This window comes from Kitasatospora sp. NPDC002522 (assembly GCF_053595195.1).
The window spans coordinates 1-57,671 of the sequence record NZ_JBSFXE010000008.1 but is presented as its reverse complement, the minus strand read 5'-3'; the positions used below and the strand labels follow the sequence as shown (position 1 = coordinate 57,671).

The 57,671-nt window shown below is 71.5% G+C and carries 45 protein-coding genes and 1 other RNA gene; 19 read left to right on the top strand and 27 right to left on the bottom strand.

Annotated elements, in window-relative coordinates:
* Positions 1-175 precede the first annotated feature (175 nt).
* From ACWD4U_RS08830 to ACWD4U_RS08820, 3 genes are read left to right on the top strand one after another with little or no spacing between them, the layout of a single operon-like run.
* A complete protein-coding gene (locus ACWD4U_RS08830) occupies positions 176-1,495 on the top strand; it encodes a glycosyltransferase family 4 protein (protein ID WP_363458410.1) in 1,320 nt (439 codons plus the stop codon).
* 47 nt (positions 1,496-1,542) lie between these two features.
* A complete protein-coding gene (locus ACWD4U_RS08825) occupies positions 1,543-2,274 on the top strand; it encodes a class I SAM-dependent methyltransferase (RefSeq protein ID WP_363458498.1) in 732 nt (243 codons plus the stop codon).
* Complete coding sequence (locus tag ACWD4U_RS08820) at positions 2,271-3,350, top strand: prenyltransferase/squalene oxidase repeat-containing protein (protein WP_363458409.1); 1,080 nt, start codon at positions 2,271-2,273, stop codon at positions 3,348-3,350. Before ACWD4U_RS08825 ends, ACWD4U_RS08820 begins: the two co-directional genes overlap by 4 nt.
* 100 nt (positions 3,351-3,450) lie before the next feature.
* Here the strand turns inward: ACWD4U_RS08820 and ACWD4U_RS08815 are convergent, their stop codons facing one another.
* From ACWD4U_RS08815 to ACWD4U_RS08795, 5 genes are all read right to left on the bottom strand, one after another.
* On the bottom strand, positions 3,451-4,437 hold the full coding sequence (locus tag ACWD4U_RS08815; protein ID WP_363458407.1) for a hypothetical protein: 987 nt from the start codon (positions 4,435-4,437) through the stop codon (positions 3,451-3,453).
* Between the two features lie 183 nt (positions 4,438-4,620).
* Positions 4,621-5,601, bottom strand: a complete 981-nt coding sequence (locus ACWD4U_RS08810; protein WP_363458405.1) for an N-acetylmuramoyl-L-alanine amidase — start codon at positions 5,599-5,601, stop codon at positions 4,621-4,623.
* 7 nt (positions 5,602-5,608) lie between these two features.
* Complete coding sequence (locus ACWD4U_RS08805; protein WP_363458403.1) at positions 5,609-6,937, bottom strand: LytR C-terminal domain-containing protein; 1,329 nt, start codon at positions 6,935-6,937, stop codon at positions 5,609-5,611.
* 236 nt (positions 6,938-7,173) lie between these two features.
* Positions 7,174-7,839 carry a class I SAM-dependent methyltransferase gene (locus ACWD4U_RS08800; protein ID WP_363458402.1) on the bottom strand — a complete coding sequence of 222 codons (666 nt, stop codon included), beginning with the start codon at positions 7,837-7,839 and terminating at the stop codon, positions 7,174-7,176.
* Positions 7,840-7,906: 67 nt separating this feature from the next.
* The gene (locus ACWD4U_RS08795; protein WP_363458400.1) at positions 7,907-9,262 is read right to left on the bottom strand and encodes a M48 family metallopeptidase; all 1,356 of its coding nucleotides are present in this window, start codon (positions 9,260-9,262) and stop codon (positions 7,907-7,909) included.
* A 226-nt stretch (positions 9,263-9,488) separates the two neighbouring features.
* Here ACWD4U_RS08795 and ACWD4U_RS08790 point away from each other — a divergent pair, with 226 nt between their 5' ends.
* On the top strand, positions 9,489-10,577 hold the full coding sequence (locus ACWD4U_RS08790) for an alcohol dehydrogenase catalytic domain-containing protein (protein WP_363458398.1): 1,089 nt from the start codon (positions 9,489-9,491) through the stop codon (positions 10,575-10,577).
* Between the two features lie 180 nt (positions 10,578-10,757).
* Here the strand turns inward: ACWD4U_RS08790 and ACWD4U_RS08785 are convergent, their stop codons facing one another.
* The 6 genes from ACWD4U_RS08785 to lanL form a co-directional block, all read right to left on the bottom strand.
* Positions 10,758-10,910, bottom strand: coding sequence for a hypothetical protein (locus ACWD4U_RS08785; protein ID WP_363458396.1), 153 nt, complete (start codon positions 10,908-10,910; stop codon positions 10,758-10,760).
* Between the two features lie 202 nt (positions 10,911-11,112).
* Positions 11,113-13,104 (bottom strand): ATP-binding cassette domain-containing protein, encoded by a 1,992-nt coding sequence (locus ACWD4U_RS08780; protein ID WP_449787145.1) that lies wholly within the window; start codon positions 13,102-13,104, stop codon positions 11,113-11,115.
* Positions 13,105-13,203: 99 nt separating this feature from the next.
* On the bottom strand, positions 13,204-14,826 hold the full coding sequence (locus ACWD4U_RS08775; protein WP_363460034.1) for an ABC transporter ATP-binding protein: 1,623 nt from the start codon (positions 14,824-14,826) through the stop codon (positions 13,204-13,206).
* Positions 14,827-14,967: 141 nt separating this feature from the next.
* Positions 14,968-15,111, bottom strand: coding sequence for a VenA family class IV lanthipeptide (locus ACWD4U_RS08770; RefSeq protein WP_363460033.1), 144 nt, complete (start codon positions 15,109-15,111; stop codon positions 14,968-14,970).
* A gap of 328 nt (positions 15,112-15,439) precedes the next feature.
* Positions 15,440-17,611, bottom strand: coding sequence for an alpha/beta fold hydrolase (locus ACWD4U_RS08765; RefSeq protein ID WP_363460032.1), 2,172 nt, complete (start codon positions 17,609-17,611; stop codon positions 15,440-15,442).
* The gene (gene lanL / locus ACWD4U_RS08760; RefSeq protein ID WP_363460031.1) at positions 17,608-20,547 is read right to left on the bottom strand and encodes a class IV lanthionine synthetase LanL; all 2,940 of its coding nucleotides are present in this window, start codon (positions 20,545-20,547) and stop codon (positions 17,608-17,610) included. The genes ACWD4U_RS08765 and lanL overlap by 4 nt, the downstream gene beginning before the upstream one ends.
* A gap of 475 nt (positions 20,548-21,022) precedes the next feature.
* Here lanL and ACWD4U_RS08755 point away from each other — a divergent pair, with 475 nt between their 5' ends.
* The 3 genes from ACWD4U_RS08755 to ACWD4U_RS08745 are packed head-to-tail and all read left to right on the top strand — an operon-like array spanning position 21,023 to position 23,818.
* Positions 21,023-21,859, top strand: a complete 837-nt coding sequence (locus ACWD4U_RS08755) for a Nif3-like dinuclear metal center hexameric protein (RefSeq protein WP_363460030.1) — start codon at positions 21,023-21,025, stop codon at positions 21,857-21,859.
* Between the two features lie 35 nt (positions 21,860-21,894).
* Positions 21,895-22,638, top strand: a complete 744-nt coding sequence (locus ACWD4U_RS08750; protein WP_363460029.1) for a zinc ribbon domain-containing protein — start codon at positions 21,895-21,897, stop codon at positions 22,636-22,638.
* Between the two features lie 4 nt (positions 22,639-22,642).
* Positions 22,643-23,818 (top strand): bifunctional RNase H/acid phosphatase, encoded by a 1,176-nt coding sequence (locus ACWD4U_RS08745; RefSeq protein ID WP_363460028.1) that lies wholly within the window; start codon positions 22,643-22,645, stop codon positions 23,816-23,818.
* A gap of 93 nt (positions 23,819-23,911) precedes the next feature.
* On the opposite strand, the gene yaaA is transcribed toward ACWD4U_RS08745, so the two are convergent.
* Together yaaA and ACWD4U_RS08735 are read right to left on the bottom strand one after the other, a co-directional pair.
* Positions 23,912-24,709: a peroxide stress protein YaaA gene (gene yaaA / locus ACWD4U_RS08740; protein ID WP_363460027.1), complete on the bottom strand. Its 798-nt coding sequence runs from the start codon at positions 24,707-24,709 to the stop codon at positions 23,912-23,914.
* Positions 24,710-24,943: 234 nt separating this feature from the next.
* Positions 24,944-25,540, bottom strand: coding sequence for a DUF3995 domain-containing protein (locus ACWD4U_RS08735; protein ID WP_363460026.1), 597 nt, complete (start codon positions 25,538-25,540; stop codon positions 24,944-24,946).
* A gap of 50 nt (positions 25,541-25,590) precedes the next feature.
* On the opposite strand from ACWD4U_RS08735, the gene ACWD4U_RS08730 reads away from it, so the two are divergent.
* From ACWD4U_RS08730 to ACWD4U_RS08715, 4 genes are all read left to right on the top strand, one after another.
* Positions 25,591-27,051 carry an RNB domain-containing ribonuclease gene (locus tag ACWD4U_RS08730; protein ID WP_363460025.1) on the top strand — a complete coding sequence of 487 codons (1,461 nt, stop codon included), beginning with the start codon at positions 25,591-25,593 and terminating at the stop codon, positions 27,049-27,051.
* Positions 27,052-27,106: 55 nt separating this feature from the next.
* Positions 27,107-28,570 carry a DHA2 family efflux MFS transporter permease subunit gene (locus tag ACWD4U_RS08725; protein ID WP_363460024.1) on the top strand — a complete coding sequence of 488 codons (1,464 nt, stop codon included), beginning with the start codon at positions 27,107-27,109 and terminating at the stop codon, positions 28,568-28,570.
* A gap of 13 nt (positions 28,571-28,583) precedes the next feature.
* An RNA gene (gene rnpB, locus ACWD4U_RS08720) (RNase P RNA component class A) lies at positions 28,584-28,985 on the top strand.
* A gap of 146 nt (positions 28,986-29,131) precedes the next feature.
* Positions 29,132-29,455, top strand: a complete 324-nt coding sequence (locus ACWD4U_RS08715) for a hypothetical protein (RefSeq protein WP_449787144.1) — start codon at positions 29,132-29,134, stop codon at positions 29,453-29,455.
* On the opposite strand, the gene ACWD4U_RS08710 is transcribed toward ACWD4U_RS08715, so the two are convergent.
* Positions 29,432-29,932 (bottom strand): very short patch repair endonuclease, encoded by a 501-nt coding sequence (locus ACWD4U_RS08710; RefSeq protein WP_363460035.1) that lies wholly within the window; start codon positions 29,930-29,932, stop codon positions 29,432-29,434. The genes ACWD4U_RS08715 and ACWD4U_RS08710 overlap by 24 nt on opposite strands.
* Positions 29,933-30,711: 779 nt before the next feature.
* Here ACWD4U_RS08710 and ACWD4U_RS08705 point away from each other — a divergent pair.
* The 8 genes from ACWD4U_RS08705 (at position 30,712) to ACWD4U_RS08670 (ending at position 44,860) form a co-directional block, all read left to right on the top strand.
* A complete protein-coding gene (locus tag ACWD4U_RS08705) occupies positions 30,712-31,038 on the top strand; it encodes a CU044_2847 family protein (RefSeq protein ID WP_363460023.1) in 327 nt (108 codons plus the stop codon).
* Between the two features lie 44 nt (positions 31,039-31,082).
* Complete coding sequence (locus tag ACWD4U_RS08700) at positions 31,083-35,222, top strand: hypothetical protein (RefSeq protein WP_363460022.1); 4,140 nt, start codon at positions 31,083-31,085, stop codon at positions 35,220-35,222.
* A 99-nt stretch (positions 35,223-35,321) separates the two neighbouring features.
* Complete coding sequence (locus ACWD4U_RS08695) at positions 35,322-37,883, top strand: Z1 domain-containing protein (protein ID WP_363460021.1); 2,562 nt, start codon at positions 35,322-35,324, stop codon at positions 37,881-37,883.
* Positions 37,880-38,905, top strand: a complete 1,026-nt coding sequence (locus ACWD4U_RS08690) for a PD-(D/E)XK motif protein (protein WP_363460020.1) — start codon at positions 37,880-37,882, stop codon at positions 38,903-38,905. Before ACWD4U_RS08695 ends, ACWD4U_RS08690 begins: the two co-directional genes overlap by 4 nt.
* Entirely contained in the window at positions 38,902-40,899 is a 1,998-nt protein-coding gene (locus tag ACWD4U_RS08685) for a hypothetical protein (RefSeq protein WP_363460019.1), read from the top strand. The genes ACWD4U_RS08690 and ACWD4U_RS08685 overlap by 4 nt, the downstream gene beginning before the upstream one ends.
* Positions 40,896-41,795 carry a hypothetical protein gene (locus ACWD4U_RS08680; protein WP_363460018.1) on the top strand — a complete coding sequence of 300 codons (900 nt, stop codon included), beginning with the start codon at positions 40,896-40,898 and terminating at the stop codon, positions 41,793-41,795. The genes ACWD4U_RS08685 and ACWD4U_RS08680 overlap by 4 nt, the downstream gene beginning before the upstream one ends.
* Positions 41,792-43,618, top strand: a complete 1,827-nt coding sequence (locus ACWD4U_RS08675; RefSeq protein WP_363460017.1) for a DNA cytosine methyltransferase — start codon at positions 41,792-41,794, stop codon at positions 43,616-43,618. The genes ACWD4U_RS08680 and ACWD4U_RS08675 overlap by 4 nt, the downstream gene beginning before the upstream one ends.
* Positions 43,619-43,750: 132 nt before the next feature.
* Positions 43,751-44,860, top strand: a complete 1,110-nt coding sequence (locus ACWD4U_RS08670; protein ID WP_363460016.1) for a DNA cytosine methyltransferase — start codon at positions 43,751-43,753, stop codon at positions 44,858-44,860.
* Between the two features lie 126 nt (positions 44,861-44,986).
* Here ACWD4U_RS08670 and ACWD4U_RS08665 read toward each other — a convergent pair whose 3' ends face one another.
* From ACWD4U_RS08665 to ACWD4U_RS08605, 13 genes are all read right to left on the bottom strand, one after another.
* The gene (locus ACWD4U_RS08665; RefSeq protein WP_363460015.1) at positions 44,987-46,966 is read right to left on the bottom strand and encodes an ABC transporter ATP-binding protein; all 1,980 of its coding nucleotides are present in this window, start codon (positions 46,964-46,966) and stop codon (positions 44,987-44,989) included.
* A 372-nt stretch (positions 46,967-47,338) separates the two neighbouring features.
* Positions 47,339-47,821: an NUDIX domain-containing protein gene (locus ACWD4U_RS08660; protein WP_363460014.1), complete on the bottom strand. Its 483-nt coding sequence runs from the start codon at positions 47,819-47,821 to the stop codon at positions 47,339-47,341.
* 126 nt (positions 47,822-47,947) lie between these two features.
* Positions 47,948-48,841: a phosphotransferase gene (locus ACWD4U_RS08655; protein ID WP_363460013.1), complete on the bottom strand. Its 894-nt coding sequence runs from the start codon at positions 48,839-48,841 to the stop codon at positions 47,948-47,950.
* Positions 48,838-49,278 (bottom strand): NUDIX hydrolase, encoded by a 441-nt coding sequence (locus ACWD4U_RS08650; protein WP_363460012.1) that lies wholly within the window; start codon positions 49,276-49,278, stop codon positions 48,838-48,840. Before ACWD4U_RS08650 ends, ACWD4U_RS08655 begins: the two co-directional genes overlap by 4 nt.
* 394 nt (positions 49,279-49,672) lie before the next feature.
* A complete protein-coding gene (locus ACWD4U_RS08645) occupies positions 49,673-51,004 on the bottom strand; it encodes a serine hydrolase domain-containing protein (protein WP_363460011.1) in 1,332 nt (443 codons plus the stop codon).
* Positions 51,001-51,906 carry an aKG-HExxH-type peptide beta-hydroxylase gene (locus tag ACWD4U_RS08640; RefSeq protein WP_363460010.1) on the bottom strand — a complete coding sequence of 302 codons (906 nt, stop codon included), beginning with the start codon at positions 51,904-51,906 and terminating at the stop codon, positions 51,001-51,003. The genes ACWD4U_RS08645 and ACWD4U_RS08640 overlap by 4 nt, the downstream gene beginning before the upstream one ends.
* 98 nt (positions 51,907-52,004) lie before the next feature.
* On the bottom strand, positions 52,005-52,145 hold the full coding sequence (locus ACWD4U_RS08635) for a hypothetical protein (RefSeq protein WP_363460009.1): 141 nt from the start codon (positions 52,143-52,145) through the stop codon (positions 52,005-52,007).
* Between the two features lie 106 nt (positions 52,146-52,251).
* Positions 52,252-53,109, bottom strand: a complete 858-nt coding sequence (locus ACWD4U_RS08630) for a protein kinase domain-containing protein (protein WP_363460008.1) — start codon at positions 53,107-53,109, stop codon at positions 52,252-52,254.
* Positions 53,069-53,752 (bottom strand): hypothetical protein, encoded by a 684-nt coding sequence (locus ACWD4U_RS08625; RefSeq protein WP_363460007.1) that lies wholly within the window; start codon positions 53,750-53,752, stop codon positions 53,069-53,071. The genes ACWD4U_RS08630 and ACWD4U_RS08625 overlap by 41 nt, the downstream gene beginning before the upstream one ends.
* 5 nt (positions 53,753-53,757) lie before the next feature.
* A complete protein-coding gene (locus ACWD4U_RS08620; protein ID WP_363460006.1) occupies positions 53,758-54,513 on the bottom strand; it encodes a hypothetical protein in 756 nt (251 codons plus the stop codon).
* Entirely contained in the window at positions 54,510-55,142 is a 633-nt protein-coding gene (locus tag ACWD4U_RS08615) for a hypothetical protein (protein ID WP_363460005.1), read from the bottom strand. Before ACWD4U_RS08615 ends, ACWD4U_RS08620 begins: the two co-directional genes overlap by 4 nt.
* On the bottom strand, positions 55,142-57,037 hold the full coding sequence (locus ACWD4U_RS08610; protein WP_363460004.1) for a radical SAM/SPASM domain-containing protein: 1,896 nt from the start codon (positions 57,035-57,037) through the stop codon (positions 55,142-55,144). The genes ACWD4U_RS08615 and ACWD4U_RS08610 overlap by 1 nt, the downstream gene beginning before the upstream one ends.
* A 37-nt stretch (positions 57,038-57,074) precedes the next feature.
* Positions 57,075-57,509 carry an NUDIX hydrolase gene (locus tag ACWD4U_RS08605; protein ID WP_363460003.1) on the bottom strand — a complete coding sequence of 145 codons (435 nt, stop codon included), beginning with the start codon at positions 57,507-57,509 and terminating at the stop codon, positions 57,075-57,077.
* Between the last annotated feature and the right edge of the window lie 162 nt (positions 57,510-57,671).

Below are 57,671 nucleotides of genomic sequence, written 5' to 3'. Positions count from 1 at the left end.
GGCGTGAATCACCTGCCCGGGCTCCTGACGGGAAGCTACGGCCCGGTAATCTTCGAGGACTCTCGTTGTTCACTTTCCCCAACGACGAGCCCGCACCACTGTGAAACGTGATCTACTTTACCGGCCACCGGCCACGTCCGTCGCCGGTCCCGGTGAGTAGGGATAGGGGCCCCGGATGTCCGCGCTGCCGCCGCCGTCGCTGCGGATCGCCCTGCTGTCCTACCGCGGCGACCCGTTCTGCGGCGGCCAGGGCGTGTACGTGCGCCACCTGTCCCGCGAACTGGCCCGGCTCGGCCACCACGTCGACGTGATAGGCGCCCAGCCGTACCCCGTCCTGGACGAGGTCGAGGGCCCCGGCTCGGTGCGCCTGGTCGAACTCCCCAGCCTGGACCTGTACCGCGCCGACGACCCGTTCCGCACCCCCGCCGCCGGCGAGTTCCGCGGCCCGGTCGACGTGCTCGAGTACGCGGTGATGCGCACCGGCGGCTTCCCCGAACCGCTGACCTTCTCGCTGCGCGCCCGGCAGTACCTGGCCCGGCACAAGGGCCGCTACGACGTCGTGCACGACAACCAGACCCTCGGCTACGGCCTGCTCGGCCTGGCCCGGCACGGCTTCCCGCTGGTCACCACCATCCACCACCCGGTCACCGTGGACCGGCAGTTGGAGATCGACGCGGCCGCGACGACGCTGCAGAAGCTCGGCAAGCGCCGCTGGTACGCCTTCACCCGCATGCAGCGGCGGGTGGCCGCCCGGCTCGACCAGGTGATCACCGTCTCGGAGAGCTCCCGGGCCGAGATCTCCGAGCAGCTCGGCGCCGCCCCCGGCGCGGTCTCCGTCGTCCCGATCGGCGCGGACACCCGGCTCTGGTCGCCGTCCGAGCGGATCGCCCGGGTCCCCGGACGGATCGTCACCACCTCCAGCGCCGACGTCCCGCTCAAGGGCCTGGTGTACCTGGTCGAGGCGCTCGCCAAGGTCCGCACCGAACGCGAGGCCCACCTGGTGGTGGTCGGCAAGCCGCAGAAGGAGGACGGGCCGGTCGCCGACGCGGTGCGCCGGTTCGGCCTGGAGGCGCACATCGAGTTCCGCACCGGCCTGACCGACCGGGAGCTGGTCGACCTGTACCGCTCCGCCGAGGTCGCCTGCGTCCCCTCGCTGTACGAGGGCTTCTCCCTGCCCGCCGCCGAGGCGATGGCCACCGGCACCCCGCTGGTCGCCACCACCGGCGGCGCCATCCCCGAGGTGGCCGGCACCGACGGCGACACCAGCCTGGCCGTCCCGCCCGGCGACGCCGGCGCGCTGGCCGCCGCACTCGGCCGGCTGCTGGACGACCCGGAGCTGCGCGAGCGGCTCGGCGCGGCCGGCCGCGCGCGGGTGCTCGCCAACTTCACCTGGACCCGGGCCGCCGAGCTCACCGTCGAGCGCTACCGGGCCGCGATCGCCACCGGAGCCGGCGCCGCCGCCCGCTCCGGCCACGGCTGGCGCTACGTCAGCTGACGGTCCCTCAACCGTCGTACCACCCCTTCGTGAATGGGAGCCCCGCAGTGCTGACCGTCGACTTCTCCCGCTTCCCGCTCGCCCCAGGCGACCGGGTGCTCGACCTGGGCTGCGGCGGGGGCCGGCACGCGTTCGAGTGCTACCGGCGCGGCGCCAACGTGGTCGCCCTGGACCAGAACGCCGAGGAGATCGCCGAGGTCCGCAAGTGGTTCGCCGCCATGGAGCAGGCCGGCGAGGCGCCCGCCGGGGCCAGCGCCGTCGCCATGGAGGGCGACGCGCTCAACCTCCCGTTCGACGACGACACCTTCGACAAGATCATCATCTCCGAGGTGATGGAGCACATCCCCGACGACAAGGGCGTGCTCGCCGAGATGGTCCGCGTCCTCAAGCCCGGCGGGCTGCTCGCCGTCACCGTGCCCCGCTACCTGCCGGAGAAGATCTGCTGGGCGCTCTCCGACGCCTACCACGAGGTCGAGGGCGGCCACATCCGCATCTACAAGGGCGACGAGCTGGTCGAGAAGGTCCGCGAGGCGGGCCTGAACCCGTACGGCACCCACCACGCGCACGCCCTGCACTCCCCGTACTGGTGGATCAAGTGCGCGGTCGGCGTCGACAACGACAAGGCGCTGCCGGTCCGCGCCTACCACCAGCTGCTGGTCTGGGACATCGTCGGCACCCCCGTCATCTCCACCCTCACCAAGGCCGCCGAGAAGGCCCTCAACCCGGTCATCGGCAAGTCCTTCGTGGTGTACGCCAGCAAGCCGCGGACCGGCGAGTGACGGCCGCCGTCCCCGAGGCGCTGCTGCTCGACGGTGTACTCGACGCCGCGCAGGCCGCCGACACCGTCCGCGCGATCCTCGCCCACCAGCAGCCCGACGGCGCCATCCCGTGGTTCCACGGCGGCCACCTCGACCCGTGGGACCACACCGAGGCCGCGATGGCCCTCGACACGGCCGGCGAACACGCCGCCGCCGAGGCCGCCTACCGGTGGCTCGCCGACCGGCAGAACCCGGACGGCTCCTGGTACGCCGCGTACGCCTACGGGCAGCCCGACCACGCCGACGGCACCGCCACCGACCTGGCCCGCGAGTCCAACTTCTGCGCCTACGTCGCCGTCGGCGCCTGGCACCACCACCTCGCCACCGGCGACGACCGCTTCCTGGAACGCCTCTGGCCCACCGTCAGCCGCGCCCTCGACTACACCGTCGGCCTGCGCCTGCCCGACGGCCCGATCGCCTGGCGGCAGGACCCCGACGGCGCCGTCGCCACCGACGCGCTGCTCACCGGCTCCTGCTCGGTCCTGCACGCCCTGCGCTGCGGGCTCGCCATCGCCGACCACCTCGACCGGCCGCAACCCGACTGGGAACTGGCCGCCGGACGGCTGCGCCACGCCATCGCCCACCACCCCGAGCGGTTCCTCGACAAGGACCGCTACTCGATGGACTGGTACTACCCCGTCCTCGGCACCGCGCTGCGCGGCGACGCCGCCAGCCGGCGGCTCACCGCCCAGTGGGACCGCTTCGTCGTCCCCGGCCTCGGTGTCCGCTGCGTCAGCGACCGGCCGTGGGTCACCGGCGGCGAGAGCGCCGAACTCGCCCTGGCGCTGTGGGCCGCCGGACAGTCCGACCGCGCGGTGGAGATCCTCCGCTGGATCCAGCACCTGCGGCACGAGGACGGCTCCTACTGGACCGGCTACGTGTTCGAGGACGACGCGATCTGGCCGGAGGAGCGCACCACGTGGACGGCGGGCGCGCTGCTGCTCGCGGTCGCGGCGCTGGGGGGCGACCATGCGACGGTGTCGGTGTTCGGGGGGGACGAGTTGCCGAGTGGGCTGGTTGTCAACGACTGCTGTTGAGGGGTGAACGCAGAGATCCGCCCGGGGAGGGGAGTTCCCTTCCCGGGCGGATCTTGCTGTGCGTGGGTGGTTGCTCGCGCCCCTGCGGGGCGCGACCGGGTCAGCCGCGCTGGATGCCTGACGTGTCGTTGAGGACGCCGTGGGTGCCGTCGGGGAGCTGGGCGACCAGGGTGGCGCCGTGCTGGTCGACGGCGAGGTACCAGGTACCGGGGACGAGCTCGCCGACCGGGGGGAGGCCCGGGTTGTCCTTGTTGGCGAGCTGGCGGACGGCCGGGACGGCGAACCAGAACGGGGCGAACGGGGCGGCGGGCTGGGCGGCCTGCGGCGGGACGACGTCCTGGATGGCCGGCTGCACGGCGGTCGGCTGCGGCGCCGGGACGGCCTGCGCGGCGACGGGCTGGGCGGAGGACTGCGGGAAACCGTAGCCCCCGGCCGGCTGGTGCGCGCCGTACGGCTGCGGCTCCGGCTGCTGCTGGGCGGCGTAGGCCTGCGGGGCCTCGGGCTGCTGCTGGGCCGGGAACGCCTGCTGCTGGGCGGCCGGGTCGGGGTAGCCGTACGGGCCGGGCTGGCCCGGCTGCGGGGCGCCGGGGGCGCCCGGGTACTGGCCGAAGTTCTGCGGGACGGTCGGCGCCGGGGGCTTGTCCGACATCAGCGGGGCCTGCAGCACGGGCAGCAGCGGGCCGCCCGCGGTGGCGGCCACCAGGACCAGCAGCGAGAGCAGGCCCAGCCAGGCACCGATGCCGTGGCTGAGGCCGGTGCCGCCGCCGAGGACCGAGAACAGCGAGGTCCACAGCGCGGCCACCGACAGCGCGGTGCCCCACTGGTCCAGGCGCAGCCCGAGCACCTGCTTGGTGGCCCAGGCCTCGCCCTGCAGGCGGAACAGCAGGGTCAGCGCGGCGGAGGCGATGCCCAGCACGAAGACCGAGGTGAGCACCGGGAACAGCTCCGGCGCCCAGCCGTTGCGGGACAGGCCGCTGCACAGGCCGCCGCAGTCCACGGAGACGTAGGGCAGGAAGGACGAGACGAGGAGCAGTACGGCCGCACCGGCGACGGCGGCGTCCCCCCTGGTGAGAGCGCGCAGATTCACTGACGTTCCCCTCATTGGTGTAGTCGTGGTCGGCGGTCGGCGGTCGGGACTCCGCGGTGGCGGAACGGCCCGACGGGGCAAAAGCCTAGAGCCAAGCCGTCGTCGTGTGCACAGCACCCTCCGGATCCGGTCGGACCGGGTCGGCCGGGAGGGCATCGGACGGGAGTGGTTCCTGACCGGGCGTCACCCGGAGAGGTAGGAGGTCAGGGCGTCGGCGAGGGCCTGCGCGGCCTGCTGGCGCCACTGCGGGTCGGTCAACCGCTTGGCATCGGCGGCGTTGCGCATGTTGCCGCACTCGATGAAGACCTTGGGTACCTTGGAAAGGTTGAGCCCGCCCAGATCGCTGCGGGTGTCCAGGCCCTGCTGCCCGATGTAGTCGGCGTACGGCTCACCGGTGCCCGCCTTGAAGGTGTCGCGCAGCAGCACCCCGAGCCGGTGCGAGGGGTCGACGATCCCCGAGGTGTCGGCGACCCCGGCGGTCACCCTGGCGGGCATGATCACGTGGAAGCCGCTGCCGGAGGCCGGCGCGCCGTCCCCGTGCACCGAGACCGCGGCGTCCGCCTTGGCCTCGTTGCCTATCCGGGCGCGCTCGTCGATGCACGGGCCCCAGGCGCGGTCGCCGTCCTGGGTGAGCACCACCTTCGCGCCGCGGTCCTGCAGGATCTGCCGGGCCCGGTGCACCACGTCCAGCGTGAAGTCGGCCTCGGCGTACCCCGCGTTGGTCGCGGTGCCGGTGGTGTCGCACTCCTTGCGGGCGTTGCCTATGTCCACCTGGCGGTTGATCTCGGTGGTGTGCCGGGCGTTGCCCGTGTTGTGGCCCGGGTCGAGCAGCACGGTCCGGCCGGCCAGCGGACGCCCGGCGGCGGACGCGGCCGGGGAGGGCGCCGCCGCGGAGGCGGCGGACGGGCTGTCGGCCGCAGCGGCACCGGACGGGCCGTCGGACGGGTCGACCCGGTCGCCCTCCGCGAAGTGCGGCGAGGCCGCGGCGGGCGGGGCGGCCTGGCGCGAACTGTTCGTCGTCGCCTGCCAGCCCAGCCAGCCGATCAGGCAGACGGGCAGCACCACGCCGGCCACCTTCGCGGCGGGCCGCCAGAGGGCGGTGCGCCGCGCCGGGTCGGCGTGGTCCTCGGGTCCCATGGGGTGCTCGGTGGTGCGGCCGGTCACGTGCTTCTCAGATCCTGTCCCAGGTACGCGCCGTCAGACCGTAGGCGTCGGCGATCGGCTTCCACTTCGCCACGAAGTCCTTCTTCGACTGGGTGGCCTGCGGGTTGAGGTCGTTGGCGCGGTTCAGGTCGGCGGTGGTGGGCGCCGAACCGTTGGTGCACCCCTGCGTGGACACGGTACGCGCCCACGTCGCGTACGCGCGGTCGATGTCCCCGGACTGCTGCCACGCGGTCTTCAGCGTCTGCACCGCCTCCGCGCCGCCCGGCAGGTCGGACGTCTGCAGCCCGGCCAGCTCGGTGATCAGCTGGTCGCGCTGCTCGGCGCCGGTGTCGAACACCTTGGCGGCGCTCTCCACCTCCGGCTTCGCCGGGCAGCTGCGTACCTTCGCCACCGCGCTGCCGATCGGCGCCTTGGCGTTCTCCCCCTTGGTCAGCAGCGCGTCCAGCGCCTTCGCCTGCGCCGCCGCGTTCGGGCCGGCCGCGCCCGCCGAGGCGGAGGCCGACGCGGACGCCGACGGCGAACCCGAGGCCGCCGGAGCGCTCTGCGGGTCGCCCGGCGTGCCCGAACTCGCCGGCGGCGGTGGCGCGGTGCCCGCGCCCTTCGCCTGGCCCGGGTCGTCGCCGCTGTTCTGCACCGCCCACACCACGCCGACGCCGATCACCAGCAGCAGCGCCACCGCCGCGCCGACCAGCACCGGGGTGCGCCGGCGCCGCGGGTCCTCCTCGTAGTCGAACTCCGGCTGGGCCGCGAAGTCCGGCTGCGGGTCGAGGTTCGGCTGCCGGCCGAACGGCGGCTGCTGCCCGAACGGCGGCTGGCCGCCGCCGGGGGGCTGGGCGTTGTACGGCTGCTGCGGGCTGAAGGGCTGCGGCGGGGCGTTGAAGCCCTGCCCGCCGAAGCTCTGCTGGTTGCCGTAGCCCGGCTGCTGCCCGTAGCCCGGCTGCTCACCGTAGCCCGGCTGGTCCGGGTAGCCCTGCTGACCGCCGAAGGGCGGCGGGGGCGCCGCCTGCGGGAAGCCGCCGGACTGCGATGCGGCGCCCGCGTACGGGGCCGGTCCCGGCGGGGCAGCGGGCGGTGCCTGCTGCGGGGCCGGGCCGGTCGGGCCCGGCTCGGTGCGGGGCGGCCGGACCGGCGTGGCGGCGGGAGTGCGCGGCGGGGCCGCGGGCGGGACCGGGTAGGGCGCCGCGGCGGGGGCCTGCGGCGGGTTCGGGCCGGGCAGCGGCGACTGGGCGGACGGGGACGCCGGGTCGGGCGTGATCGGGCGGCGGACCCAGCCGCCCGCGCCGTTGTTCGCCGTCGGGTCCCAGACCGCCCTGGCGTTGTTGCCCTGTTCCGTCATGCGCCGCCTCGCCCCCAACTCGCCGGTCGGGCACCGCTGCCGGTGCCGCCACGTCCGAACGGCGCCTCCCACCCGGACCGTTCGCCGTCTGCCGCCGACACCGTACCGGCCGATTCCTGACCGGGCCACGGCGGTCCAGCAGTCGGCGGTCCGGGAGTCGGCGCCGCCCCGAGGATGACGTTAGGCCCCGGGTGATCGTTCCCGCGGAAGGCCGGGCTGATCGAGCTGACCGGGCGTCAGGAGGTGGCGGCGCCCTCGCGGCGCAGCACGCGCAGCGAGCCGGTCACCGAGACCTCGCGGAAGCCGTCGGCGAGGGCCCGCAGGTAGACCCGGTACGGGGCCTGGCCGCCGTCCGCCGGGTCGGGGAAGACGTCGTGGATGACCAGCAGGCCGTCCTCGGCGAGGTGCGGCGCCCAGCCCTGGTAGTCGCCGCCGGCGTGCTCGTCGGTGTGCCCGCCGTCGACGAAGACCAGCGCCAGCCGGCCCTGCCAGACGGCGGCGATCTGCGGGGAGCGGCCGACCATGGCGATCACGTGGTCCTCCAGCCCGGCCGCGTGCAGGGTGCGGCGGAACCGGGGCAGGGTGTCCATCAGGCCGACCTCCGGGTCGACCAGGGTCGGGTCGTGGTACTCCCAGCCGGGCTGCTGCTCCTCCGAGCCGCGGTGGTGGTCGACGGTCAGCGCGACGGTGCCGGTGCGGCGGGCGGCGTCCGCCAGCAGGATCGCCGACCGCCCGCAGTAGGTGCCGATCTCCAGCAGCGGCAGCCCGGTCCGCGTCGCCGCCTCGACGGCCGCCGCGTACAGCGCCAGGCCCTCGTCCTCGGGCATGAAGCCGGTGGCCTGCCGGAACGCCGCGAGCACCTCGGCGTCGGGGGCGTCGGCGGCGAGGGGAGTGTCGGTCATCGGGTGCTCCTGCCGGGCTGGTCGGTGGACTGACCCAGGACCCTACTGGATGGTAGCCAGCCGGTGCTCAGAGCAGGTCGCGCGCGATCCGCTCCCGGTGCCCGGCCAGTTCGGCCTCGATCGCGGCGTCCTCGGCGGCGTCCAGCACCACGGGGTGGCGGTCGGACGGCGGCGGGGGAGCGGTGGCGAGCATCCGCAGCCGCAGGTGGGTCGGCGGGTGCGAGCCGTCGACCGCGCCCAGCTCCCGCTCGGACAGCCGCAGGCGGCGCTCCACCTCGATCGGCGGGATGGAGCGGGTGGCCTCGGCCAGCGACTGCCACAGGTCCGGCGCCGCCGGCTGCCCGGTACGGCCGGGGCGCGGGCGCGGCAGGGCGCGCTGACGGAGGATCACCGTCTCGACGGTGGACGAGTGGAGGATCCCGGTCAGCATGCCGCGGGTGTCCGCCACCGAGGTCAGCCCGGCGGCCAGCCGGTCGGCGCGGTACTCGGCGGCCTGCCCGGAGCGCAGGTTCAGACGGTGCATCAGCTCGGTCAGTCCGAGCACCCCCTGGTGCACCACCCACAGCAGCAGGGCGGCGGCCGCGGCGGCCGCGACCACCATGAGGTTGCCCCTGGTGTCGACGCGGCCGGGCCGGGTCAGCAGCGACCACTCCTCCAGGGCGCGAACCGCCGAGCCGGTCCACAGACTGCGCCGGTTGTCCCGGTTCACGCCGTGGCCGAACTCGTGGCCGAGCAGCGCCACCTTCTGCTGCCGGGTCAGCGTCGCCCACAGCGGCAGGCCGATCACCAACTGCCGGCGGCGGCGCAGGCCGAGCACGCCGAAGCCCGCGTTGAACGCGCCGTCGACCGCGATCAGGTCGACCGGCGCCGTCCCCAGGGCCGCCGCGGTGCGGTCCGCCAGCGCGTACAGCGCCGGCGCGGACTCCCGGGCGAGGACGTTCGGGCCGCGCTCGGGCCGGCCCAGCCGCGGCCGTAGCGCGAACGCCACGCACAGCCCGATCACCCCCAGCACCGGCCCGGGCCAGCCCGGCAGCAGCAGCCCGGACACCAGGCCGAGGGCGAGCAGCAGCACGCCGAGCGACACCAGGTGGACCAGCCCCGCCAGGGCGAACGCCGCCGCCACCGAGCGGTCCCGGAAGTTGGACCCGCCCGCCGCGACCAGCTCGAACACCTGCTCCGTGCGCGCCCGGACGGCCCGTCGACGGCTCTCGGTACGCCGCTCGGCCCGCACGGCGCGGCGCCGCTCGCGCTTGCTCCGCGCCGGGTCGGCCCGCTTCGACGGGATCAGGTTCCACTCGCAGGCGGGGCACCAGACGGGGAAGCGGTCGTGCCCGGCCAGGGCGGCGGCGCACTGCGGGCAGCGCTGGGTCTCCACGGCGGCGCCGCCGGCGGCATCGGCACTGGTGGCACGGGGTTCGGTCATCGACACGGCGGCGGATCATGCCATGCTGCGGACCGCCCTGGGAAGGGGCTTTCACCACCCGGACGGCCGGAGCCGAGCGGGGGCGGCCTGCCGGGCGGCGGCGGTGATGCGCTATACAGGATCGGTCCGCAGTAGAACGCGTTCCAGTGCCGGGCGGTGGTCCGGCGACGCGTTCCAGCTCAGTGCCGCCGCTCCCGCGGGTGGTGGCCGCACCCTCGGAGAGCCCGTGCGCGCAGCGATCCTGCACCAGACCGGCCAGGACACCCTGGACGTCCGCGAGGACGTCGAGGCGATCGGCTTCGGCCCCGGCCGGGTCCGGGTCCGGCTGCACGCCACCAGCCTCTGCCACTCCGACCTCTCCGCGATGGCCGGGATCCTGCCGCAGCCCGCCCCGTTCGTCCCCGGCCACGAGGGCGCCGGCGAGGTGCTGGAGGTCGGCGAGGGCGTCACCGGCCTCGCCCCCGGCGACCGCGTGGTGCTCTGCTGGATGCCGCCGTGCGGCACCTGCGCCCTGTGCCGGCGCGGCGACACCCACCTGTGCGTGGCCTCGATCCGGCGGCTCGGCACGCCCACCTTCCGGATCGGCGGCGCCGACGGCGGGCAGGACGCGTACGGCTTCTACGGCACCGGCACCTTCGCCGAGGAGCTGGTGGTCGCCGCGGACGCCCTGTTGCCCGTCCCCGCCGACCTGCCGTACGAGCTGGCGGCGCTGATCGGCTGCGGCGTCACCACCGGCCTCGGCGCGGCGATCAACACCGCCCGGATCGAGCCGGGTTCGGCGGTCGCGGTGATCGGCGCGGGCGGCGTCGGCGTCGCCGCCGTGCAGGGCGCGCGGATCTGCGGCGCGGCCCGGATCACCGTGGTCGACCCGGTCGAGTCGCGGCGCACCCGGGCGCTCGCCTTCGGCGCCACCGACGCGATCGCCCCCGAGGAACTCAAGGCCGCCGCCCGCACCCTGCCCGCCGGCGGCTACGACTACGTCATCGAGGCGGTCGGCCGCTCCGCCACCGTCCGGGCCGGCTACGACGCCGCCCGGCGCGGCGGAGCCGTGGTGGTGGTCGGCGCGGGCGCCGCCGACGACCGGGTCTCCTTCAGCATGGGCGAACTCTTCTTCAACGAGAAGCGGTTGCTGCCCTCGATGTACGGCGGCGGGGACGTCCGGCGCACCGCCGACCGCGCCGTCGAACTCTGGCGGGCCGGCCGCCTCGACCTGGCCGCCATGGTCACCCACCGGCTGCCGCTGACCGAGGTCAACGAGGCGATCCGGCAGATGCGCAGCGGCGAGGCGCTGCGGACGATCCTCACCGTGGACTGACGGCCCGTGGGCTGACGTGCCGCGGGCTGACGTGCCGTGACCTGACGCCTCGTCGAGGGGTGGTGAACGGCCGACGCTCCCGGGCCCGGTCAGGACGGTGACGGGCGGGGGAGCGTCGGCAGTTCGGGTGGGGCGCTGCGCCGCCGCGGGCGGTGGCCCGGCGGCGGCGCGGCCCGTGACTCAGCGGCGGTGGCGGCCGTGCGGGTCCGCGTCGGCGGCGTCGTCGTTGGCGGTCACGCCGCGGTGCCGGCCGTGCGCCGCGTGGTCGGCGGCCTCGTCGGCGCCCGGCGCGCCGTGGTCGTGCTCGGTGGTGTCGTTGAGGGACTCGGACATCGGGTCAGTCGTCTCCGTGGGAATGGCTGGTTCTGCGGTGGGTGCCACCCGGCACGCCGGAGCGGTCGGTACACGGGCAGCAGGCAACCGGCCGTCCTCGTGGCGGCCCGCGCGGGGGCCACGATAACGGCCGAATCGGATCGGAGCCTATCCAAACCGGCCCCCGGCGCGCCGGTTTCGGCGAACCTGCGACCGCTGGCGGTCATGCCGCGTGCTCCGCCGCGTCCGCCGAACCGGCGCGCTGCCCGGCCTCGACCGGCGGTGCGAGCGGGGCCGGACGGGCTGCCTGAGGGGGCGCCGGGCGGGGTGCCTGGGGTGCCTGCGGTGCCTGAAGGGGTGCCTGAGGGGGTGCCGAACCGCGCCAGTGGCCGACCAGTTCGCGGTAGAGCGGCGAGAGGACCTGCAGGTCGCCGTGGCCGGCGAGGATCCCGCGGCCGCCGTCCAGCAGCAGCACCCGGTCGGCGCGCACGGCGGACGCGATGCGGTGCGCCACCACGAGCAGCGTGCCCGGCCGGTCCGCGAAGGCCCGCTCCACCCGCTCCTCCGCGGCGGCGTCCAGGTGGCAGGTCGCCTCGTCCAGCACCACCGTCGGTGCCGGGGAGAGGAACGTCCGGGTAAGGGCGAGCAGTTGACGCTCCCCGGCGGAGAGCGCGGCGGGCGCCCCGATCGGGCCGTCCAGCCCACCGAGCCGCTCGATCAGCCGGTCGGCGCCCAACCGCTCGGCGATGTCCAGGAGTTCGGCGTCCGTGTGCGGGGTCGGCCGCGGCCAGCAGAGGTTCTCGCGGACCGTGCCCTCGAACACGTACGCCTCCTGCGGGACCAGCGCCAGGCGCAGTGCCCGTTCCGCCGCGGGGAGTTGGGCGAGCGACAGGCCGTCGACGAGCACCTCGCCGGCGTCCGGGGCGAGCAGCCCGGCCAGCAGGGCGGCCAGCGTCGACTTGCCGGTGCCGCTCGGCCCGACCACCGCCAGGTGGCCGCCCGGACGGACGGTGAACCCGAGACCGTCCAGCACCGGGCGGGCGGTCGGCCGGTGGGCGAAGCGCAGGCCGTGGACGGCGAGTTCGCCCCGGGGGGCCCGGCCGGCGGGGGCATCCGGCCGGGCGGGCGCCGGTGCGGGCGCGGGCGCGGGCGCGGGCGCGGGTGCGGGCGCGGGTGCGGGTGCGGGTGTGCCCGGTGTGCCCGGTGCGCTGGGTGTGGAGGTGGTCGCCAGGCGGTCCAGGACCACGGCCAGGTCGAGCAGCCAGCTGCCCAGCATGCCGGCCAGTGTCCGTACCGCGGGCTCCAGTTGTTGCAGCAGGTAGGTGGCGACACCGAGGACCTGGCCGGCCGTCAGCCAGTGCTGACCGATCAGCCACGGGGCGGCGAGCACCGTCGCGAGCAGCGGCAGCCGGCCGCCGAGGGCGACGATCAGGGAACGGGCCGCCGCCGCCCGGCCGAGGGCGCGGACCGCGGCGCCCTGGGCGGCGACCAGGGCGGTGAGTTCTGCCGCGACGCGTTCCTGCGCGCCGCAGGCGGCGACGTCGCGCAGACCGGCGAAGGCCCGGCCCGCCTCGGCGGCGATCCGCTCGTCGGCGACCACCACCGCCCGGCGGCGGGCCACCAGTGGGCGCAGCAAGCGGACGAACAGCCCGCCGGAGACCAGCAGCGGGAGCAGGACCAGCGGCAGCACGGCGGGCGCCAGGACACCCAGGCCGACCAGGGCGGCGACCAGGCCGATCCCGACGCCGCGGGCGCTGCGCAACAGGGTGGCAGTCAACTGCCGCGCCGACTCCACCTGTTCGGTGATCCGGGCGATCTCCGCCGGGCCGTCCGGGACGGGCCGAGCCAGCGCGCCGTGCACCACCCGGGTCACCAGGGCGTCCCGTAGCGGCTCGACCACCTCCGCCAGGTGCGGGAACACGGCCCGCGCTGCCACCGCCCGCACGGCCGTTACCGCGCCGAGCGCCGCCAGCCACGCGAAGCCCACGCCCGGCCGACCCGCCAGGAAGCCGCGATCGGCCGCCGCCGCCACCAGCAGTCCCGACGCCAGCGCGGGCAGCGCCTCCACCGCCGACCACCCGGCCACCCGCCACCCCGCCCGCCGAGCCGCCGCGTCCCGGGACACCGCCCCGGCCAGCCCGCGCAGCAGCACCCCCGCGAGACCGGCGCTGCCGGCCGTCAACTCGCCTTCACCCGGCGAACCTTGCCGCACCATCCCCTACTCCTCGTCCCCCGAGCGCCGCCCCATTGCGGCACATGCGTCATCGTCGTCCGGGCCTGACTCTCAACTCGCCGCCGCCCAGCGGCCCTTGCGTCACTGACCCGCCGTCACCGCCGCGCCCGCCAGGGTGGTGCGGTAGTCGGGGTCGGCGAGCAGTTCGGTGTGGCGGCCGGTCGCGCGGATCCTGCCGTCGGCGAGCCAGACCACCAGGTCGGCGCGGGCGGCGGCGGAGGCGCGGTGGGTGACGACGAGGCGGGTGCGGCCGGCGGTGGAGTCGTGGAGGGCCTGGCCGACCTGGTGCTCGGTGGCGGTGTCGAGGCTGGAGGTGGCGTCGTCCAGGACCACCACCCGGGACTGCCCGGCCAACAGTCGGGCCAGCCCGAGACGCTGCAACTCGCCACCTGAAAAACGGAGTTCACCGACCTCCGTACGTTCTCCCGCAGGCAGCCGGCTGACGAACGCGTCCGCCCGGGCGGCGGCGAGCTCGGCCGGGCCCGCACCCTCCAGCGCGTCCGCCAGGGTCGGCCCGACCAGCAGCGGACGTTCGAAGGCGTACCCGACCGCACGGCGGCGCGCCGCGACGTCCAGATCCGCCACCGGCACCCCGTCGACCAGCACCGCGCCCTCGTCCGGCACCCGCAGCCCGCCGGCCAGCGCCGCCAGCAGCGACTTGCCCGCACCGGAGCGGCCCACCACCGCGACGGTCGAGCCCCCCGGGACGACCAGCTCCAGCGGGCCGAACACGACCGCCCCGTCGGCGTCCCGCACCGTCACCCCGCGAAAGACCAACTCGCCAGGCCCGTAAGGAAGTTCCAGCATGCCCGTGAGCGTGCCCGGAAGCCCGGCAACCGCCGCGACCCGGTCCCGCCCGGCCCGGGCGTGGGCGACCCCGACCAGCGCCTCGACCTGCTCGAAGAACCCCAGCCCCAGAGCCGCCCAGCCGGCCGCCGCGGCGAAGGCCCCGGGCGGCAGGGCACCCTCGGCGATCAACTGGCCGGCCGCGCCGAGGACGGTGAGCTCGACCGCGGCGATCAGCAGCATCGCCTGCCACACGGTGCTGCGCTGCACCTGCCACAACGCCCGACCGGCCGAAGCCAGTTCAGGCAGGACGGCGAGCACCCGGCGGGCCTCCACCGGCTGGGCGCCGACCGCGTGAATGGTCCGGACGCCCTCCAGCGCGCCGGTCAGCCGGTCGGCGAGCCGGCCCTGGGCGGCCTGGTAGTGCGCGAAGACGTCCTCGGCGGTGCGCATGAACAACCGGACCAGCACCGCTCCCGGGACCACCCCCGCGAAGAACGCCAGCGCCAGCCAGGGGGAGAGCACGGCGAGACCGAGGATCGCGCCGGACGAGGTGAGCAACGCCGTCACGGCGCCCAGGCGGGCCACCCGCGCAGTACCGGCGTCCGCCGCCGCGCCGACCAGACGCGCCGTCAGATCACCCGCGCCCGGCCGTGCCCCGGCCGCCTGCTCGGCCGCCGAGGGGAACGGCCGAAGCCACAGCACCCGGCGCAGCAGACCCGTTCGCAGCACCACCGTGTCGGCGGCCGTGCACGCCGGACCGGCCGCCGCCGCGACCGCCGAGGCCGCCGCCCCCGCGGCCAGCACCGCCGCCAGGGCGCCGATCGCCCAACCGTCGGACCGGCCCGCCAGCACCGCGTCCAACGCCGCCCCGGCGACCCCCGGCAGCGCGAGGGTCGCGGCAGCCTCCAAGGGCACCGAAAGCACCAGAGCCAGCGACCAGCCGCGCAACGAGGACTCCTGAGAGAGAAGGGAACGGGCGGCCCCGGGCCGCCCGGCGGGGCTGTGCCCGCCCCCGGAGACCGGAGGCGGGCACAGCGCGAGCTCGGTGACCCGGCGTCAGCTGATGGTGAAGATCAGGCAGGTCAGGATCAGACAGGTGAACTGGCACCCGCCGCCGTGGCCGCCCAGCTCGACGGACTCGAGCTCGGGCAGCTCCTGAAGGGCCGCGAGGTCGGTCTCGAAGGCGGTCATGTTCTCCATGGTGTTTCCTCCCCTTGGGTTGCTCCGCCGGAACGCTCCGGCAGACTGCGCCCGGGACTCTCCCCGGCGCAGACCTCGCCCCGCCGTCGACGCTCAGGCCTGGCCGGACCCTTGAGGGTCGGCCGGCTCGCGTGCGCGGCGGGAAGTCTGATGTGTAGTCAGGCGGAATGGGCGGCCGTCGGGTCGACGGGCCGATGGCACAGGGCAGCCGGGTCGACGGGCCGATGGCTCGGGATGGCTGTCCAGCCGAGGGGCCGGCGGCTTGGGGTGGCTGTGGCGTTGACGGGCCGACGGCGCCGGGTGGGTGTCGAGGCGACGGGCTGGCGGCTCAGGCGGGTCTGCCGGTCCGCAGGAACCCCGCGAGCAGTTCGTGCAGCACGGCTGCGCCCTCCTCGGCGAGCACCTCGTGACCGGAGCCGGCCGCCTCCACGTAGCGGAAGTCGGCGCCCTCCGTCCGGCCCAGGCGCAGCAACTCGTGGCGCAGGGCCCGGGACTGGCTGACCGGCACGACCTCGTCGCGGTCGCCGTGCACCACCAGCAGCGGGCTGTGCAGCCGGTGGGCCAGGTGCAGCACGTCCCGGGGGCCGCGGGCGTCGTCGATCGCCCGGTCGCCGCCGAGCCGACTGGTCAGCGCCCGGACCGGGGCGGCCGCCTCCGCCAGCAGCCGGCCACCGGACAGGAACGGTGCCACCACCGCACAGCGCGACACCTGCCCGGACGGGGCGTGCGCCGCCGCCAGCAGCGCCAGGAACGCGCCGTAGCTGACCCCGAACAGGGCGGGCGGCTCCAGCCCGAGCGCGGCACGCTGCCCGGCGACGCCCTCCACCAGGGCGAGCACGTCGTCCAGGTCGGGACCGCCCCAGGCGCCGCGGATAGCCATCGCGAACTCCGGCCCGTAGCCGGTGGACCCGCGCTGGTTCGGGGCGAGGACGGCCAGGCCCTCGGCGGCCATCCGCTGCAGTGCCGGATCGAACTCCAGCCGCCAGGCGTCCGCCGGACCGCCGTGCAGCGCGATCACCAGGTGCGGTGCGGACAGCCAGGCGTCACCGCCGTAGACCACCGCCTCGATCGGCCCGGCCGGGCCCGCCAGCTCCAGGCTCTGCGCCGCACGCCACCGTCCGCCGTCGTTCGGCGGGGCCGAGCCGTCCAGCCGCCAGCCCGCCGGTGCGGCGCGCAGGGCCCGTAGCGTGCCGGTCGACTCCGGCAGCGCCGGGGCCGGTTCCGCCGCGCCGTGCTCATGGCCGCTCAGTGCGGCCGCGAGCTGGGACGAACTCACGTGCGCCGTGCCGCCGTTGAGCGGTGCGAGCTGGAGCGGCAGCGGCACCGCGGCGGGCATCACCGCCGGGCCCTGCGCCAGCAGCGCGGCTACGTCCAGGGTGGCCAGCGCCGCCGGATGGTCCGGCGCCGAGTACGGCATCCGCAGACCCGCCACCGACCAGTGGCCGACCGCACCGAGCCGGCCGGGCGGCACCGGCAGCGGGTCCAACCGCCCGCCGCTGGGCTGCCACAGCGCCAGCGCGGAACCCGCGCCGTGGTCGATCTGCAGCGCCACCTGCGGTTCGGCGGCGCCGAGCCCGCCGGGGGCGAGCGCGATCGGCCGCAGGAACATGCCCGGGATGTGCAGGCACTCCGGGAAGCGCACCGGCTCGTCGCCGCCGATCAGCGCCCAGCCCAGCCGGTCCGCACCGGGCGCGTCGCTGCGCAGCATCCCGAACCGGGTCGCCGGGTCGAACAGCACCAGCCGGTCGTTGCTGGCCTCGCCGAGCTCCAACAGTGGTGTGGTCTGGCCGAGTTGGAGGTCGAGGACGACGGTCTTGACCACCCCGTCGGCGACCCGGTCCAGCGCCAGCAGCCGGCCCACGGTGTCCAGCCACACCCCGCCGCCGTGCAGCCCGGGCAACTCGGCGACCTGGCGTGGTGCGGACCCGTCCGCGGCCAGCAGCCACACCGTGGTCACCGGGCGGGTGTCGGTGCCGAGCAGCACCGCGACCGGTGCGTCGGGGTCGGTCAGGTACTTCGGCTCGATCGGGTCGGCCGATGCGTGCGGCTGGGTCAGCTCCTGCGGTTCCTGCGGTTCCTGCGGTTCCTTTGGTTCGTGCGGCCTGGTCCGTGGGCCGGGCATCGCCAGCAGCCGCAGGCCGGGCAACCGCAGGGTGGCCAGCGGGAGTTCGACGGCCGGGCGGAGTCCGGCGGTGGCATCGGACGGGGCCTCGGCGGGCGCTGACAGCAGGGCCAGCGCGTGCCGGTCGGCGTCGTGCCGGCAGACCAGCACCCGCCCGTCCGGCAGTGCCATCAGCTGGGACCGCAGGCTCTCCGAGCGTCCGTCCGGCAGCAGCAGCGCGGTCGGCTCGGCCGGACCGCTCTCCGGCAGCCGCCAACTCTCGGCGTACCAGCCGCCGTCCGCCCCCGCCGCCAGGCAGGCGGCGTGCGAGCCGTCCCCGGCGAAGGCGAAACTGAGGCGGCGCAGCGCCTGCGGCGCGGTTCGCAGTGCGGTACTCATCGGCCACCTGCCAGGATCGGTTGACTGTCCGTCAGTTCGGCCGCGCGGTAGGGGAGCGGATCGGTCCACAACCGCGGGCCGCCGTGCCGCAGGCGCAGCAGGAAGGCCAGCGGGCCGGCGGTGCCGGTGCCGTACGCGGCGGCACAGCCGGTGCCGGTCTCGTCCGGGAGGACCAGCAGGCCGTCCCGGAGGGCGGCGCGGGCGGCGATCAGCCGGGCGAGTTCCTGCGCGCCGTGCCGGAACCGGCTCTCGCCGGTGGCCTCGGCCAGGTCGAGCAGGTACTCGCCGTTCCCGGCCAGCCCGTGGCAGGCGCAGACTCCGCTGTGCCAGCGGCCGTCCAGCACCGCCTGCCCGGCGGCCACCGCGAGGCGGTGCGCCTGCCGGTCGCCGGTCGCCTGCCAGAACCGGACCAGGAAGGTGCCCACTCCCGACGACCCGCTGCACCAGTGCGCCAGCCGGACGTGCTCCGGGTCGCCGTGGCTCTGCGGCCACCAGGCGGAGCCGCCGGACCACCGGGCGGTGGCCGCCAGGGTCTCCGTCGCCGCCTGCGCGCCGGTCGTCAACTGGTCTGCCGTATCGACGAGTTCGGGACGGTCCCGGAGATCGGGCAGCTCGCGCAGGGCCGTGGCGGTGGCCAGCAGGAAGGCGCCGACCCCGGCCACGCCGTGCGCGTAGCCGAGGTGGACCGCGCCGGCGAGCGCCGAGTCGAAGTCCGCGGGCACCGGCCAGACCGTCCCGTACGGTTCGGTGCGGGCGGCCGCCAGCAGGCCGCGGGCACACTCCACCGCCCGGTCCAGGTACGTGCGGGCGCCGGTGACGCGGTGGACGCGCAGTTGCAGGAAGCCGGCGCCGGCCGCGCCGTGGCAGACGTCCGGGTTGGGCCAGGCCAGCCGGACCCGGGACGCCAGGCCCGCCGCGCGCTCGGCCAGGCCCGGGTCGGCCAGCGCCTCGGCGGCCTCCAGCAGCGCCCAGGCGGTGCCGGAACGGCCGAAGTGCAGGCCCGGCAGCACCACCGGCTCGGCGGCGCACCGGCGTTCGATCCACTCGGCGGCCAGTGCGGCGGTGTCCCGGGCCCGTTCGCGGGCGGCCTCCGGCAGCGGCGCCTGCGCGGCGCGGGCGAGCACGGCGAGGACTCCGGCGGCGCCGTGCTGCACGTTGCACGGGTCGGTCAGGCGTCCGGCGGGGACGGTCGGCCACAGGTGGTCCCGGCGCTGCGGGGTGACGGTCTGTGCGAGGTGGCGCAGGCCGTCGTGCAGCAGCCGGTCCAGCGCCGGCGGGGTGACCGGGATTCCGGGACGCGGCGAGGTGGTCACCGCGCGCTCGTCGGTCGGAGCGCCCTGGACGGTTTCGGTGCTCCGCGCGGCCTGGGCCTGCTGGATGGTGAGCTCCTCGCGCACCCGGGCCAGGCTCCAGCGCTGGTCGGCGGCCTCGGCCCGCAGCCCGAGCACCGCCGGCGCGAGCCGCCGGGCGCTCTCGCCGTCACGGGCGGCCAACGCCAGCCAGCGGCCGAGCCGTTCGGCGACCGGCCGGGCCAGCGGCAGATCGTCCGGGAGCAGCGGGTCGTGGCCGGTGGCGAGCAGGAAGAACAGGCCGCCGAGTGCGAACAGGTCGGTGGTGTGGGCGGCCCGGTCGGCCAGGTGCGGACCGGAGTGCTCCGGGGCGCGGTACCCGGGGGTGCCCGCCGATCCTGCCAACACCCCGGCGGGGACGGCCAGTTCGAGGTCGACCAGGCGGAGTTCGCCGTCCGGGAGGACCAGCACGTTGCCCGGCGACAGATCGCGCAGCACCAGGCCGCGGCGGTGGACCCGGTCCACCAGCTCAAGCAACGCCAGCGCCATCGGGCCGGCCTCCGCCCACCCCACGTCCGGCGAGCCGTCGTGGCGCAACCGGGCCGCCACCCAACTGCCCAGCGCCTGGCCGTCGATGCGCTCCTGCACCAGGAACAGCGAGTCCTGCTGCTCGATCAGCGCGTACACCTTCGGCGTCAGCCCGCTGTCCGCCAGCCGGCCCAGCAGCTCCGCCTCGTGCCGCAGCGCGGCGCGGGCGTCGGTGCCGACCCGGTCGACCTCGATGTGGGCGCGGGCCTGCTTCACCACCACCTCGGCGCCGGTCGTCGTGTCGGTGCCGAGGAACACGCCGCCCTTCGCGCCGTGCCGCACGGCGGCGGTCAGCGCGTAGCGGCCGTCCAGCAGCACCCCGGCCCGGCGCTGCGCGGGCTTCGTGGTGGCGGGCGCTGTGATGGCGGGCTGCGCGAGCGCGGGCCTCGCGGTGGCGGGCTTTGCGGTGGCGGGCTTTGCGGTCGACCCGGCCCCCTCGACGGGGTCGACGGCCCACGGCGGGCAGCGGTAGGCGGCGGCGCGGACGTCCTCGACCAGGCTGCCGTCCGGGCCGCGCAGCATCGAGCGGTAGGCGCCGTCGTTGCCGAGTACTGCGTGGCCGGCGAAGGCGCCGTACCGGTAGTGCACGCGGCTGCCGGGGCGGTACGGGCGGTCGGAGAGAATCACCGGTCCGGGCATTCCGACGGTGGCGCGGTGGAGTTCCTCGGCGAGCCGCAGGAATTGCTCCTCGCCGTCCGGGTAGACCGTGATGAATTTCCCGGCCGAACCGCGTTCGCTGTTCCGGGAATTGATTTCGTGGACCTTTTCCCGGTCGGCTGCGAACTTGAACGCGCAGGGATCGTCGACGAGCGCCGAGGCGACCGCGGAGAGCACTTCCACCGCGACTTCGGACGCGGCACTGACGTGCAGTTTCCATCCCTGGGCGGGGAGGTCGCGGCCGGGCGGCCGTACCGTGCACCAGAAGCCCTCGACCGCGACTCCCCAGTCGCCGCCGCCTCCCCGGGCCCTGCTGCCGGTCACGGCCGCCCGCACCACCTCCACCAACGTGCCGTCCACACCCGGCACGTCCTCCTCGACCGGTACCGGCTCCCCTGCCATGCGCAGCGGTGTGCCCGCCCCCATCTGCTTCACACCCCTTCGCCGTGGCTCCGACCGGTACGGTCTTTGGAAGTCACGAGAGCCTCGGCCGCGCCTGCCGGAATTCCGGGAACGGAAATGCCGGCCGGTCGCCTCTTTTCGACCCCCCTGGTCGAGGCAACTCTCGTTCGCAGGACTGAAGTTACTTTCGAGGCGGGGGCGGCTCAACACCGCTCGGGTCACTTCACTCTTAAGGGTGATCAGAGTTCGCTTTCGAATGCGCGTCCACCGGCGCGTGTGGCCTGAGTGCCCCGCGCGGAACCGGACCGCCCCTGCCGGTACAGGCACGGATCGGGCGCCGCGCGCCCCCGCGCGCCAGGCCGCGCCGGGTTGACGCGTGGTTGTGCGGAACTCCGATTCCCGTGCGAATAGCCGGACGAGGGTGCGGCAGCCGGGCACGGCCGGGCCCGGGCGTGACACGCGGTAGTCTCGACAGGTGCCGAAACTGTCCGACGTCATCGCCGTGCTCGAAGACATCTACCCGCCGCAGTGGGCGGAGTCCTGGGACGCCGTCGGCCTGGTCTGCGGTGATCCCGACGCCGAGGTGAACCGGGTGCTGTTCGCCGTCGACCCCGTGCAGTCCGTGGTGGACGAGGCCGTCGAGTGGGGCGCCGACCTGGTGGTCACCCACCACCCGCTCTACCTGCGCGGCACCACCACGGTCGCCGCGACCGGCTTCAAGGGCCGGGCGGTGCACTCCCTGATCAAGCACGACATCGCGCTGCACGTGGCGCACACCAACGCCGACCACGCCGACCCGGGCGTCTCGGACGCGCTCGCCGAAGCGGTCGGCCTGCGGGTCACCGGACCGCTGGTGGCCGACCCGACCGACCCGGCGGGCCGCCGCGGCAGCGGCCGGATCGGTGAACTCCCGCAGCCGATGACGTTGGCCGCGTTCGCCGCGCAGGTCGCCGCCGGACTGCCCGCCACCGCCGCCGGGGTCCGCGCGGCCGGTGACCCGGACCGGCTGATCAGCCGCGTCGCGGTCTGCGGCGGCTCCGGCGACTCCTTCCTCGCCGAGGCCCGCGCCGCCGGCGTGGACGCGTACGTGACCGCCGACCTGCGCCACCACCCGGCGTCCGAGGCCACCGAGGCGGCGCCGCTCGCCCTGGTCGACGCCGCGCACTGGGCCACCGAGTGGCCCTGGCTCACCCTCGCCGCCCGCGAACTGGCCGACCGCGCGGCCAAGCGCGACTGGTCGTTGGAGAGCCGCATCTCCACCCGGGTCACCGACCCGTGGACGGCGCACGCGCCGATGCCGTACGCCCCCTGACCCCCCGTCGAAATCCACCCACAGGAGCCTGACGCGTGAACGCCGCGCCCGCCGACCAGATCCGCCTGCTCGACCTGCAGGCCATCGACTCCCGCCTCGACCAGCTGGCCCACCGGCGCCGCACCCTGCCCGAGCACGCCGAGATCGACAAGGCCGCCGCCGACCACACCGCCCTCAAGGACCTGGTGATCGCCGCCCAGGCCCAACTCGGCGACACCACCCGCGAACTGGCCAAGGCCGAGGCGGACGTGGAGCAGGTCCGCTCCCGTTCCGCCCGCAACCAGCAGCGGATGGACTCCGGCGCGGTCACCTCCCCGAAGGACCTGGAGAACCTCCAGCACGAGAACGTCTCGCTGGCCAAGCGCCAGGGCGATCTGGAGGACGTGGTGCTGGAGGTGATGGAGCGCATGGAGTCCTCGCAGACCCGTGTGACCGAACTCACCGCCCGCCTGGAGCACTCCTCCGTGGTGGTCGCCGAGGCCGAGGGCCGCCGCGACGCCCAGTTCGCCGAGCTCGACGCCGAGGCCGAGAAGGTCCGCCGCGACCGCGAGGCCGTCTCCGTCGCGATCCCCGCCGACCTGATGAAGCTCTACGTCCGCCTGCGCGAGCAGCAGGGCGGCGTCGGTGCGGCCCGCCTGTACCAGCGCCGCTGCGAGGGCTGCCGCACCGAGTTCTCGATCACCGAGTTCAACGCCATCAAGGCCGAGCCCACCGACAAGGTGCTGCGCTGCGAGAACTGCGGGCGGATCCTGATCCGCACCGGCGAGTCGGGCGTCTGACCCGGTGGCGAAGTTCATCGTCGAGGCCGACGGCGGCTCCCGGGGCAACCCGGGGCCGGCCGGCTACGGCGCGGTGGTCCGCGACGCCGACACCGGCCAGATCCTGGTCGAGGCCGCCGAGTTCATCGGGCGCGCCACCAACAACGTCGCCGAGTACAAGGGCCTGATCGCCGGACTCCGGGCCGCCCGCGAGCTCGACCCCGACGCCCGCGTGGACGTCCGGATGGACTCCAAGCTGGTCGTCGAGCAGATGTCCGGACGCTGGAAGATCAAGCACCCCGACATGCAGCCGCTCGCCGCCGAGGCCCGCGGCATCCTGCCGCGCGGCAACGTCGAGTACCGGTGGATCCCGCGGGAGAAGAACAAGGACGCCGACCGGCTCGCCAACGAGGCGATGGACGCCGGCAAGGTGGGCCGCCAGTGGGAGCCCAAGGCCCGGGCCGCGGCCGGGGCGGTCCCCGCGCCGCTTGCCGCACCGGTGACCGCACTTGCCGAGGACGAGGCGCTGCCCGCCGCCCCCGCGCCCCGGGCGGCCTGGGCCGCGCCCGCCGACGTCGGCACCCCTACCACCCTGGTGCTGCTGCGGCACGGCGAGACGCCGCTGACCCCGCAGAAGCGCTTCTCCGGCAGCGGCGGCAGCGACCCCGGGCTGTCCGAGAAGGGCCGCTGGCAGGCCGAGCGGGCCGCCGAGGCGTTCGCCGCCCGCGGGACCGTCCAGGCCGTGGTCGCCTCGCCGATGCTGCGCACCCGGCAGACCGCCGAGGCGGTGGCGCTCCGGCTGGGCCTGGAGGTGCGGATCGAGGAGGGGCTGCGCGAGCTCGACTTCGGCGACTGGGAGGGCCTGACCTTCGCCGAGGTGCAGGAACGCCACCCCGACGACCTGGAGGCGTTCCTCACCTCCGCCAAGGCCAAGCCCACCGGCAGCGCCGAGTCGCTCACCACGCTCACCCACCGGGTCGGCCAGGCCCGCGACAAGGTGCTGGCCCGCTACCCGGGCAAGACCGTGCTGGTGGTGTCGCACGTCAGCCCGATCAAGACCCTGGTCCGGCTCGCCCTCGGGGCCCCGCCGGACGCGGTGCACCGGATGGAGCTCTCCGCGGCCTCGCTCTGTGCCGTCCAGTACTACCGGGACGGCAACGCCTCGCTGCGGCTGCTCAACGACACCGGCCACCTGCGCTGAGCACGCTTTCTGACGGGCCGTCCATAATCTTGTGACGGTCCGTCAGGTGTGTCTGTGGGCGAGGTGTGTGCGGGCGGTGCCGGGGAGATCCGGTCAGTGCACGTCGGTGACGATGACGTCCAGCTGCCAGGGCTTGCGGGCAGTGCCCCGGGCCGAGACCTCCACCCGGTAGCCGAGGCCGGTCAGCGCGTCCACCAGGTCCCCGGGGGAGGCGGGCTCGACGCCCTCGGCGAGCAGGTCGCGGACCAGCCGGCCCTTGGTCGCCTTGTTGAAGTGGCTCACCACGGTGCGCTTCAGCACCCCGTCCACCTCGCGCTCCTGCAGCACCCGCACCGTCGCCGTCCGGCCCGCCAGCTCACCGGCCGGCTTCCACGCCGCCGCGTACGCGGAACTGCGCAGGTCCAGCACCAGTCCGTCCGCGACCTCCGGCAGGACGCCGCCCAGCACGCCCCGCCAGTACGGGCCCAGCGCGCCCAACGGCGGCAGCTTCACCCCCATCGAGCAGCGGTACGGAGGGATCCGGTCGCTGATCCGGACCGCGCCCCACAGTCCGGAGAAGACCAGCAGCGAACGCTCCGCCAGCGCGTACGCCCGCTCGTCCAGCTTGGCCAGGCCGAGGTTGTCGAAGAGCACCCCGGTGTACACCTCGCCGGCCGGGAACGCGCCCGTGGTCGGCAGGGCCGCGTTCTTGCCGATCTCCCCACGCAGGCCCTTGCTCAGGCCCAGTACCTCGGCGGCCCGGTCCTCGTCCCCTCCGCACAGCTCCACCAGCGCGGACAGCACCGCCCGCCGCGCCCCGGTCAGCCCCGGCAGCGACAGCTCCGCCAGCTCCACCGGCGCTCCCGCCTCCGGCGCGGCCTTCCCCTCCGACGGCGGCAGCAGAACCAGCACGGCGACACCCCTCAACAATCTGTAGCACCAGGACGCGCCAACCCTAACGACCTCACCCCCCGACCCTCGAATCCCACCGGTGCCACCGAGTCCCACCGGCGACATCGAGTCCTACCGGCGACACCGAGTCCCGCCGCGGCCATCGAGTCCTACCGGCGACACCGAGTCCCGCCGCGGCCATCGAGTCCTACCGGCGACATCGAGTCCCGGAGGTGCGCGGGCAGCGCCGCCGGGTCACTCGCCGCCGGCCGCCACCACCGCCGCACCCGCGCCCAGCGCCACGCAGAGCGGCGCGTACACCCGCCGGTCCAGCCGGACGAAGCGGGTCGACCGGGCCGGGTGCCCGGCGGCGAACAGCGCCGGACCGCCGACCCCGCGCACCAGCAGCGCCCCCGCCACCCCGGCGGCGCCCGCCGCCCGCACCCAGCGCGGACCGCTCGCCGGCACCACCCCGCCGCGCGCACCCACCAGGTACGCGCCCGCGCCGAGCAGCCCCGCCACCCCCAGGCACATCCCGCCGGACGGCATCGCCTCCGGGCCGACCCCGACCACCGCGTCCGCGAACCGCGCCCGGTCCCGCCAGGGCCACGGCGAGTAAGCCCACACCGCGTGTAGGCCCCCGACCGCCGCCAGCGTCCCCGCCACCGCTGCCGCGGTCGCCCGAACCCGCCGGCCGCCCGGGCGAACCCCGGACGCTCCCGCCGCCACCTCCCGGCCGCACGATCCGCAGGCATGCCCGGCCCGTCCCCGACCCGCAGCCCGATCCGGGCCACCCGTCCCCACCGTCACGGCGCCACCTCCATGGCCAATCCCCCTACGCCACAACCGCATTAGCGGCGTTCCGACGCGCCATCCACGCTACTCCGCCTTACGCTGCGACCATGCCGCGCCGACACCTCAGCGTCCGAGCCGCCCAGACCGCCAGGATCAACACCGAACTCGCCGAGCTCCGAACCCGCTTGGAGATCCGCACCGACTGGCCACCCGAGGTGCTCGCCGAAGCCGATCGGGTGGCCTCGCTGCCCCGGCTGCCGGAGTTCGACGCCACCGACCTCGAACTGTTCACCCTCGACCCGCCGGACTCCCGCGACCTCGACCAGGCCATGCACCTGGCCAGGCGCAACGGCGGCTACCGGGTCCACTACGCGATCGCCGACGTCGCCGCCTACGTCGCCCCCGGCGGCGCCATCGACACCGAGTCCACCCGGCGGGTGCAGACCCTGTACTTCCCGGACGGAAACGTCCCGCTGCATCCCGCCCGGCTCTCCGAGGGCGCCGCCAGCCTGCTGCCCGGCGAACTGCGGCCCGCCCTGCTCTGGCAGCTCGACCTCGATGCCGACGGCGCGCTCGTCCTCGCCGACCTGCGCCGCGCCCGGGTCCGCTCCCGCCGCCGACTCGACTACGCCACCGTCCAGGGCCGGATCGACGCCGGCACCGCCGACGCGCAACTCGGCCTGCTCGCCGAGATCGGTCGGCTGCGGGAAGCCCAGGAGCAGGCCCGCGGCGGGATCAGCCTGCCGATCCCCGAACAGGAGGTCGAGGCTGCCGACGGCGGCTACCGCCTCGGCTACCGCGCACCCCGCCCCGCCGACGGCTGGAACGCCCAGGTCTCCCTGCTCACCGGCATGTCCGCCGCCGAACTGATGCTGGACGCCGGCATCGGCCTGCTCCGCACCCTGCCGCTCGCCCCCGAGTCCGCCTACGCCCGACTGCGCCGGGTCGCCGCGGCACTCGGCGTGGACTGGCCCGCGGAGCTGCCCTACCCGGCGCTGATCCGCTCCCTCGACCCGGCCCGCACCGCCGACGCGGCCTTCCTCAACGAGTGCACCGGACTGCTCCGCGGCGCCGGCTACCACGCCTTCGACTCCGCCCGCGGCATCGCCCCGCCCGCCGACCCCGGCCACGCCGCGCTCGCCGCCCCCTACACCCACTGCACCGCGCCGCTGCGCCGACTCGGCGACCGCTACGCGCTGGAGATCTGCCTCGCGGTGGCCGGCGGCACCGACGTCCCGGGCTGGGTCCGCGACGCCCTGCCGCGGGTGCCCGCGCTGATGGAGAGCGGCGACCGCCGAGCCCACGAGGTGGAGCGCGCCTGCGTGGACCTGGTGGAGACCGAGCTGCTCCGCGGTCGCGAGGGCGAGGACTTCGAGGCGGTGGTGATCGACGTCGACGAGCGCAAGCCCACCGTCGGCACCGTGCAACTGCGCGAGCCCGCCGTGGTCGCCAAGTGCGACGCCCCCGACCGCCTCCCGCTCGGCCGCCGCGTCCGGGTCCGCCTCACCCGCGCCGACCCGGACACCCGCACCGTCCGCTTCGCCCTCGCCCCGCTCGCGGCCGGATAGTGGGGCGGGTAGCGGATGGAAGAGGCCTCGAAACGTCCGGTGCGATGATCGGGTCATGAGTCGACCGAGTACCGCGCCGGACCGTCGCCGCAGGCTGTTGATCCTCGCGATCTGCTGCCTCAGCCTGTTCATCGTCGGTCTCGACAACACCGTGGTGAACATCGCGCTGCCCGCGATCCAGCACGACCTGGACGCCCCCGCCTCCGGGCTCCAGTGGGTGATCGACGCCTACACCTTGGTGCTCGCCTCGCTGCTGATGCTCTCCGGCTCGATCGCCGACCGGATCGGCCGCAAGCGGGTCTTCATGGCCGGACTGGTGCTCTTCGTCCTCGGCTCGCTGCTGTGCAGCCTCGCCCCCGGGCTGGGCTGGCTGATCGGATTCCGCGCGGTGCAGGCGGTCGGCGGTTCGATGCTCAACCCGGTGGCGATGTCGATCATCACCAACACCTTCACCGACCGCGCCGAACGGGCCCGGGCGATCGGCGTCTGGGGCGGTGTGGTCGGCATCAGCATGGCGCTCGGCCCGCTGATCGGCGGCTTCCTGGTGGACAGCGCCGGCTGGCCGTCGATCTTCCTGATCAACATTCCGGTCGGGCTGGCCGCCTTCGCCCTGACGTTCCGTTACATCCCGGAGTCCCGCGCGCCCCGGGCCCGCCGTTTCGACCCGGTCGGCCAACTGCTGATGGTGGTCATGCTCGGCTGCGGCACCGCCGCGATCATCGAAGGCCCCGGCCACGGCTGGACCTCCCCGGCGATCCTCACCCTCGGCGCGCTCGCCGTCGCCGCGCTGATCGCCTTCCCGCTCTGGGAACGGCGGGTCGCCGAGCCGCTGATCGACCCCCGCTTCTTCCACAGCGCGCCCTTCACCGGGGCCACCGTCACCGCCGTCTGCGCGTTCGCCGCACTCGGCGGCTTCCTCTTCCTCAACACCCTCTACCTGCAGAACGTCCGGCACTACAGCCCGGTCGAGGCCGGACTGTGGACCCTGCCGATGGCCGGACTCACCCTGCTCGCCGCGCCGCTCTCCGGCCGGATCGTCGGCAGCCGCGGCCCCCGCCTGCCGCTGCTCGTGGCCGGCGTCGCGATGGCCGCCAGCGGGGTGCTGCTCACCCGACTCACCGCCGACTCCTCAGCGCTCCTGCTGCTGCCCGCCTACGCGCTGTTCGGCCTGGGCTTCGGACTGGTGAACGCGCCGATCACCAACTCCGCGGTCTCCGGGATGCCGCTGGCCCAGGCCGGCGTGGCCGCCGCGGTGGCCTCCACCAGCCGACAGATCGGCCAGTCGCTGGGCGTCGCGGTGATCGGCACGGCGGTCACCAGCGCCGTCGTCTCGGCCGGCGGGTTCACTCAGGCCACCCACCTCGGCTGGTGGATCATCACCGGCCTCGGCCTGATCATCCTCACGCTCGGCCTGGTGACCACCACCCCCTGGGCGACCGCCACCGCCGCCCGCGTCGCGGCCCGCTTCGACCAGACCCCGGGTCCGGTACGGGAGGCCCCCGTCGAGCGGCTACGATGACCAGTACGGCGGACGAGCCGGCCGGGCGGTCGCGTCGGGTCCTTCACGGGCCCGCCGAGGAACGTCCGGGCTCCACAGAGCAGGGTGGTGGGTAACGCCCACCCGGGGTGACCCGCGGGACAGTGCCACAGAGAACAGACCGCCCCCGCCTCGGCGGAGGGTAAGGGTGAAACGGTGGTGTAAGAGACCACCAGCGACCGAGGTGACTCGGCCGGCTCGGTAAACCCCACTCGGAGCAAGGTCAAGATCGACGCCTTCGGGCGTCGTGCGCGGATGTTCGAGGGCTGCTCGCCCGAGTTCGCGGGTAGACCGCACGAGGCTGTCGGTAACGGCAGCCCTAGATGGATGGCCGCCGCCTTGGGCCGCGCAAGCAACCCAGGGGCCACAAAACCCGGCGTACAGGCCGACTCGTCCGCCGCCACCTGCGGCTTTATCCCGGAAAGGGCCTCTGACCTGCGTCGGAGGCCCTTTCCGATCTTTCACGCCCTTGCTGTCTTAGGCGGCAAAAAGTCCCTGGAAGGTCCCTCGGGCAGAGCGGAAAGTCCCTGAAAAATCCCTGGGATGATCTTGGTCTGGCGAAGGCGTTCGCTGGCCGTGGCCCATGGCACCTCAAGGTTCCCGTGGACATCGCCGGTCCTCCGGCCGTCTCAAGAGGTGATCGGTACGCGATTCGCGCGCACATGGCATGCTGAAGCCGTGATCAGAGAACCTGTCGAGGCCGTCATCCGCGAAGACGGGAGCGTCGAGCTTCCCATGGGGATCATCGTGGAGGCAGGCCTCTCGGTCGGTTCGCGGATCGTGGCCTTCAGTGACGGCGATGGCAGGATCGTCCTGCGACGAGAGGCCGATGCCGTCGACGACCTACTGAACGGTCGTCCTCTCTAATCGCTTCACCGCGGTGGCCTTCAGGCGCGCAGTGGTGACCGCCTCGATAACCTGTCGGGCGGCATCCTCTGCCGGGACGTGCTCCCAGAACCGGAGTACCGTCCAACCGGCCTGTTCGAGCAGCCGCACGGTTTCCGCGTCCCGGGCCTTGTTCCCTTCGATCTTCGGAGCCCAGAAGTCGCGGTTGGTCTTGGGTACGGTCCGATGCTCGGCACATCCGTGCCAGTAGCAGCCGTCCACGAAGACCGCCACCTTCGCCTTCGTGAACACGATGTCCGCAGTGCGACGGAGTGTCGGAACCGGCCGAATCGAAACCCGGTACCGGAGCCCCTCTCGGTGCAGGAGGGATCGGAGCCGCAGCTCGGGCTTCGTGTTCTTCCCCTTGTTCGCCTGCATGGACTTCCGGGTGCCAGGAGATGACGCCCACGAGCCCTCTGCAGCCGGCGCGCTCGAGAGCAGCCCGGACGATTCCGCCAACCGCCAACCTTCACGGAGGTTTTCGGCGCGAGTGCGGTGGTCTACCTCCCCGAGCGGGACGCGGCTCGAATGGCCGTCGACGGACCACTGGAGCACGGCCCTCACCCGCCCGGTGCGGCTGGATCCGCTCAGTACCACGGCTGCTGGCCGTAGTCGCCCTCCGCCGGCATCCACGAGCCGTCGCCCGGCGCCGCCGGCTGCACGGTCCTGTTCCCGCGATCGCTGTGCTCTATCGAGTCCCTGGCGAGGCCGCCACGAGCGGTCGGATACGGCCGTCTCCGACGATCTGCTCGTGCTCTTCACTGTCACTGGCCGTCCCTCGGCTGTCGAGAATGCGTTTCGATTCCGACGATACGGGTCGTTGGGTCTTGCTGTTGCTGCGCCGGAGGAGGCCCCGATACCCGAGGGCCAGCTGTGGCACGGCGTGGTCGCGCTCGTTGCGCGGTCTTCGGGAGGCTTTCAGAGCATTCACCGGCCCTGTGGAGTCCAAGCCGAACTCCGAGGGCTGCCCTGTGGTGGGAGATGGCCATCGGCTCCAGCAGGTACCTCGAAGTGGACGCCGGCCTCTGGACGACGGTCAAGCCGACTGGGCGGACGCGAGCGGATCCGACCCCGACCGACGTGCACGAAGGGCGGAACACCTCCCCTGACGAACCGTCACCAATCGCTACGTTCAGGAACGAAACGTTCGCCACTCCGCGAGCGAATGTGCCGCCGGTTCTTCGCCATCCCGGGGTTGCCGGTACCGTCTTCGCAGCAGAGAACTCGAAGGGGGGCCCGTGGCGTCGCAGGTGGTGTCGTACGAGCTGGATCCGGATACCGTGGTTCAGTTCGAGATCGAGCCGACGGATGAATACCAGCAGGTCGGTGCCGATCAGATCCTCGGCCGAGTCCAGGAGGCCGCGCGCCCGGCTATCGAGGCAGCGCGAGCCGTGCTGGACCAGGCCGTGAGGCTCGGTCCCTCGGAGGTCGAGGTTTCGTTCGGTATCAAGGTGAACGGGTCGGTCAACTGGGTAGTCGCCAAGGCCGCCACGGAGGCCAACTTCGGCGTAAAGCTCACATGGCGGCCCGGCACCGGCCGAGACGAGGCCGACGGTCAGGAATGAGCGCGGCATCCCCGGATGGTCGCCGACCGGCGGTGGACGGCTGGGTGGCAGCCGTCCACCGGTCCGAGCTGCACGATAAGCCGCTCGGCTCGGGATTTCTCATCGATGCCCATCGGGTGCTGACGTGCGCCCATGTGGTCTTCGCGCAGGATGAGCTGCGCAGTCCGTTGTGGGTGGCGTTCCCGAAGGCCGATGAGCTGATGCACCGGCGGATCAAGGTCGACCGGGTCGTGGCACCTGATCCGGCTGTCCGAAAGGTGAAGGACGTGGCCGTCCTGATCCTCGAGGAGGCGGTGTCAGAGGAGTTCGCTGCGCCGTTGCGCCGACCCAGGCCGGGTGAGCTCGTCGGCAGCTCGTGGTGGTCCTTCGGCTTCTCCGACGACCTTCTGGGCGACTCCTCGGATGGCCGCGTCGGTGAGTCGATCTCCTACGGTTGGGTTCGCTTGGACGCCGACCGTCGTCCCATCCGCCCCGGCGACAGCGGCGCCGCGCTCTGGTCGGCGGACCACCAGGCCGTCGTCGGGATGGTGGGTCAGGCCCGGCCGAACGGCGACGAGGCCCGCGCGCTAAGCATGTGGGCCATCGCCGATTACCTGCCGGACGAAAAGCTACAGCTGCTTACCGACTGGACCGTCGAGGACGCTGGCGAGGCCGCGCTGTCCGAGTGGGGCTGGACCCTGGCGGGAGATCCGGAAGCCGCCCGACACTGGCGCCCCCGTGCCCGCGGTGTGAGTAGGGATGCCGAGCGAGGCTTCCGGTTCCGTGGCCGTGTGGCAGCGCTTACTGCGATCGTCGACTGGATCACCCGCTCGGCGGGCGATCGCCGACAGGTCCTGGTGGTGACCGGTTCCCCCGGGGTCGGAAAATCCGCCGTGCTCGGCCGCATCGTCACCACCGCCGATCAGGCGATTGCGGCGACTCTACCGTCCGAGGACGACGCCGTTCGTGCGCCAGAGGGATCCGTGGCCTGTGCGGTTCACGCACGAGGCAAGACCGCTCTGGATGTGGCCTGCGAGATCGCCTCCGCTGCGTCCGCCGTGCTTCCGGGCGATGTGGAGGATCTGCCTCTCCTGATGAGGAACGCGCTTAGCGGACGGCCGCCGGGAACTTTCGCCGTCGTGGTGGACGCTCTCGACGAAGCCGCGACGCCCGAGGATGCGCGGGCGATCATGAGGTCCATTGCGATTCCCCTTGCGGAGACGTGTGCGGACCTCGGTGTGACGGTGGTGGTCGGCTGTCGACGTGTGGACGGAGTGGGAGGCCTCATCGCACCATTCGGCGGTGCCCTCGAAGTCCTGGACCTCGACAGCCCGAGGTTCTCCGCGCAAGAGGACCTGGTCGCCTACACGCTGGCGACTCTTCAACTACTCGGTGACGAGCGCTCGGACAATCCGTACAACGCACGAGTCGCAGCCGACGCGGTGGCCGAACGGATTGCCGTCATCGCGCAGGGAAACTTCCTGATCGCCGGACTGGTCGCGCGTTCCCACGGCATGCACGATCGTACGGCGATCGATCCCGCCTCGATCTCGTTCACACCGACCGTCGACGCCGCACTCCGGGACTACCTCGCCTTCCTGCCATCGCTGGACGGTATTCCGGCAGATGACGTTCTTACCGCGCTGGCCTACGCGGAGTCTCCTGGGATGACGCTCGGTCTCTGGTCCATCGCAGTAGGCGCTCTAACCGGTCATACCCCAGCCCCGGACGACCTTCGGGCGTTCGCCCGATCATCGGCGGCGAACTTCCTGATCGAGTCGAGCGATGTCGCCGCTCAAGCGAGTGCCTTCAGGCTATTTCACCAAGCGCTGAACGAAGCGCTCGTCGTCGGCCGGGCAGCCGAGCTGGCGATCGCCGATGAACGCTCGATCGCCATCGCCTTCCAGCGCGTCGGTAGCGACACCGGCTGGGAAGGTGCTCCCGACTACCTGTTGCGCGCACTGCCCGACCACGCCGCCCGGGGACGTGTCATCGACGACTTGCTCGAAGACCACTCCTATCCCCTCTACGCCGACCTTCGTCGGCTGGTGCCAGCCGCAAAGGCTTCGACCTCGGCGGCGGGACGTACCCGTAGCCGATTGCTGCGAATGACCCCGCAGGCACTCGACGCGGCGCCGGAGGACCGGGTAGCCCTCTTCAGCGTGACGGAGACACGCGAACACCTGGGCCACACGTATCGCGACGCCGGGCTTCGCGCGCCGTATCGCGGGGTCTGGGCCGCAGGGGCACCTCACCTGGAAGAGATCGTTCTCGAAGGCCACGGTGACTGGGTCAATGCCGTGTGCATGCTTCCGATGGAGGGCCGCGCCATTCTCGCCAGCGCCGCGAACGACGGTACCGTCCGTCTCTGGAACCTCGATACCGGAGACCAACTGCGGGTTCTCGAAGGCTACAACGGCTCGGCTCAGGCGTTGTGTTCCGTCTCGGTGGGGGGCCGGCCACTTCTCGCGACCGCCGGGAACGATTCTGTGGTTCGCCTCCAGGATCCCGAGTCCGGAGTGCTATTGCACGTCCTTGAAGGGCACACCGGAGCAGTCAGGGCCGTGCTCGCGGTCGAGACGTCCGGCCGGTCGCTTCTCGTTACCGCCGGGAACGACTCCACGGTTCGCGTGTGGGACCCGAGGTCGGGCGAGTCGGTGCACGTACTCGAAGGGCACGACGGTTGGGTCAACGCCGTGTGTGCCGTCTCGGTGGAGGGACGGACGCTTCTCGCGACCGCCGGGAACGACTCTGTGGTTCGTTTGTGGGATCCGGAGTCCGGTGCCGGTTACAGAGACCTAGAAGGACATGCGGGTGCGGTACTGGCGGTGTGTGCCGTCGAGGTGGGGGACCGGCCGCTTCTCGTCACCGCCGGTGACGACTCCACGGTTCGCGTGTGGGATCCGAAGTCGGGCGAGTCGGTGCACGTACTCGAAGGGCACGACGGTTGGGTCAACGCCGTGTGTGCCGTCTCGGTGGAGGGGCGGACGCTTCTCGTGACGGCTGGTGATGATTCCATGGTTCGCATGTGGGATCCGGAGGCCGGTGTGGCGTGCGGGGGGCTTGAGGGCCATACCGGTCGGGTGTTGGCGGTGTGTGCCGTCTCGGTGGGGGGTCAGCCGCTGATCGTGACGGCTGGTGATGATTCCATGGTTCGTGTGTGGGATCCGGAGGTCGGAGCGGTTTCCGGCGGACTTGGGGGCCCCACCGGCCGGGTGTCGGCGGTGTGTTCCGTCTCGGTGGGAGGCCGGCCGATGGTCGTGACCGCCGGACACGACGCTGGCGTTCAGTTGTGGGACCCGGAGTCCGGCGCCGTACGGCGAACCCTGGAAGGTCGTACCGGCCGGATTAGAGCCCTCTGCGCCCTGTCCACGAGTGATCGCAGTCTGCTCGTCACGGCCGGCGATCACACGATCCGTCTTCGGGATGCCGGTACCGGTGAGATTCTGCATAGCTTTGAAGGGCACCCGGACGGAATCAATGCAGTATGCGAGGTCCCGATCGGTGATCGGACTCTGCTCGCCACTGCTGGCGACGACCGAACCGTTCGTCTGTGGGACCCCGAGGCCGTCGAGTCCTCGCGGACCTTCGACAGCGAAACCGGGTCGTTCAATGCGGTATGCGCACTCTCGACGGGTGGTCGCACCCTGCTCGCGGCTGCAGGCGAGCGCCTCGCCGCGGTCGGCGGCGGGACGGTGATTCGTCTTTGGGACCTGGACTCCGGCAGCATGCGGTGGACCTTCGAAGGCCACACCAAGGCGGTTAACGCCGTGTGTGCCGTGCCGCTGGGCGATCGCACTTTGCTCGCTTCCGCCGGTGACGATCGCACGGTTCGTCTGTGGGACCCCGAGACCGGCGAAGTGGTTTCCGTTCACGAGGGCCACACAAGCCGGGTCACGGCTGTCCGGGCGGTCGTGACGGGTGATCGGACTCTTCTGGTGACCGCGGGAAACGACCACACGGTCCGGCTCTGGGATCCCTTCGTCTCGCACGCGGTGCGGGTCATTCCCGTTCGTTCCCCGGCGCTTTCCATCGAGGAGGTCGACGGGCTGGTCGTAATCGGCCTGAACGACGGGGTGATGGCTCTGGCCGTCACCCCGGAAGCGGTATCGCTGATGAATACTCCACGGTCCTCTGGCTTGCACTCCGCCGTGGGTCGGAATACGCGCGGTCTAGCCGCTGGAGCCGAGAGGCGCAGCCTGTGAAGAACGCTAGCGTGTTTTTGCGGTGCGGTAAGAGCGCGACGGCGCGGACTTCGAATAATATTGGCTCTATCGAACGAGATCGGGGAACGGTCGACTGCTATGACCGATGAATTCGACGGAATGTACGACACGTTCAAGGCGCTTCTTGACACGTTCACTCCGGCAGACTCGATTAAGCGGCTGGAGCAGTTCGGTATCGGCCCCGATGTTATCCAGCAAATCCGAGACCGGCACGAACGGGAGGCGATTCGTGTCAGAGAGCTCGAGGAACCCCATGTCGTAGAGGACGGGGCTCGCGAAACCTGGTACACGGGCTCGCAGCCCAAGGACAAGTGTTGGCCGGCGATCGAGGCCCTGCTTCGTAAGGACGGATGGCCGGAGCCAGCGGTCAAGAGTCTCGATGACTCCTCTTACCGCATCGTGTCGTTGCTCAACCATCCGCGGGAGAGGGCCTTTTCCACACGCGGTCTTGTCGTCGGTTACGTGCAGTCCGGCAAGACGACCAATTTCACGTCGGTCGTGGCGAAGGCTGCAGACCGTGGCTACAAGCTGTTCATCGTCCTCGCGGGCGTCCACAACGGCCTTCGTCGCCAGACCCAGGCGCGACTGATTCAGCAGCTCGTGGAGCCGAATCCAACCTTGTGGTCCCAGCTAACGGGGCCCGACAAGGACTTCACTCCGCAGGAGAACCCGGCCTCGTATTTCGGCAAGAGCAACAAGACGCATGTGCTGTGCGTTGTGAAGAAGAACGCCACGGTGCTGCGCAAGCTCGCTCGTTGGCTCGATCAGGCGTCGGAGTACCTGCAGGACTGCCCGGCGCTGATCATCGATGACGAGGCTGATCAGGCGACCGTGGCGACGAAGTCGATCAACCCGCTGATCTTGAGCATCATGGAGAGTCTGCCGAAGTGTGCATACCTCGGCTACACCGCGTCTCCGTTCGCCAACCTGCTGATCGATCCGAGCGCCGAAGATCTTTACCCGAAGGACTTCGTGGTCAACCTTCCGAAGCCAATCGGTCATTTCGGCACGGAGGTTCTGTTCGGGCGCTATGCGCTCGACGGTGAGGATCCGGAACAGGTCGACGACGGGCACGACATGATTCGGTCGATCCCCGACGAAGACGTGCCGTACGTGCGTCCCGCCACGAAGGCGGACGTCGACGGCTTCGAGCCGGTTATCACCGACACCCTTCGTGAGGCCGTCGAATACTTCTGGCTGGCCACGGCCGCTCGACGCGTGCGCGACAGGGGGAATCCGCATAACACGATGTTGATCCACACCAGCGTCAACACGGCGGTACACAACAGCTTCGAGCGGCCACTCGAGCGACTGCGCGATCGGTCTGCGGAGGCCCTGGCGAATCCCGAGTTCGTCGCTCGGCTGCGCGGGCTGTGGGACCGAGAGACCGCCCGCGTCGCAGCCGAGGAGTTTCACGAGACGAAGGTGGAATTCGACCGACTTCTTCCGGAACTCCCGGGCGTCCTCGCGAGCTGCCGGATCATCATGGACAACTCCAGCAGTGAAGCTCGACTGGACTATGAGAACGGTCCGGTCGTGGCGATCGCAGTGGGCGGTAACACCCTTTCCAGGGGACTGACCCTCGAAGGCCTGTCGGTCAGCTACTTCGTCCGCTCGGTGTCGGCGTACGACACGCTCCTGCAGATGGGACGCTGGTTCGGGTTCCGAAACGGATACGCGGACCTCCCGCGGATCTGGATGACCGACGAGCTCGCCGGATGGTTCCGCCACATCGCCACCGTCGAGACCGAGATGCGTCGAGATATCGACGTCTACATGACCGAGGCCGAGACGCCGCTTACCTTCGCCGTGCGTCTTCGTACGCATCCGGCGATGCGTGTCACCGCGGCCGCCAAGATGCGGGGCGCCGTCATGGCCGCCTCCTCTTACGGCGGGAAGCGCGTTCAGACCCATTACTTTCACACCAACGCCGAATGGCTGAGGGGCAATCTCGATGCCGCCCGGACGCTCGTGACCGCGGCCAAGACACACTCGGTGCGGATGGAGGAACGCCCTGAGGACGGTCGCTACATCTTTCGCGACGTGCCGCACGAGCTCGTGACCGACTTCCTGGCGTCGTATCAGTTCCACGAGAAGTCCCAAGAGAACGACGGCGACCTGATCACGGGTTACATCAAGAAGCGAGTCCGTACGGCCGGCTCGCTGGGCAGGTGGAATATCGCGATCGTCGGCCACCCCGGCGGTACCGAAGACAAGCCTCTGACCTTCGCCGAAGGCGTAACGGTCGGCCGGATCAGCCGCGCCCGCGTCACCACCACCAGCCCCACGCCGGACTTCGCCGACATCAAGACGCTGATGAGCCGCCGCGACGCCGCCGTCGACCTGGGGGGCGACACGGCCAAGCTCGCGGAGCAGGAGATCAAGGCCGAGCGGATGCGTCAGTTCCCCGACCACGGCCTGCTGGTCCTCTACCCGATCGACAAGGTCTCGACGCCCGACCCGTCCAAGCAGCAGCGGCGTGAGCCGTTGAACGCAGAAGAACACGTCATCGGCGTCGGCCTGGTTTTCCCCGAGCCGAGGGGCTTGGACAGCACCGTGGAGAAGTACATCTCGGCCGACCTCTCCGGGATCCAGATCGAAGACGAGGACTACAGCTTCCTCGACGGTGAAGGCGCATGACCGACAGCGCGCTCCGGAAGGTCGTCGAACAGCACTGGACCGCTCTCGAGGCCGAACAAGCCAGTGGTGAAAGGCACCTGCGAGTCTCCCAGCTGCCCGTGAACACAGACAGCGGGCCCTTGGCGGTGGGTGTCGATCATGACGGTCACCGCCACCTCCTCGTGCCGATCCATTCGCATCAGAAGGTCCGGACGGGCTTGGACGGCCCAGTTCTCCGGCTGCGCAAGCGACCGTTGGAGGACAAAGAGATCTATCAGACGTACGCCGATCTCGGATGTCTGAGAGGTGACCTCAACGATCTGTTCACGGAACTGTGCGTGGAGGTTCTGGTCGTAGCCGAGAGCATGCCCGAAACCCCGGTCAAGGCCCTATACCGCGTCCTCGACCGGTGGCGGGCGCTGTTCCGTACAGAGAACAAGCCGCTGGGGCCAGAGCAACTCGCCGGTTTGTTCGGAGAGTTGATCCTACTGAATCGGCTTCTAGACCAGGACCCGAGCGCTCACCGGCTCTGGCGCGGTCCGCATGGTCACAGTCACGATTTCTCGACGGCGACCACCGCCGTCGAGGTGAAGGCCACCACGGTGGGTGAGGGACGTAGACCGCGGATCCATGGGCTCGACCAATTGGAACCACCGGCAGACGGTCTCCTCTGCCTGGCCTGGTTCCGCCTCCAGCGAACCACCGCAGACGGCCTGGGCACCGGATTCATCGAGTCGATCGAACGGGCACTGCGGCTCTGCGACGACGAGAGCTCGCTACTCGAACTGCTCGCTTCGGCCGGCTTCCACCCCTCCGACAGCGATTACTACCGGGATGTGCGCTTCGTGATCACCGAGGAGGCGTGGTATCGAGTCGATGCTGAATTCCCCGGACTGACGAGCCAAGCCCTCGCGGCGGCAGGCGTGCCGGTGACGATCCTGGAGGTCGAGTACACGATCGACCTGTCCGGAGAACATCCCGTGCCGCTGACGCACGAGACCGTGTCCGAGGTGATCAACACTATGATCCAGGAGTCCGTGTGACGGATCCCCGCTGGTTGTCCCAGCCGTTCCCTCCGGAAGGCGCAAGTGCGGCCGAAGGCATCCGTAACCAGCTCGGACGCCCCGAACTCGACCTTCTCACCATCTTGGTGCGTGAGTCCGCACAGAACAGTTGGGACGCGCGCCTGGAGGGCTCCCCCGAACCGGTCGACTATCGAATCGACCTGGGGACGGTCGGCCCCGCACACGTACGCGAGTGGCGTGAGCTGCTTCTGGGCGGGGCACCGATGAGCGCCCATCTCCCGCTGCGGGAGTCGCTGATGCGTGGCGTGGTTCGAGTGGTGGCGATCTCCGACCGGGGCACCCGAGGTCTCGGTGGACCCACCAGAGCCGATGACGCGATCGGCGACGACCGAGACTTCGTCTCGTTCATCCGCAACATCGGCGAACCGCGTAATACAGCGCTCGGTGGCGGCACTTACGGTTTCGGCAAGGGCATCTTCTACCTGCTTTCCAGATGCGGCACGATCCTGGTACACACACGCTGCCGGACCGACGAGGGCGGGTACGAGACCAGGCTCATCGGTTGTGCCCTGTGGAAGAGCTACGTCGCCTCCGGGCCTAACGGCGAACGTCGGTACACCGGTAGGCACTGGTGGGGCGATGCCTCGGGCCCGGTCGTCGAACCCCTCGTGGGAGCCGAAGCCGAGGCCACGGCCCGACGTCTCGGTCTCAAGCCGTTCGGTCCCGCCGAGACGGGCACCACCATCGTGGTCGTAGACCCTTCCCTTGAGGACCTCGAGCCCGCGGCCGCGGCAGAGTACCTCGCCGAGACCGTGACCTGGCATCTGTGGCCGAAGATGATCGCTACCGGTACCGGACAGTCCGCGATGCGCTTCACCGTCGGTTGCGACGGCAGGGATCATCCGGTCCCCGACCCGCGGCAGACCCGCCCCCTCGACATGTTCGTCGCCGCTTACGAGGCCATGCTCGGCCCGAACGGCAAAGACATCGAGTGCCGCAAACCCAAGAAGCACCTCGGCAGGCTCGGCCTGGTCACACGGATCATCCCGCCCCTGGAACCCAGCAGCGCCTCTCGCCTGCTCGGGATGGAAGACCTCGTCCATCACGTCTGCCTCATGCGGCCCGCCGAATTGGTCGTCACCTACCACCCCGGACCCAAGCCGCCGAGCGTGAACCAGGGCTACGCCGGGGTGTTCCGGGGAGACCCGGACATGGACGACGCGTACGCGCGGGCCGAACCACCGACGCACGACGCCTGGCACCCTCAGTCACTGGACTACCCCGATAGCACCTTCGTCCGAACGACGTTCCGGCGCATTCAGGAACAGATCGACGGGCTACTCGCACTCGGAGGGACCGCCCGCCCCGGTGCTGCCAAGGTGGCACTGGGAGCGGCCAGCTCACTCTTCGCAGGGCTCGTAGGAGGCGCTTGGGGAATCGGCGGCGCAACGGACTACCGCAGACCCGGTAGCACGGCGACTCCCTCTTCGCGCGTCGCGGAGGTCGCCGAGCACGAGCTCCTCGAACCGGTCGACTCAGGCCGCCCCCGGGTGAGTACCGGCTTCACCACTACTCACCCGGCTTCAGGGGAGTCCGGCTCGGGAAGCGATAATGCCAATGCGGGTGCCGCGCACGGCCACGGAGTAGCCGCTCCGGGGGGTGGGTCCATTCGCCGTCGCCCCCGCGTGCAGTATCTCGGCGATCCCTACTACGAGGACGGTTCCGACACCACCGTCCTCGTGCAGGAGTTCATATTGCCCGTACCAGGGCGCCAGCGTGTTCGCGTCGACCTGGCGGTCACTTTGCCGGGCAGCGGCGGCCGAGAGTCGGACCCGCCCCTGGATGCGCAGATGCCCGAGCTCGTCGGCTGGCAGGACGCTACGGGACGCCTCCACACCGACCCGTCGTTCGAAATCGACGGAAGTGACGTCGTGTGGCGAGCCGTGGTCCGTCCCGCTCCGGACACCATGACGGAAATCGACATCAAGGTCGAGGCGGTGAAGGCCCAGTGAGCCGTCGGGCACTCCCGTATCGAATCCCGTCCGAAGACGTCGTCCAGGTCGACCCCTGGGACCTGATCACCGACGACGGCCACATCCCTATGCCCGAGGCCCTGCCCGACTGGGACTACCAGATGGATCTGCACCTGCGTAGAACCGTCCGGATCGACCAGGACCGAGCACGCTCCCAGGCAGGACTCCCGCCCGAAGCCGTGCTCATGCTCGCCGTCGTTTGGACGGCCACCGGCTCCAACCTCAGTGGCCCCGCCCAGCACGTCCGCCTTACGGGCAGCGGGTCGGCCGCCGTCTCGCTCGACGTCCGGCTTCGAGGGTCCGATCTGGGTGGACTCCTCTTCGTGGATACCGCCCTTCTACTCGCTGAACACCGAAGTGACGGCCGGCCGTCCTCGCCGCGCCGCGCCGGATCGGTCCTGTGGAGTGACCGTTCGGCCCTACGGCTTCAGGGCGACGCACCGCAATTCCCGATGGCAGTGATCGACTTCGGGCGGACCTCCTTTCCAGACGGTGCGGCCTGGCATTTGCAGATCAGCGGCAACCTGGAGAGCGCGACCATGGGCTCGCTGCTTCTGCTGGTCAACGAGCGGAATACGGCGGTGGCCACGGCCTTCGAGAACGCGGGCAAGCCGCGAGACATCGACAGGATCGTACTTTCCGCGGTGTACGCGGACACCGCACGGACCATGATCGAACATGCGCTGTCACTCGACGAGTTCGTCGATGGCGCCGAGTTCCCAGCCGAGTCGCTCGGGGAGACCTTGACGGCGCTGTTCGACCAGCTGTTTCCCGGTCGCTCGATCAGTGACATGAGGTTGCGCCGACACCAGTCACCGAGCCTATTCGCCTCGGAAATGCAGGAAGCCGTGAAGATCTTCGAGGTGTCGCGATGAGCAATCTCTACCCCCGTCTGCTCTCCGACCAGGCTCGACGCCTGTTCGACGAATACCGCCAACTCCCGCTTGCCCAACTCACGAAGCAGGTGGCCACTTCCCACGACTCCGCGGTCTACGTCGCGACCGGGGGCGACCGGATTTCCGATGCCCAACTCAACCGGCTGCGCGGCCTGGTGCTGGACCTCGCCGCAGATGCCGGCTTTCCAGAGCCGGCCGGTCGCGCGCGGAACGCCGAGTTCGACATCCGACTCGCGGCGCTGTTGCACTCGGAGATGGGGCTGGTCCCCGCCGAGGCCGCCGCACGGGACGTGTGGGCGTTCCTGGCCTTGGTCCTGCTGCCGGACGTGGCCTACTGGCGCTACCCCGAACCGCCCAGAGACCGCATACTCGGCACTGATCTCACTCGTCATGTCTTCGGCCGTCTGTGGTGGCGGGCCCAACTCGTCCATTCGTCGGGCGACACGGAGCCCTACGGCGCGCTCGGAATCCTCGGCGAGGCCGCCTTCGACCAGATCTATGCCCGTCGAGCGGCGCTCGGCGGAAGCCCGCACACGGTCAAGGCCATCCTGCGGGTTTGGAACGGACTCGACCTGCGGGGTCTGAACGAACGCGACACTCTGCGTGACTTTCTCAAGAGAATGCTGCGACTCGCTCCGTTCGTCCTCTTCGACGGAATCGAGGAGCAGGCGCTTGATGAGGAACTTCGAGCCGTCGCGCATGAATCGGTGACCGCGCTGCTACGAGCGTCCTCCCCGGAATCCCCATCGTCGGGAGCATCGGATCAGGTGCCCGCGCCCGTCTCGGAGCGCACACAGTCCAAAGCCCGGCCAGCGAGTGATGCTCACCGCGAAGTGTCGTCACGGCTCACCTCGCTGGAGATCTGCGCCGGGTCCGGAGCCCAGGCACTCGGTCTCGAGCGCGCGGGCTTCGAACCGATCCTCCTGCTCGACCGCAACCCCAAGGCGTGCGCGACCATCTCTCTCAACCGCCCCCACTGGGACGTGCGCTGCAGCGAGATCGGGGACTTCGACCCTCTGCAGCACCCAGAAGCGCTAGAGGTAGACCTGCTCAGCGGTGGCCTGCCTCGAATCAAGTCGGCGGCCGCGGTGCGGAGGGCCGACGACGAGGAACCACGCAAGGTGCTCGAGGCCGCTCTGCGACTGGTGACCCTCGTCCGACCCAAGGTGGTTCTCATTGAGAACCTCGCCGATCTCGTCGCAAGTCCGGATTTCTCCGCCGACCGTGCTTGGATCGAAGCCGAGCTGGCGCAAGCCAGCTACCACTCGAACTGGGCAGTGCTCGACGCCGCCGACTTCGGTGTGCCCCAGCACCGGAAGAGCGGATTTCTCGTCGCTCTCCTCGAGCCTTTCAGCTCCGGCTTCTTCTGGCCGGAGCCCATCGGCAGGCCCGCGCCGACCGTTGGTGAGGTACTCGGTGCTTCCATGGCCAGCCACGGCTGGCCCGGTGCCGATACCTGGTCCGCCCGAGCGGATCGCGTGGCGCCCGCGCTCGTAGGCGGCTCGGAGAACCGAGGCGGGGCAGACCTCGGCCCCACCGGAAGCAAGCGAGCTTGGGCCGGCTTGGGGGTCGACGGCAACAGCCTGGCAGATGATCCCCCAGGCGCCGACTTCCCGGTGGACGGCCACCCCAAGCTCACGGTGAGGCAGGCGGCGAGGATCCAGGCGATCCCCGACGATTGGCAGCTCGCTGGCGGAAAGACCGCCGAGTACAGGCAGGTCGGCCATGCTCTGCCACCGCCGGTCGCCGAGGCCGTGGGCCGCGCGATCGCCTGCGCGCTCGAGGCCGCCGAGCGAGTATAGGCGGCGTCACCCGGTCATCCGGTTCGAAGAACCGATCCGGCCGGCTAGCATAGGGGCGACCTGTGTCCGCGACGCGGGAGAGTGGGCATGGACCGCAGCTCTCCCACACCTCCCGAACCGCAAGGAAACCGCGTGCCTGCGCCCTTCAAGATCATCGACCTGTTCGCCGGCCCGGGAGGGCTGGATGTGGCAGCGCAGGCGCTCGGCGTTCCGGTGGTCGCCGGTATCGAATGGGACGACGACGCATGTGCTACACGCACGGCAGCCGGGCTCCCGACAAGGAACCGGGATGTGCGCGAGTTCAAGCCGAGCGATTTCAAAGACGCCAACGTGCTGGCCGGCGGGCCCCCGTGTCAGACCTTCACCGTCGCCGGGAACGGTGAGGGAAGGGCCGCACTCGATCAGGTTCTCGAGTTCGCGAATCGTTATGCCGCCGTCCAGCCGGGGCGCCACGACGAGGAGTTCGCGGCGATTCGCGACGACCTCAAGCAGCTCAGCGACGAACGTACCGGCCTGGTCCTGGAACCGCTGCGATGGGCACTTGAGGCACTCATCGACGGACGGCCTTATCAGGCGATCGTCCTAGAACAGGTTCGTGCGGTACTCCCGGTCTGGCAGGCGTTCGGGGAGATCCTCAAGAGCAAGGGCTACGCGGTAGCCGAGCCGGAGATCCTCCACACTGAGGAATTCGGGGTTCCCCAGACTCGCCGTCGTGCCATTCTGATCGCTCGCTGGGCGGGGGATGGCGCTCAAATCGAGGGGGCGCCAGAGATTCCCGAGCCTTCTCACCGGCGTTACAGGAAGGGGGTCAGCCGGAACTCGGGGAATTCATCCCGCCTGCCCTGGGTGACAATGGGGGAGGCGCTCGGGCGAACGGACTGCTTCGAGGTGGTCTCCAACTACGGAACCGGCGGTAACCCGAAGGCGCGAGGGCGACGCCGGTACGACGAGCCTTCCGCCACCGTGACCGGCAAGGGTTCACGCAACAAGCTCGACTGGCGTGGCCGGGAACTCGGAGTGTTCTCGCTCGCCGAGTTGGGTGTACTCCAAACGTTCCCCCGGGACTATCCGTGGCGACGCGAAAACGGCGACGACGTCAATGCCCCCGGTGCACGCAGCGTCATCGCCCAGCAGATCGGCAACGCCGTGCCACCACGGCTGGGCATGCACGTCCTCGCCTCCGCGCTCGGTTTCAAGCGCGAAGATCTCGAAGCCGCGATCAAGCTGCAGTACGACTACTGAGCCGGAATCCACCGGTGATCGGGCGGGTTTGGCCCGGCGAAGAGAGGTATCTGCTGAGCTGGGAAGACGGGAGTTCTCACGCTTTCGTCGGCCCGACCAGCAAGGCACCTCTGAATCGGATGGCGGTCAGCCGAGCGCGGCTGGGCGCTGGCCCGGGATGGTCCGGTCGCGTTGAAGGTCCAACAGTTCCCGGAAGAGGCCGTCCTTCTGCCCAGCCAGCTCTTCCCACGTGCCCGTTTGCGCGATCCGGCCCTGGTCCATGACGATCACCCGGTCCGCGACCTTGGCGTTGCTGATGTTGTGCGTGACCAGCACGGTGATCCGCTCCGGTGCGAGTGGTCGCAGGGCGTGCAGGATCTTGTGCTCGCTTCGGGGGTCGAGGTCGCTGGTCGGCTCGTCCAGGATTAGCAGGCCGGGGTTGAGGGTGGTGCGGTAGAGGGCGCGGGCGACGGCGGCGCGCTGCCAGCCTCCGCCGGACAGTTCGGCGCCGCCGAGCCAGCCCTGCGCGAGGAGGGTTCGCCAGCCGGAGCGAAGCCGGGCCACGATCTCGTCGAAGCCGGTCTTCGCCGCTGCCTTCTCGATCTCGCCCATCAGGTCGTCGGTGGTGTGCCCCAGGTGGACGTTCTCGGCGGCGGAGAGCGGCCAGCGGGCGAACTCCTGTGGGATACGGGCGACGCGCTGCCACATGCCGTCGGCGTCCAGTTCCCCGACCGGGACGCCGTCCCAGGTGATCTGCCCGTGCTGGGGCAGGAGCAGCCCGGCGAGTAGTTTGAGCAGGGTGGTCTTGCCGCTGCCGTTCTGGCCGATGATCGCGACCACCTGGCCGCGGTGCAGGGTGAGGCTGACCCCCTTGAGGGCTGGTTCCTGCTGGTCGCCGGGATAGTGGTGGGTGAGATCCTTGACCTCGACCACCGCGGGCGCGGCGGGGATGATGTCGCCGCGCTGGATGCGGTATCCGCCAGCCTCGTCAAGGAACTCGAAGAAGTCGTCCAGGTACAGGCCCATGCGGTAGAGGCGGGCGCCGTTGCCGACCATGCCCTGGATGCCGCCGGTGGCGGTGCGGATCGCGAAGACGGCGCTTCCGGCGGCGGCGAGGGCGATCCGGCCCGAGGCGAAAAGGTACAGCAGCGATCCCCAGATCAGTGCGCTCCCGACTCCGGTGCCGACGGCGGCCCACAGGGAGACCCAGGCGGCGTCCCGGGTGGCCTGGTCGGTGGCGGCGGCGATCCGCTGCTCGACCTGCCGGTACTTGCGCATCATGAACGGGGTGATCTGGTCGGAACGGACCTGGTCGGCCCGGCCCTTGTCGATCAGGAACCAGCGGTAGATCCGCAGCGCCTGTCGTTCCTCGCTGGTGGTCACCGCGGCGAGGTAGTGGATGCGGGCCGTGCGCACCGCGGCGATCCCGGTGGGTACGGACCCGAGTAGCAGGAACGGGACGATCCGCCAGTCCAGCGAAGCGAGCACCCCGGCCGCCGCGATGAGGGAGATGGTCGAGGCGATGACGTCCTGAGCGCTGGACAACAAGTCCGGCGTAGTCGCAGCCCCGCGGTCGGCGGCCTCCCACTTCTCCGTGTAGGCGGGTTCGTCGTAGGCGCGCAGCTCGGCCGCGCACCCGGCGGCGATCAGCGCGAGATCGGCCTCGCGGTTCATCCGAGGCGACACCCGGCCCGACAGCGCCACTACCGCGATGCCCAGGATGGCGCGCAGCCCCGCGGCGACCAGCAGCGGGATCAGCGACGGGACCGCGGCGCGCAGGTGGTCGGTGACGGAGCCGGGCTGGAACAGCGCCCTGATGGTGCCGGTCGTCGCGTAGAGGGCGACGGCGCCGGCCACGCCGGACAGTGCCTGGCATACGAGCAGCAGCACCGTGGAAGTGCGGTCGGTGGCCCACGCCAGTGCCATCGCCCGGCGCACGAGTTGTGGCAGCCGGCGCAGCATCGCCACGGTGGAGATCGAGGTGCCGACCTTGAGCCGGTTGTCCCCGTAGTACCGCGACCGCAACTCTTCGTCGTGCTCCTCTACTGCCTGATCGTCCGTCGCCTGGGCAGGGAGGGCTGGTGCGTCCTCGGGGTCCTGGGCGGTCTTGACGCTGGGTTCGGTCACGGCGCTCCCATGAGTGGCTGGTGGCGAGAGGGACGGGCATTGTTTCGACCGGGTCGGAGCAGCGCTCCGCCCGCCGGCGCGCACTGTGCGGGTTCTGCAGTGCTGCTACGAAGACCAGGGATGGAGGCGCCTACGCTGGTCGGTCGGGCGGCGGGAAGGGCAGCCCGGTCGCGTCCAGACGGGTCAGCTCCCGGTGCACTTCGCCGTCCGGGCCGGTAGACGGCGCGATAGAGGAACGCGGCGTCGCCGCTCGCCGGGACGGCAACGCCTTCTTCGACGACGGTGCTCGCGCTGGCGACCGCGCGCAATCGCTGGTCGAGATCCGTGTCGGCGACCGGCGGCTCGGGCAGCCAGCGATGGCGTTGGCCACGCTCACACCTCCTCCATGTCCCGCAGCGTGGCCGCGTCCCAGCCGAACGTGGAGAACGCGGGCCCGCCGCGCAGGTGCGCCTCGACCGCCCGGCGGGAGGTCGGGAACATCGGGGCGGGCAGCCGCGCGGCGGGCGACCAGCGCACATCCAGGTGCTTGTCCGGCTCCATGTTGGCGAGCGTGCCGCTGAACTCGGTGACGGCGAATGCAAACAGGACGAACCCGCCCTTGCCGTCCCAGCCCTGCCTGGCCTGCAGGGTGTGGACCAGTCGAAGGTTCTCAGGTGCGGCGATCAAACCGCACTCCTCGTACAGCTCGCGGGCGGCCGCGAGGTGGATCTCCTCGCCCGGGTCGACCTTCCCTCCGGGGATCGTCCAGGCCAGCTGGGGTGTCCAACTGTGCTGGGCATAGTGGACGGTGGCGATCTGGTCGCTCGCCAGGTCGTGGGCGATGACGCAGGCCGACAGCCTGCTCGTCTCGTGCACCGAGTACTCCAAGTCCTAGGGGGGAGGGAACGTGATTGGCGGTTCTACGTCCCAGGCAGCGGGGAGGTCGAGCGCAGCGCCACGAAAGACGTCGACCGGTCCTCCTCGTTGACGTCTGGGCGGCGATCAGTCGGCGGGGCGGCGGAGCTGGTCGAGCATCGTGAGGCCGTATCGGTGGATCTCATCGTCGCGGTGCTTGGCTGCCCAGCGCAGCGCGGACGGGCAGTCGATCGCCGCGTACGCCCGGCACGCGGCCTGTTCGGCTTCGGTGAGGGTGCGGCCGTAGCCGTCGAAGAACGCCTCGCGCAGCACCGGCCGGTGGGCGGTGATCTGGTAGACGATCCGCATCAGGTCGCGACGGACCGCTTCCTCGACCTGGCTGCGCTCGAAGTCGATCAGCCGAACCAACATTCCGTCGCCGCTGGCGGTGTCAACGATCCAGTTCCGCGGGCTGAAGTCTCCATGACACACCACCAGCGGCAGCACGGGCGGCGGCACGGCCAGCGCCGCGTCCAGCACCGCCAGGTCCTCGCCCCCAAGGCCGACCTCGCGCGCCACGTTCAGGGCTCGCTCGCGCTCCTGTGGCCACGGCATACCCCGCTCGTCGCCGGGGCCGACCACATCGGGCAGCGGCTGGTCGTGCAGCCTGCGCAGCAGCTCGCCCGCCTGCCGGTAAGTCTCCGTTCGCTGCCGCGCGGTGAGCGAGGTGTGCCGCAGCGCGGTGCCGTCGACCGCCCCGGTGACGACGAGCAGCGCGTCGGCGTCGTGAGCGTGGAGAGCAGCGACGCGTCCGGGCGGCAGGACAGCGGTGGCGTGCTGATAGGCGTGGACCTCGCGCCGGTAGGACAGCTCCTTGCTGTGCCGCTTGGCGAACCACCGCCCGCCGACCTGGTCGGCGACCTCCCACAGGTAGGGGGCGCCGTGGCGGGTGTGCCCGTGGACAGCGAGTAGCCGGACGTCACCGAGGGCCTCCGTGAGGAGGCGGGTGACGTCGCTGGGCAACGTCTGGTCGTGGATCACGACGGCCAGCCGACGACGGACATGGTCTGCCCGGCCGTGATCTGAGCGAGGGCGAGAGCCGTGTACTCCACGATCGGCTCCGGCAGCTTCTCGATGGGGAACCAGGCCAGCGCGGTGCACTTGCCGGGTTCGCGGTTGGTGACTTCTCCCGTGAAGGTGCGGGGTGCGAAGAACATCTGCATCCGTCCGGCCCCGTCGTCGGCGTCGAGGTGGTGCAAGGTGTGGACGAGCTCGAGGTCCTCCTCGCGGATCTGGATGCCGAGTTCCTCCTCGGCCTCGCGGGCCATGCCGCGCAGGACGGACTCCCCCTCCTCCAAGTGGCCTGCGGGTACGTGCCAGTGCCCTTCGGCGAAGGAGGTGCCAGCGCGCTGCCCGAGCAGCACCCGGCCGTCCTCGATCAGGACCAGGTGCACTCCCACAACCATCGTGTGCGGCACGGGACTTCTCCTCCGTATATGACGGACAGCGGACTCGGGTATCGGCCCAGGCCGGTTCAGGGCACGGCGAAGCAGCGGTTCGGCCATGAGTACGGTCCTCGCACGTGAGTGCGTTGGCAGGTGTCCCACCGTAGGCGGCGCGCCGGGGCCGCATCGGCGTGTCGCGCCGGATGCCACACGATCCGGTGAACAGCTCCAACTGCCTTTACTGAGAGTGTCGTTGCCAGCAGCAGTGAACACCCTCTCAGAGGGTCCTGACAGCGGGGGCCGGACCGGCCTGGCGGTCGTGTTCACGCCGTCTCCAGGGCGGTGATCTGCTCGCGGATGCGTCCGCGCCGCGGCTGCTGCCGGCTGCCGCAGCCGGGTGAGGAAGCGGTGTCGTCCGGTTTCTGTGTCACTGGCGCTTGTAGAGAAGAGCTGGAGCCCGGACGAGGTCGAGGATGAAGCGTTCGGGGACCATCTCGTCGTCTTCAGTCCCCTGGACGGTGATTCGGTAGCCGGGGCCGATGTACGTGAGCGGTCCTGACTTGGTCAGCCGGTCTCCAGTGCCTCGGCGCCAGAGATGAAGGGCTCCGTCCTTGTGACTGAGCCGCAACGTGCCGGGCACCTCGGCACAGACAAACGTGCCGAGAATGGAGGGGCCCTCACTATCGATCCGGGTACCTTCGCATGCGTAAGCCGACGCCCTTGGGCCTGTTGACACTGCCAGCGCTGCGGCGACCGACTCCTCGAGTCCGTCGACGCGAGGGGTTCGGAGCTGCGCACCGAGCCTTGCCGCGACGTGATCGGCCGCGATGGTGTGGTTGTTTGACATGCAGATGATGCGCGCCCCGGTCGAACCCAGTTGAGCCGCTGCAGAAAAGCCTTGTTCGTGGCCATAGTGGAAGACGTCACGCTGCGCGGTGTGGGCGTCTGCGTATAGACCAGGTCCGTACAGATAACGGCCTTGGTCGGCTGGCTGGTACGGAACGGTGCGCTGCTCGGGGAGAGCGAGACCGTCTTGGTGCCAACGGCCATGGAGGTAGTCCAGCCAGCGGTCGAGATCGGCTGGTGTGGTCCAGAGGGCGCCGGGTCCGGGCAGGGCGGCTGGCTCGGCTGCGTGTTGCCAGCCTCCCGAGGTGGGCTGGTAGCTGCTGGCGCCGCCGAGGACGAGTTGGCGCGGGTCGGTCTTGAAGCGGGTGGAGGCCATGCCCAGCGGGTCGAAGAGGCGGACGCGGGCGAGGTCGGCCAGGTCCCTGCAGTAGACGACTTCGAGGATCTCGGCGAGGAGGAGATAGTTAGTGTTGCTGTAAAGGAACTGGCCTTCGGGGACTGATCTTTGCTTCTGCCGGCAGGCGAGGCTGAGTAGGTCGTCGGCAGTGTAGTAGTCGAGGTCGCGGAAGCCAGCGAGGGAGAGCAGAGTCTCGGCGTCGCGGAGGCCGGAGCGGTGGGTGATCAGGTCGGCGATGGTGACGCGGACCTGGAGGCGTGGGAGGAGGGTGTTCGCCGGCTGATTGAGCGTGAGGAGGCCGTCCTCGGCGGCGAGCAGGACGAGGTGGGCGGTGATCTGCTTGGCGACGGAGCCGACGTTGAAGGTGGTGTCCGGTCCGATCGCGACGGCGTGTTCGAGGTTGGCCAGCCCGATGTGGAGCTGGGCAGCGTCTTCACAAGGGCGGCGGACCAGGATCGAGATTCCGGGTGAGGTGTGGGGGTCGGCCGTCGGCAGGGTGTCGTGGTGGGCGTTCACAGGCTGAGGGCCTGGTGGTGGACGGCTTGCAGGCGGGCGCGGAGGCCGTCGTTGGTGATCAGCTGGAGTGCCCGGGCGTAGTCGTCGGTGGTACCGGCGAGCAGGTCGCGCTGCTGGTCGAGGTAGGCGGTGAGGAAGCGGTGGAGGTCACCGCTGGTCCGATGGAGGACGCGGGCGGTGTAGATCATGGTGAGGGGGAAGGCCCAGCAGGCGTGGAGGAAGCCGAAGGCGGGCCGGGTGGTCTGCTTCCACGGCGAGTAGAAGTGCTCGTTGTCGCTGATCTTGCAGCTTGTGGCGGCCAGAGCGTCGTTGAGCCAGTTGTGGCCGGCCTCGTGGATCAGGTCGCGGGCGAGGACGACGGGGTCGCCGACGTGGTCGAGGAAGACCGTGCCGGGCAGGCGGCTGATGGTCCAGCTGTCCAGGGTGTCGCCGAGCTGTTTGTTGCGGAGCAGGCAGAGGACGAAGGCGTGTGCGGCGAGGAGGTCGGCGAAGCCGTTGCCGGCGGCCGTGGAGTAGGCGGAGGCCGCGAGGCTCCGGAGCTTGAGCGGGGCCTGGGCGGTGTCCGGGCGCAGAACGTAGTACGGGGTCTCGGAGATCGGTGACCGGGGCAGGTCGGCGAGGTCGGGGCTGAGAATGACGCGCGGGCCGACGGCGGTGGGGGTGAGCTTATCGGTGGCTCCGGCGTCGGGATTGACGGAGTACCAGTCGAAGCGGTCGGGGTCGTTGGCCCGGGCCGCGGCCTCGGCGCCTTCGAGGACGTGGTGAGCGAGGGCGTAGTCGATGGCGGCGTCGCCGATCGGTGGCGGGGGTGCGGTGGGGTGGGTGACGCTGTGGATCTTCGCGATGCGGCTGCGGTGAAGGCGCTTGATCGGCGGGAAGTCGAAGGCGATGGGTGCGTCCATGCGGTTTCTCCTCGGAGGGTTGAGGCCCTGGGGCCGGGCCGGCTGGCCCGGCCCCAGGGTTCACTGCCGGTGCTTGGAACTCCGGCGAGTGAGAGTGATCAGGCGGCGTCGACCTCGGTGGTCGGCCAGCCCTCGGCCGAGACGCTGGAGGTGTGCGCGGTGGTGCGGACGGTCTCGTCCTCGCCGCGCAGGTCCTCGACGGCGGCGATGAAGTCGCTGATGCGGTCGTTGGTGTCCATGTCCGTGCCCTTCTTGGTTGATGGATGGAGTGGAGCGTGTGCGTTGCGGGCTCGGCTCCAGGGCGGTGCTCTCGCCCTGCGCATGGCGGGCCTCCTGGAAGGTTGGTCAGCTGCGGTGGCTGGTGTGCCGGAGTGCGTCGCGCAGTTCGTCCATGCCTGGCCGGTCGGTCGGTGCGTGGGCGAGGGCGGCGGCGACGGTGGTCTTCAGTTCGCGCGGGATGCTGGTGTGCTCGTCCGGAGAGCTGAAGCGGGGGATGTCCGCGCGGAGGTACCGGTACGTGAGGACGCCGAGGCTGAACACGTCGGCGGCCGGGGTGGCGTGGTGGTAGTCGGTGGCGTACTCGGGCGGCCAGTGGACCTCGGGTCCGCGGGAAGCCGGTCCGCGCGGGGCGTCGGTGTGACAGGCCGCGCCGAGGTCGGTGATCAGGCCTTGGCCCCCATGGATGAGGATGTTCTCCTGGTAGACGTCCCGGTGCACGATGCCGCGGCGGTGAAGGTTGTGCAGGCCGTCGGCGACGTCGGCGAGGATGCCCAATCCCTGGCTGGACGTCTGATTTCCCAGCAGGGTCCGGAAGTTGCCGCCCTCGCAGTGCGGCATGGTGTACCAGTCGAAGCGCTCACAGCTGCCGCGCTCCAGCAGGGGGACGACGTGGTCGGTGCCGCCCGCGGCCCGGGTGAGCTCGGCTTCGTGAAGGAAGTCCTCACGGGCCAGGGCGCGTTCGGCGTCGGTCATCTGGGCGTACCAGTAGAAGCCGTAGGCGGCGGGCTTGGTGGTGTCGTCGAGTTCGGCGAGGACGTGGTTGCTGCCGAATCCGGCCTTGAGGACGACGGGTGCCTGGCCAGGGCGGCTGGCCTTGATGAGGGTGCTTGCGCGGGTGAAGGCGAGGAGGTCATGGACGTGCCAGCCGGCGTCGCGGACGTGGTCAAGGACCCATGCTGCGGGGTGGAGGGGGTGCAGGATCATCGGCGAATTCCTGGGTTCGGGGCTGGGGGACGGTCTCGCGGAGCCGTTCGAGGCAGGCGGCGGCAAGGTGGTCGAGGTGGGCCGTGGTGGCACAGAAGTGCCGCAGGACGGGCAGACCGGTGGTCTTGGTCCAGGCGTCGGCGGCCTGCTCGTACAGGTCGGCCAGCCGGTCGGCGGTGTCCGGATGCTCGGCGAAGCGCCGGGCTGTCGCCCGGGCGGCGATTCGGGTGTTGCAGGTCTCGGGCGGTGTGGTGAGCAGGACGGTCAGCCGTGGCCAGGTGGTGGACTGCTCGGCGAGGCGTTCGACAAAGGCGTGGACGGACCGCTGGTGGAGCAGGGCGAGCAGGGCCGCGGTGGAGAGGGTGAGCCGGTCGGCGATCACCGGGCCGAGCGTCAGGGCGGGGGTGAGGTTGAAGCGGGCGTGGAGGGCGAGGTCCCAGCAGGCGGCCTCCGAAGCCTCGTCGGCGCTGGCAGCCGGTTGGCCGGCGCGGAGGCCGATAAGGGTTCGGGTGGCGATAGGTGATAGCCAGGAGAACTGGCCGGTGTGGCTGAGGGTGATGCCCTCGACGTGGGCGTCGGCGAGGAGGCGGTCGCGCAGGGTGCTCTTTCCGGCACCTGCGATTCCTTCCAGGGCCAGCAGCACCGTGGTCACCTCCGGCGATCGGTGGTGGTGGGGTTCGGGTCGGGCTCGGCGGTCAGCCAGCTGATGAACTTGGCGGCGCGACCCTGGATGACGGGGAGAGTGCCGTGGGTGAGCTGGGAGCCGTAGAACAGGGCTGTGCCGGGGGAGGGGTCGACGCTCCAGCGGGTGCGGGGCATCTGCTGGAACCAGGTGGCGGAGTTGTCGGCGCCGTCGTTGGCCAGCCACATGCCGTCCGCGTAGCCGTGGTCGCTGGCGTCCGTGGGCTGGGTGTTCCAGAGCTGGTCGCTGGAGGCGGTCTCGACGTAGAAGTCGCCGCCGACTTCGGCGGGGGTGATGACGACGCTGATGCCGGCGATCTGGCGGGGCCAGGCGAGCGGGTCGGGAGCGATGCCGTCGAGGTGGCCGGTGATGTGCTGGCCGGGGCCGTACTCGACGTACGTCCAGGGGCGGCAGGTGGTGATGGAGGGCATGACGCGGGCGAGGGCCGGGCGGGCGCGCTCGAAGGCGTGCTGGAGCAGCTTCTCGGCCTCGTCGGGGATGTGCGGGATCTCGATCCGGCCGGCGGGCTCGTAGACGGCCATGGCCTGCTCGGCGGTGTGGCCAGGGATCTCATGGATGGAGACGCGGCGCTCGCTGCCGAAGCGGGCGCGGTCCTGGGCGGCCAGGAAGTCGTTCATCAGGGTGGTGAGGTGGCTCTGCTCGGTGGGATCGATGAAGTACTCGACGCTGCCGAAGCCGACGGTCTCGGCGATGTGGATCACTGGTGGTTCCTCCTCGTCTCAAGTACGCGGTGGACGTCGTCCAGGGCGGTGCAGTGGTTGAGCCAGCTGACGACCGGGCTGCGGGCGGCAGAGAGGGGTTCCTGCCACAGGGCGAGCAGTTCGCCGGTGAGCGGCAGGTCCTCCCGGGTGGGCAGCAGCGGGTTGCCTGCGGCGGGGCTGAGCGGCACGAGGGCAGGGCAGGCAGCGGAGTGCTGGGTGGCGAAGGCGTGCGCGAGGCGGGCGGCGGCTGTGGTGCGGCACGCCTGCCGAACGAGGTCGTCAGGCTGAGGCCGGTGGTAAGCACTGTGTTCGGTGACGATCCAGGCATCGATGATTGTGGCGCCCGCGGTGGCGACTCGGCAGGTCGCACAGCAGGTGCCATCCCGGTCAGGACAGGGCGCGTGGTGTCCAGACAGGGCGGTGGCGATCTCGTCGAGGGCGGCCCACGCGGTGGCGGCAAGGAGACCGTAGGCGGTGCGCTGGCGAGTGTCAGAGCGGTGGTTGCAGCACGCTTCTCCCGGGCCCAGCTCGGGTGCGGGCGTGAAAGCGGGGTCGATGAAGAGGGTGTGGAAGTAGACCATGCGGCCGAGGAGCTGGTGCAGCGTCACGTGGTCGAGGGCCGTGGTCATCACCGCATCGCCTCCGGCTGCCGGGTCGGCCGTTCGGCAGGGAGCGGGCAGAAGCACGCCGGACCGAAGTTCGGGTGTTCGTCTCGCAGGGCGTCCGCGAGCACGGCCGTGGCGGCGTCCAGGTGGGCGAAGTAGTCGTCCCAGCTATGGCCGTCGGCCGGTTCGAGCGCCAGGTCAAGGACCGGCGTAACCGTCCCGGCGGTCTCGCAGGTCAGCTCCGAGCGGCCGAGGGTGATCGCGACAGGGGCCGGCAGACGAGGCGTTGCCGTGCTGACGGCGCGGCACAGGGTGGCGGCGGCGCGAGCGTATTCGTGGCGGTCGCGGGCGAGGATGCCGACCTTGCGTGCGGCCGGCGCCAGGTCGAGGCCGGTGTAGGCGTGGCCCTGGCAGCTGTCGTACGTGACGAGGTTCCAGCGGCGGGTGACGGTATGGACGAGGGGCCAGACGCCGGGTTCGATGGCGTCCCGCCACTGGGTGTAGGTCGGGTCGAGGTCGTCGGCCTCGTGGATGCCGGGCTGACCGGCGGTGTTGATGTTGCCGTGGTCGCTGGTGTGCAGCCTGACCGCACCGCGCGGAGCGTCGTGGTCGTCCCAGCGGGCGAGGAAGCCCGTGACGTCGCGCATGCTATTCGGAGTGCGGGGGCGCCAGCGCAGTGTCCGGCACCAGGCACCGTCGGGATGGGCGGGCTGGGCGAGCAGGGCGGCGGTGCCGTCCACCACGCGCATCCGGTAGTCGCAGTAGGCGTCGTGGCCGTCGGCGAGGTTCATGCGCCAGCGGGTGGCGATGCAGCCGCCGCCGCAGGTGCTGCGGTAGTCGCAGGTCGTGCACTTGTTCATCAGGGCCTTGCCCTGGTTCAGCAGGTTGGAGCTCTGCTGGACGGCGGTGATCTCGCGCTGGTCGCTCGTCGTGTGCAGACGGGTGAGCTGGGCCTGGGGCCAGGGCAGTTCGTCGCAGCTGCCGAGGCGGCCGTCGGGGTAGAGAGTGAAGACGTGGTCGCACTTGAGGTCGGAGAAGTGACAGAAGCCGGTTCCCAAACCGCGGAGGCGTCGGATGGTGGAGACGGCAGGTTCAAGCTTGATGCGCCTGAAGTGCCCAGCGCTTATCCAGTGCGCAGTGGCGGTGAGGACGAACTCGGCGTACACGTCGGGGTGGATGGCCCAGGCCGGTCCGCTGGCGGCGGCAACCGCGGTCTGCTGGAGGCGGCGGCTGACCGGAATGCGCCGACTTCTGGTCGTGGTGGGCCGGCGGATGGTGGTGTCGAAGCAGGGCACGAAGCTGACCGCGTTCACCGCGTCGAAGGCGGCGAGGTGGTCGAGTACCGCCCCGGCCCTGCCCAGCACAGCCGGGGTGACGGCGGCGATCACCCCGACGTGGCGGTCCCGCTCGCCGAGCAGCTTCAGGGCCCGGGCGACCCGCGGGTAGACCGGCTTGCCGTCGTAGCCGACGCGCCAGGCGTTGCCCTGCGCGTCCCCGTCGAGCGAGATGCCGATCTGGAGGGCCGGGTAGAGGTCGTCGAAGAGGTGTAACCAGTCCTCGTCGAGCCGGACTCCGTTGGTCTGGAGGGTCACCCGGACGACCTGGGGCAGCTCGGCCAGCTGGCCGAGGATCTCGGCGAGGTGGTCTTTGCCGGCGGTCAGCGGCTCGCCTCCGTGGAGTTCGACGGCGAGCGGGCGGCCCCGGAAGAGCTCGGCCAGCCGCCCGATCTGGGCGGCGCCGACCCGGGCTCCTCCGGGTGCCTCCTTGCGCTTCTCGTAGCAGTAGAGGCAGTCGATGTCGCACTCCTCGCCCCGCACCTTGACGATGACCGACACTGCGGTGCCGGTGTCGTCGGCGTCCAGGCTCCGGTAGAGCTGGTCGATCCCCTGGTAGTGCTGCTGCTCGGTGGTGCGGTGCATCGGCTGTCTCCCTCTCTACTGCCGTGACCGGATGGGGTTAGTCGGACAGGCGTCCCAGCAGGGCGCCCTGGCCGGACTGGAGGATGTGGGCCGCCTCCAGCGGGATCCAGAAGCACTCGAAGTGGGTGGGCTCCTGCTCGCCGTCGTGGTCCTCCTGGCTCATCCATCGCTCCGGGGTGGGCTCGGTGAGCTCCAGGTGGAAGACGTGCCGGCGCTGGATCTCGAACCGGTACGGGCTGATGTCGTACTCGGTCTCACCGAGCTTGCGCACGATCTTGAAGTCGGTCAGGCCGGTCTCCTCACGGGCCTCGCGCAGCGCGGCGGCCTCCGGGGTCTCGCCGGGTCGAATGCTGCCCGCCGGGACCTGGATTCCGACCTCCTCGTAGGAGTAGTCGGTGTGCCGGAACACCAGCAGCCGACCGTCGCGCACGACGTAGACGAGCACCTTGTCCTTGGTGACCTTCTCGGGCATGGATGAGCCTCTCGCTTGGTGAAGGTGGTTGTGGCCGGGTCGTGTCCCGTGGGGTGGTGTAGTGGTGGTGCGCCAACGGTCATGAAGTAGACGGGAGTTCGTCGAGGCCGGGGTTGTCGGGGTAGATCTTCTCCATGCTGGCCTCGGGCAGGTAGCGGCGAG

Bases quoted from the DNA above. Each gene is read 5' to 3' on its own strand.
- ACWD4U_RS08830 (WP_363458410.1), top strand. From the start codon at position 176: ATGTCCGCGCTGCCGCCGCCGTCGCTGCGGATCGCCCTGCTGTCCTAC.
- ACWD4U_RS08805 (WP_363458403.1), bottom strand. From the start codon at position 6,937: ATGACGGAACAGGGCAACAACGCCAGGGCGGTCTGGGACCCGACGGCG.
- ACWD4U_RS08800 (WP_363458402.1), bottom strand. From the start codon at position 7,839: ATGACCGACACTCCCCTCGCCGCCGACGCCCCCGACGCCGAGGTGCTC.
- ACWD4U_RS08795 (WP_363458400.1), bottom strand. From the start codon at position 9,262: ATGACCGAACCCCGTGCCACCAGTGCCGATGCCGCCGGCGGCGCCGCC.
- ACWD4U_RS08785 (WP_363458396.1), bottom strand. From the start codon at position 10,910: ATGTCCGAGTCCCTCAACGACACCACCGAGCACGACCACGGCGCGCCG.
- ACWD4U_RS08780 (WP_449787145.1), bottom strand. From the start codon at position 13,104: ATGGTGCGGCAAGGTTCGCCGGGTGAAGGCGAGTTGACGGCCGGCAGC.
- ACWD4U_RS08770 (WP_363460033.1), bottom strand. From the start codon at position 15,111: ATGGAGAACATGACCGCCTTCGAGACCGACCTCGCGGCCCTTCAGGAG.
- ACWD4U_RS08765 (WP_363460032.1), bottom strand. From the start codon at position 17,611: ATGAGTACCGCACTGCGAACCGCGCCGCAGGCGCTGCGCCGCCTCAGT.
- lanL (WP_363460031.1), bottom strand. From the start codon at position 20,547: ATGGCAGGGGAGCCGGTACCGGTCGAGGAGGACGTGCCGGGTGTGGAC.
- ACWD4U_RS08735 (WP_363460026.1), bottom strand. From the start codon at position 25,540: ATGCGGTTGTGGCGTAGGGGGATTGGCCATGGAGGTGGCGCCGTGACG.
- ACWD4U_RS08730 (WP_363460025.1), top strand. From the start codon at position 25,591: ATGCCGCGCCGACACCTCAGCGTCCGAGCCGCCCAGACCGCCAGGATC.
- ACWD4U_RS08725 (WP_363460024.1), top strand. From the start codon at position 27,107: ATGAGTCGACCGAGTACCGCGCCGGACCGTCGCCGCAGGCTGTTGATC.
- ACWD4U_RS08715 (WP_449787144.1), top strand. From the start codon at position 29,132: ATGATCTTGGTCTGGCGAAGGCGTTCGCTGGCCGTGGCCCATGGCACC.
- ACWD4U_RS08695 (WP_363460021.1), top strand. From the start codon at position 35,322: ATGACCGATGAATTCGACGGAATGTACGACACGTTCAAGGCGCTTCTT.
- ACWD4U_RS08690 (WP_363460020.1), top strand. From the start codon at position 37,880: ATGACCGACAGCGCGCTCCGGAAGGTCGTCGAACAGCACTGGACCGCT.
- ACWD4U_RS08675 (WP_363460017.1), top strand. From the start codon at position 41,792: ATGAGCAATCTCTACCCCCGTCTGCTCTCCGACCAGGCTCGACGCCTG.
- ACWD4U_RS08640 (WP_363460010.1), bottom strand. From the start codon at position 51,906: ATGGACGCACCCATCGCCTTCGACTTCCCGCCGATCAAGCGCCTTCAC.
- ACWD4U_RS08635 (WP_363460009.1), bottom strand. From the start codon at position 52,145: ATGGACACCAACGACCGCATCAGCGACTTCATCGCCGCCGTCGAGGAC.
- ACWD4U_RS08630 (WP_363460008.1), bottom strand. From the start codon at position 53,109: ATGATCCTGCACCCCCTCCACCCCGCAGCATGGGTCCTTGACCACGTC.
- ACWD4U_RS08615 (WP_363460005.1), bottom strand. From the start codon at position 55,142: ATGACCACGGCCCTCGACCACGTGACGCTGCACCAGCTCCTCGGCCGC.
- ACWD4U_RS08610 (WP_363460004.1), bottom strand. From the start codon at position 57,037: ATGCACCGCACCACCGAGCAGCAGCACTACCAGGGGATCGACCAGCTC.
- ACWD4U_RS08605 (WP_363460003.1), bottom strand. From the start codon at position 57,509: ATGCCCGAGAAGGTCACCAAGGACAAGGTGCTCGTCTACGTCGTGCGC.